At 72.6% G+C, this 57,671-nt stretch carries 43 protein-coding genes and 1 pseudogene (2 of these 44 cut by a window edge); 15 read left to right on the top strand and 29 right to left on the bottom strand.

Annotated features, from left to right (window positions below; genetic code table 11):
* Together ACGF2Y_RS19575 and ACGF2Y_RS19570 are read left to right on the top strand one after the other, a co-directional pair.
* Positions 1-166: the 3' portion of an acyl-CoA thioesterase gene (locus ACGF2Y_RS19575; RefSeq protein ID WP_392948861.1), read on the top strand. 257 nt of this gene lie to the left of the window's left edge; 166 of the gene's 423 nt are visible here — the last part of the coding sequence; its start codon lies off the left edge, out of view; its stop codon occupies positions 164-166.
* Entirely contained in the window at positions 163-864 is a 702-nt protein-coding gene (locus ACGF2Y_RS19570; protein WP_392948858.1) for a hypothetical protein, read from the top strand. The genes ACGF2Y_RS19575 and ACGF2Y_RS19570 overlap by 4 nt, the downstream gene beginning before the upstream one ends.
* A 22-nt stretch (positions 865-886) precedes the next feature.
* Here the strand turns inward: ACGF2Y_RS19570 and ACGF2Y_RS19565 are convergent, their stop codons facing one another.
* From ACGF2Y_RS19565 to ACGF2Y_RS19550, 4 genes are all read right to left on the bottom strand, one after another.
* Positions 887-1,951, bottom strand: a complete 1,065-nt coding sequence (locus ACGF2Y_RS19565; protein ID WP_392948855.1) for an ABC transporter ATP-binding protein — start codon at positions 1,949-1,951, stop codon at positions 887-889.
* 50 nt (positions 1,952-2,001) lie between these two features.
* On the bottom strand, positions 2,002-4,788 hold the full coding sequence (locus ACGF2Y_RS19560; RefSeq protein ID WP_392948852.1) for an ABC transporter permease: 2,787 nt from the start codon (positions 4,786-4,788) through the stop codon (positions 2,002-2,004).
* Between the two features lies 1 nt (position 4,789).
* A complete protein-coding gene (locus ACGF2Y_RS19555) occupies positions 4,790-8,080 on the bottom strand; it encodes an FtsX-like permease family protein (RefSeq protein WP_392948850.1) in 3,291 nt (1,096 codons plus the stop codon).
* Positions 8,081-8,270: 190 nt separating this feature from the next.
* Positions 8,271-8,675: a globin gene (locus ACGF2Y_RS19550; RefSeq protein ID WP_006124491.1), complete on the bottom strand. Its 405-nt coding sequence runs from the start codon at positions 8,673-8,675 to the stop codon at positions 8,271-8,273.
* 122 nt (positions 8,676-8,797) lie between these two features.
* Here ACGF2Y_RS19550 and ACGF2Y_RS19545 point away from each other — a divergent pair, with 122 nt between their 5' ends.
* On the top strand, positions 8,798-9,799 hold the full coding sequence (locus tag ACGF2Y_RS19545; RefSeq protein ID WP_392948847.1) for a methyltransferase domain-containing protein: 1,002 nt from the start codon (positions 8,798-8,800) through the stop codon (positions 9,797-9,799).
* 36 nt (positions 9,800-9,835) lie between these two features.
* Here the strand turns inward: ACGF2Y_RS19545 and ACGF2Y_RS19540 are convergent, their stop codons facing one another.
* The 14 genes from ACGF2Y_RS19540 to ACGF2Y_RS19475 all read right to left on the bottom strand — a co-directional run bounded on the left by ACGF2Y_RS19540 (position 9,836) and on the right by ACGF2Y_RS19475 (position 29,697).
* On the bottom strand, positions 9,836-11,263 hold the full coding sequence (locus ACGF2Y_RS19540) for an FHA domain-containing protein (RefSeq protein ID WP_392948845.1): 1,428 nt from the start codon (positions 11,261-11,263) through the stop codon (positions 9,836-9,838).
* A gap of 140 nt (positions 11,264-11,403) precedes the next feature.
* Positions 11,404-12,765 (bottom strand): VWA domain-containing protein, encoded by a 1,362-nt coding sequence (locus ACGF2Y_RS19535; protein ID WP_392948842.1) that lies wholly within the window; start codon positions 12,763-12,765, stop codon positions 11,404-11,406.
* A 127-nt stretch (positions 12,766-12,892) separates the two neighbouring features.
* Complete coding sequence (locus tag ACGF2Y_RS19530; protein WP_392948839.1) at positions 12,893-14,383, bottom strand: protein phosphatase 2C domain-containing protein; 1,491 nt, start codon at positions 14,381-14,383, stop codon at positions 12,893-12,895.
* A gap of 2 nt (positions 14,384-14,385) precedes the next feature.
* The gene (locus ACGF2Y_RS19525) at positions 14,386-17,295 is read right to left on the bottom strand and encodes a tetratricopeptide repeat protein (protein ID WP_392948838.1); all 2,910 of its coding nucleotides are present in this window, start codon (positions 17,293-17,295) and stop codon (positions 14,386-14,388) included.
* Entirely contained in the window at positions 17,292-18,656 is a 1,365-nt protein-coding gene (locus ACGF2Y_RS19520; protein ID WP_392948835.1) for a hypothetical protein, read from the bottom strand. The genes ACGF2Y_RS19525 and ACGF2Y_RS19520 overlap by 4 nt, the downstream gene beginning before the upstream one ends.
* Positions 18,657-18,818: 162 nt before the next feature.
* The gene (locus ACGF2Y_RS19515) at positions 18,819-19,856 is read right to left on the bottom strand and encodes a glutamate ABC transporter substrate-binding protein (protein ID WP_392948833.1); all 1,038 of its coding nucleotides are present in this window, start codon (positions 19,854-19,856) and stop codon (positions 18,819-18,821) included.
* A gap of 11 nt (positions 19,857-19,867) precedes the next feature.
* A complete protein-coding gene (locus tag ACGF2Y_RS19510) occupies positions 19,868-21,256 on the bottom strand; it encodes a hypothetical protein (RefSeq protein WP_392948830.1) in 1,389 nt (462 codons plus the stop codon).
* A 408-nt stretch (positions 21,257-21,664) separates the two neighbouring features.
* Positions 21,665-22,693 carry an N-acetylglucosamine kinase gene (locus tag ACGF2Y_RS19505; protein ID WP_392948827.1) on the bottom strand — a complete coding sequence of 343 codons (1,029 nt, stop codon included), beginning with the start codon at positions 22,691-22,693 and terminating at the stop codon, positions 21,665-21,667.
* The gene (locus tag ACGF2Y_RS19500) at positions 22,684-23,949 is read right to left on the bottom strand and encodes a 6-phospho-beta-glucosidase (protein WP_392948824.1); all 1,266 of its coding nucleotides are present in this window, start codon (positions 23,947-23,949) and stop codon (positions 22,684-22,686) included. The genes ACGF2Y_RS19505 and ACGF2Y_RS19500 overlap by 10 nt, the downstream gene beginning before the upstream one ends.
* A gap of 1 nt (position 23,950) precedes the next feature.
* Entirely contained in the window at positions 23,951-24,856 is a 906-nt protein-coding gene (locus tag ACGF2Y_RS19495; protein WP_392948822.1) for a carbohydrate ABC transporter permease, read from the bottom strand.
* Between the two features lie 3 nt (positions 24,857-24,859).
* Positions 24,860-25,801 carry a carbohydrate ABC transporter permease gene (locus ACGF2Y_RS19490; RefSeq protein ID WP_392948820.1) on the bottom strand — a complete coding sequence of 314 codons (942 nt, stop codon included), beginning with the start codon at positions 25,799-25,801 and terminating at the stop codon, positions 24,860-24,862.
* A gap of 6 nt (positions 25,802-25,807) precedes the next feature.
* A complete protein-coding gene (locus ACGF2Y_RS19485) occupies positions 25,808-27,139 on the bottom strand; it encodes an ABC transporter substrate-binding protein (protein ID WP_392948817.1) in 1,332 nt (443 codons plus the stop codon).
* A gap of 69 nt (positions 27,140-27,208) precedes the next feature.
* Positions 27,209-28,432 (bottom strand): ROK family protein, encoded by a 1,224-nt coding sequence (locus ACGF2Y_RS19480; protein ID WP_392948814.1) that lies wholly within the window; start codon positions 28,430-28,432, stop codon positions 27,209-27,211.
* Between the two features lie 203 nt (positions 28,433-28,635).
* Complete coding sequence (locus ACGF2Y_RS19475; RefSeq protein ID WP_392948811.1) at positions 28,636-29,697, bottom strand: mechanosensitive ion channel family protein; 1,062 nt, start codon at positions 29,695-29,697, stop codon at positions 28,636-28,638.
* A gap of 316 nt (positions 29,698-30,013) precedes the next feature.
* Between ACGF2Y_RS19475 and ACGF2Y_RS19470 the strand changes: the two genes are divergently transcribed.
* Complete coding sequence (locus ACGF2Y_RS19470) at positions 30,014-30,550, top strand: HNH endonuclease (protein WP_030801764.1); 537 nt, start codon at positions 30,014-30,016, stop codon at positions 30,548-30,550.
* A 46-nt stretch (positions 30,551-30,596) separates the two neighbouring features.
* Here ACGF2Y_RS19470 and ACGF2Y_RS19465 read toward each other — a convergent pair whose 3' ends face one another.
* Positions 30,597-33,587, bottom strand: coding sequence for a beta-N-acetylglucosaminidase domain-containing protein (locus ACGF2Y_RS19465; protein WP_392948808.1), 2,991 nt, complete (start codon positions 33,585-33,587; stop codon positions 30,597-30,599).
* A 369-nt stretch (positions 33,588-33,956) separates the two neighbouring features.
* Here ACGF2Y_RS19465 and ACGF2Y_RS19460 point away from each other — a divergent pair, with 369 nt between their 5' ends.
* From ACGF2Y_RS19460 to alc, 5 genes are all read left to right on the top strand, one after another.
* Positions 33,957-34,268 carry a hypothetical protein gene (locus ACGF2Y_RS19460; protein ID WP_392948806.1) on the top strand — a complete coding sequence of 104 codons (312 nt, stop codon included), beginning with the start codon at positions 33,957-33,959 and terminating at the stop codon, positions 34,266-34,268.
* Positions 34,269-36,665, top strand: a complete 2,397-nt coding sequence (gene malQ, locus ACGF2Y_RS19455; protein WP_392948805.1) for a 4-alpha-glucanotransferase — start codon at positions 34,269-34,271, stop codon at positions 36,663-36,665.
* A gap of 38 nt (positions 36,666-36,703) precedes the next feature.
* Positions 36,704-36,916: a hypothetical protein gene (locus tag ACGF2Y_RS19450; RefSeq protein WP_392949023.1), complete on the top strand. Its 213-nt coding sequence runs from the start codon at positions 36,704-36,706 to the stop codon at positions 36,914-36,916.
* Positions 36,917-37,097: 181 nt separating this feature from the next.
* On the top strand, positions 37,098-38,006 hold the full coding sequence (locus ACGF2Y_RS19445) for a LysR family transcriptional regulator (RefSeq protein ID WP_392948802.1): 909 nt from the start codon (positions 37,098-37,100) through the stop codon (positions 38,004-38,006).
* A 65-nt stretch (positions 38,007-38,071) separates the two neighbouring features.
* Positions 38,072-39,226, top strand: a complete 1,155-nt coding sequence (gene alc / locus ACGF2Y_RS19440; RefSeq protein WP_392948799.1) for an allantoicase — start codon at positions 38,072-38,074, stop codon at positions 39,224-39,226.
* 212 nt (positions 39,227-39,438) lie between these two features.
* Here the strand turns inward: alc and pepN (ACGF2Y_RS19435) are convergent, their stop codons facing one another.
* Positions 39,439-42,015, bottom strand: coding sequence for an aminopeptidase N (gene pepN, locus ACGF2Y_RS19435; protein ID WP_392948797.1), 2,577 nt, complete (start codon positions 42,013-42,015; stop codon positions 39,439-39,441).
* Between the two features lie 103 nt (positions 42,016-42,118).
* Between pepN (ACGF2Y_RS19435) and ACGF2Y_RS19430 the strand changes: the two genes are divergently transcribed.
* Positions 42,119-42,349 (top strand): ribbon-helix-helix domain-containing protein, encoded by a 231-nt coding sequence (locus tag ACGF2Y_RS19430; RefSeq protein WP_228182779.1) that lies wholly within the window; start codon positions 42,119-42,121, stop codon positions 42,347-42,349.
* Positions 42,336-42,683 carry a type II toxin-antitoxin system PemK/MazF family toxin gene (locus ACGF2Y_RS19425; protein ID WP_392948793.1) on the top strand — a complete coding sequence of 116 codons (348 nt, stop codon included), beginning with the start codon at positions 42,336-42,338 and terminating at the stop codon, positions 42,681-42,683. Before ACGF2Y_RS19430 ends, ACGF2Y_RS19425 begins: the two co-directional genes overlap by 14 nt.
* A gap of 87 nt (positions 42,684-42,770) precedes the next feature.
* Here ACGF2Y_RS19425 and ACGF2Y_RS19420 read toward each other — a convergent pair whose 3' ends face one another.
* The 4 genes from ACGF2Y_RS19420 to pepN (ACGF2Y_RS19405) form a co-directional block, all read right to left on the bottom strand.
* A complete protein-coding gene (locus ACGF2Y_RS19420) occupies positions 42,771-43,799 on the bottom strand; it encodes an aspartate-semialdehyde dehydrogenase (protein WP_392948791.1) in 1,029 nt (342 codons plus the stop codon).
* A 311-nt stretch (positions 43,800-44,110) separates the two neighbouring features.
* Positions 44,111-47,419, bottom strand: coding sequence for a S8 family serine peptidase (locus ACGF2Y_RS19415; RefSeq protein WP_392948788.1), 3,309 nt, complete (start codon positions 47,417-47,419; stop codon positions 44,111-44,113).
* A gap of 501 nt (positions 47,420-47,920) precedes the next feature.
* Entirely contained in the window at positions 47,921-49,009 is a 1,089-nt protein-coding gene (locus ACGF2Y_RS19410; protein WP_392948785.1) for a hypothetical protein, read from the bottom strand.
* Between the two features lie 214 nt (positions 49,010-49,223).
* Positions 49,224-51,827, bottom strand: a complete 2,604-nt coding sequence (gene pepN / locus ACGF2Y_RS19405) for an aminopeptidase N (protein ID WP_392948783.1) — start codon at positions 51,825-51,827, stop codon at positions 49,224-49,226.
* A 180-nt stretch (positions 51,828-52,007) separates the two neighbouring features.
* Between pepN (ACGF2Y_RS19405) and ACGF2Y_RS19400 the strand changes: the two genes are divergently transcribed.
* From ACGF2Y_RS19400 to ACGF2Y_RS19390, 3 genes and pseudogenes are all read left to right on the top strand, one after another.
* Positions 52,008-52,658 (top strand): DsbA family protein, encoded by a 651-nt coding sequence (locus tag ACGF2Y_RS19400; protein WP_392948780.1) that lies wholly within the window; start codon positions 52,008-52,010, stop codon positions 52,656-52,658.
* Positions 52,574-52,906 (top strand): annotated as a pseudogene (locus ACGF2Y_RS19395) (MerR family transcriptional regulator); the annotation flags it as partial. The gene ACGF2Y_RS19400 and the pseudogene ACGF2Y_RS19395, both read left to right, overlap by 85 nt.
* Positions 52,907-52,918: 12 nt before the next feature.
* Entirely contained in the window at positions 52,919-53,179 is a 261-nt protein-coding gene (locus ACGF2Y_RS19390) for a hypothetical protein (protein WP_392948778.1), read from the top strand.
* A 29-nt stretch (positions 53,180-53,208) separates the two neighbouring features.
* Here the strand turns inward: ACGF2Y_RS19390 and ACGF2Y_RS19385 are convergent, their stop codons facing one another.
* The 5 genes from ACGF2Y_RS19385 to ACGF2Y_RS19365 form a co-directional block, all read right to left on the bottom strand.
* Positions 53,209-53,673, bottom strand: a complete 465-nt coding sequence (locus ACGF2Y_RS19385; protein WP_392948776.1) for a hypothetical protein — start codon at positions 53,671-53,673, stop codon at positions 53,209-53,211.
* Positions 53,674-53,794: 121 nt separating this feature from the next.
* Positions 53,795-54,949, bottom strand: a complete 1,155-nt coding sequence (tgmC, locus tag ACGF2Y_RS19380; protein ID WP_392948773.1) for an ATP-grasp peptide maturase system methyltransferase — start codon at positions 54,947-54,949, stop codon at positions 53,795-53,797.
* A complete protein-coding gene (gene tgmB / locus ACGF2Y_RS19375) occupies positions 54,946-55,911 on the bottom strand; it encodes an ATP-grasp ribosomal peptide maturase (RefSeq protein WP_392948770.1) in 966 nt (321 codons plus the stop codon). Before tgmB ends, tgmC begins: the two co-directional genes overlap by 4 nt.
* Entirely contained in the window at positions 55,911-56,189 is a 279-nt protein-coding gene (gene tgmA, locus ACGF2Y_RS19370) for a putative ATP-grasp-modified RiPP (RefSeq protein WP_392948767.1), read from the bottom strand. The genes tgmB and tgmA overlap by 1 nt, the downstream gene beginning before the upstream one ends.
* 274 nt (positions 56,190-56,463) lie before the next feature.
* Positions 56,464-56,880 carry an ATP-binding protein gene (locus tag ACGF2Y_RS19365; RefSeq protein ID WP_392948764.1) on the bottom strand — a complete coding sequence of 139 codons (417 nt, stop codon included), beginning with the start codon at positions 56,878-56,880 and terminating at the stop codon, positions 56,464-56,466.
* A 207-nt stretch (positions 56,881-57,087) separates the two neighbouring features.
* On the opposite strand from ACGF2Y_RS19365, the gene ACGF2Y_RS19360 reads away from it, so the two are divergent.
* On the top strand, positions 57,088-57,671 hold the 5' portion of the coding sequence (locus ACGF2Y_RS19360) for a helix-turn-helix domain-containing protein (RefSeq protein WP_392948762.1). It continues 298 nt past the right edge of the window; the window shows 584 of its 882 coding nt (coding positions 1-584); the start codon lies at positions 57,088-57,090; the stop codon falls past the right edge of the window.

Raw genomic sequence — 57,671 nt, 5'->3', positions numbered from 1 at the left:
GTCCCTGACGATCTCCTACGAGATCAAGGACGCCGAGCAGGTGTACGTACGCGCCTCGACCGTCGTCGTGCCGTACGACCTGGCGGCGGAGCGGCCCCGGCGGATCTCCGCCGAGGAGAAGCTCTTCCTCCAGCAGTACCTGGCAGAGGAGCCCGCCGCGGCATGACCGTGCCCGTGCAGTCGCTGCGGTTCGCCGACGCGAGGGAGGCGGCGGATCTCGCCGCCTTCCTCGGCCGGCTGCTCCACTACGACCGGGCCGCCGCGGTCCGGTTGCAGGCGGGCGGCGGCGACGCACTGGCCGTGTTCGGCCGCCCGCCCTCCTTCGAGGTCCTCGCCATCCGCACCGCCCGGCTGGCCCGCCCCGAGACGCTCGACGTCACGGTGTCGGCCGGGGAGCTGCTGGAATCCCTCGACGTCCGCGATGCGGCCGGCAGCGGTGCGGGCGGTGCGCTGCCCGCTCCCGTCACCGGGCCGCCCTGGACCGGTGTCCTGCCGCCCCGCGGGCCCTGGCGGGAGCAGACCGGTCTGCCCCGGCCGGACGCCCTGCGCGCCGCTCTCGACACGGCCGTCGCCGAATTCCGTACGCGGGACGAGGCGCTGCCCGAAGCACTGCGCACCCGCGCCGAACGCGACCGGATCGGCCGCGAGATCTGGTCCCGGACGGTCGGCGCCACGGACCTGCCCCTGCGCGCCGTGCACGCCGCCCAGTCCCTCGGCTTCCTGCGCCCCGACCCGGACTTCCCCGTCTCGCTGCTCTCCGCGGGCGGCTGGCTGCGGCTGCGGACGCCCTTCGGCTCGATCGCGCTGCGCCGCCACCCGGACGGCGGCCTGGGCGGGCTCGGTCTGTCGGTCGAGCCCGGCTGAGCCGCCGGACCTGGCGAGCCCTCTACATCTCCTTCGGAGCCTTAGGAGCATTCGCGGCTTTGGGGTCGTCCTTCGCAGGCCCGTCCGGCTTCTCCGGGGCCCCGTGCGCGTCCGGCCAGACGCCGATGTGGTCCTGCTCCAGCTCCAGCAGCACCCGGTGTTCCATGCCCAGCGTCCGCGTGTAGTCCGCGGGCAACTGGAGCCGTCCCGCCCGGTCGAGCATCGCGTACTCCCGGGCCACCTGCGACTCCTGGCCCGTCGCCGCGTCCACCTCGGTGCGGCGCAGCACCTCGGAGGACGTACGGCCGTCACGGATGGCGACCGTACGCCGCACCTCGTCCGCGACCGCCTGGTCATGGGTGACGATCACGATCGAGGTGCCCAGTTCCTCGTTGGCGCGCCGGAACGCGGCGAAGACCTGCTCCCCGGTGGCCGAGTCCAGCTCACCGGTCGGCTCGTCCGCGAGCAGCACGGACGGGGAGTTGGCCAGCGCCACCGCGATGGCCACCCGCTGCTGCTGACCGCCGGACAACTGCTGGGGGCGCCGGTCACGGCAGTCCGCGATGTCGAGCATGGCGAGCAACGACTCGGCGCGGGCGGCCCGTTCGCGCTTGCCGCCGCCGCCGCGCAACTGCATGGGCAGGGTGATGTTCTGGATCGCCGTGAGATACGGGAGCAGATTGCGGGCGGTCTGCTGCCAGACGAACCCGACCACGTCCCGGCGGTAGCGCAGCCGTTCCTTCGGGCCCATCGACAGCAGATCGCGGCCCGCGACCTTCGCCGACCCAGCCGTCGGCACGTCCAGGCCCGCCAGGATGTTCATCAGCGTCGACTTGCCGCTGCCCGACGCCCCCACCAGGGCCATCAACTCGCCCTCGGTGACCAGCAGATCGAGGCCCTGGAGGGCCTGCACCTCCACCCCGTCCGTGGTGAAGATCCGCACCACCCGGTCGCAGGCGATCAGTGCGTCGTGGCCGTAGGAGGGGCGGTCCCGGCGGGCCGCCGCGCGCTGCTCCAGCTCGGCCAGCGTCGTCTCGGCCCCACGGGCCGTGGCTGCCGTCCGGGCGGACGTGGTGGACGAGGTCATCGGGAGTCTCCTGCCCTGAGTTCGGTGATCGATCCGCGGCGGCTCGCCCACTACGCCTGGACGCCCGCGACCGCGGCGGCGAGCGCGACCACCCCGGCCGCCGGAAGCCCGAGCGACCACAGGTCGGTGCGCAACGGGACGGGGTCCGGGGCCGATCCGGCGACGCCCGCGAGCGCCAGCGCGACCAGATCGACGCCGGGGGAGAGGAGGACGATGGTCGCCCAGCCGGTGAACAGGCCGCCGACCGCCGCCAGCAGCGCCTGCGGCATCGCCTCGAAGGCCAGCAGCCGCCTGCCCTGTCCGGTGGTCAGCCCCATCGTGCGCAGCCGCGCCAGCAGCGTCCTGCGTTCCGGTGCGGTCTGGAGCAGCGACAGCAGTACGGCCAGCAGCGCGTATCCGGCGCCCGCCACGACGGCCGCGAGGTAGATGCGTTCGGCGCCCGCCTGCATCGGGGCGTTCACATACCGCTCGCGCTCCTCGGAACGCAGCTGTACGACGTACTTCTTGCCGCTCCCGCCGACCGCCGCGTGCAGCTTCCCGGGGTCCGGCGTGCCGTTGAGGAACAGGGTGGTGGGTTCCCCGTGGTCGAGCGAGGCGGAGTTCACGATCAGGAAGTGCGCGGTCGAGACCGCTGCCGCGCGCGAGGCCACCCCCACGATCCGGACCTTGAAGTCGCCGGACAGGGTGTCGACGGCGACCGGCTCCTTGCCCAGGCGGGCCGCCACCGACGGGGACGCGATCGCCGGAAGGACGCGCCCGGGGCCGGGTTCCGCGCCCTTCGGCACCGGCGCCGCCGCGCCGGTGGCCTTCAGCCGGGCGGCGGGGAACTCCGGCAGCCCGGTCGCGTGCGCCAGCCAGGCGTACGTGGTGGGGTCGACGCCCACCAGGGCCGCGCTGTCGGCGCCCGCAGCCCCGGTGCCGCTCGCACCGGCTCCCGCGGCGTCGGTGCGGCCCACGTCCGCCGTCGGCAGGGCCACGCTGTGCTCGACCCGTACCGGAGCGACGTTCTCCACCCCATCGAGGTCCTTCACCGTACGGACCAGGGGGCCGGGCAGCGTCGTCCGCTCGCTCAGTCCGCTGATCCGGGCATCCGCCCCCACGGCCTTCAGCGCCGCGTCGTCCCGGGCGTCCCCGATGCCCGCCACCACCGACCCGCCGAACGCGGCCGTGGCCAGCGCCAGCAGCAGGGCGAGCAACGGCAGTGTCCCGCCGGCCGAGGCCCGCCCGGCGCGGGCGAGCGACAGGAAGCCGATCGCCCCGCGCAGCCGGGCCACGGGGCGCGCGGCGAGGCGCAAGGGCAACGGGTAGAGCCGGACCAGGACGAGAGCCGCGATCAGGGCGACCAGCACCGGTGCCCCGCTGACCAGTAGATCCGTGCCGCCGCCGGTCGACGTACCGCGCCGCAGCAGGGCCGTCACCGCGCCGACCGCCAGCACCAGCAGGGTCAGCTCGGCGACGGTGCGCCGACGGGACGGCCGGGCGCTCACCATGTCCTCGCGCGCCCCGTGCAGCGTCGGCCGGATGTGCTGGAGCGTCGTCCGCAGCGGCAGGGCCAGGCACACCAGCAGACCGGTCCCCGTCGCCGCCAGCGTTCCCGGCCACCACCGGCCCTCGCCCACCACCAGCACCGCGAGCAGCAGTCCGAGCGAGGCGGCGGGCAGCACCGTCACCGCGGTCTCCGCGAGCAGCCGTCCGCCGATGCCGCGCAGGGAGGCGCCGCGCGAGCGCAGCAGGGCCAGTTCGCCGCGGCGGCGCCCGCCGATCAGGGCCCCCGTCATCAGCAGGACGACAGTGGCCACGGAGGCGATGCCCAGGGCGGCGACCGCGATCACCGGACTGATCGCCTCGCGCATCCGGGCGTTCGCCGCCACGATGTGGCCGAGCCCGCTGCGGACCATCGCGGTGTCCCCGGCGATCTCCCGCGTCTTCAGCAGTCCGGGGCCGCTCTCCAGGGAGGCGAGGACGGATGCCAGACGGGGGCCGTCGGGGCCGGTCAGCGCCGCCGGGTCGGGCGGAAGCCGCCAGTACAGGGCGGGCTCGGTGGCCGTGCTCAGCAGGACCGGGGCGGCGTCCTCGGCCAGCAGGACCGTGCCGGCCCAGAAGTAGGTGGGAAAGGGACTCGCGGGGTCCGGGACCAGGGACGGGCTGCGCAGCAGCGGATCGGCGGACCAGTAGCTGCCGTGCGGGTCACGCGGGGCGACGATGCCGGTGATCCGTACGGTGACGGTCTCGCCCGACGCCGCGGGCACCGCGAGGGTCGCGCCGACCTTCACCTTCAGCTCGGCGGCCGTCTCCTCGGTGACCGCGCCCTCCACCGCACGGGAGTCCGAGGTCACCGGGCCCGTCGTCGCGGGCCAGGCCCCCGAGCTGAGCGTGGCGTGCTCCCTCAGGCCCAGCTGCGCCGCATAGGTGAGCCGCGGCGGAGCCGCGTCGGGGCGCGGCAGCCAGGGTTCGGTGGCGACGACCGGCCTCGTGGTGCGCACCCCGTACGCGACGGAGGACGTGTCGGCGCGCAGCGGTGCGGGCAGTGCCTTCAGCAGCTCCCCGCCGACGCGCGTCAGCTGCGGGCCGCGCATCTCGGCCTCCCGTTGCCCCTGCGGGAGTTCGAGGCCGGGCTGCGGACGCGCGACCTCCACGACGCTGCGGTTCGGGTCGGCGGTCAGGATGTCGTGGCGCAGCCCCTTCGTCTCGTACGCGTCCACCGCGCGCGGAAACGCGGCGGCGAGGAACGCGGTCACCAGCACCAGTACCGCGAGGGCCACCGCCGCACCGGGCGCGGTCCGCAGCCGGGTCCGTATCCACGGGGCTTCCGCCGCCCGCCTGTTGTCGTCGCTCATGTCAGTGGTCCCCCTGGTGGCGCAGCGATACCGCCGGGTCCCCGCGGCGGAGTGCCATCGTCGCGACGATCACGAGCGGCAGGGCGGCGACCCCGGCCAGCAGCGCGGCGACCTGCCCTGCGGGCAGCTCGACCAGCACCGGCGGAACGGGCCGGTCCGCCTGCCCGGTCAGCACGATCAGCGGGACGACGGCCCGGGTCAGCACCGTGCCGATGCCCAGCCCGATCAGCAGCGCGAGAGCGATCAGCACGCCCTGTTCGGCGGCGATCATGCGGGCCAGCTGGCGGCGCGGAGCGCCGAGCGCCCGCAACACGCCGAGCTCGGCGAGCCGTTCGCGCCGGGACCCCGAGGCGCTGACCGCGAAGCCGACCGCCGCCAGCGCGGCGGCGACCACCGCGACGGCCGGCAGCGCCGACTGCGGTCCGGCCCCCAGGGGGTCGTCCACCAGCTGCTGGGCGGCCTCCGCGCGGACCAGTACCTGCGCCGGGTCGGTGTCGGGCAGGGCGCGCAGGGCGGCGGCCGCCTTCGCGGCGCCTCCCGGGGCGGTGCTCAGCCACCACTCGCTCGCCTCGATCGTGGCGGTCGGCCGGTGGGCCAGTACCTCGGTGACGGCCTTGAGGTCCAGCAGCAGCGCGCCACCGCTCTCCGCCGGGTCCGCGGCGCCGGACAGCTCGGCGGCCCCGGTGGTCGGCAGCCGGCGCGCCGCCTCCACCAGGGTCACCCGGATGGTGTTCCCGGCCAGGGTGAGGTCGATCTCGTCGCCCAGCTTCGCGTTCGTGCTCTTCAGATAGGCGTCCGTGGCGACCGCCTTGACCGTCGCGGCCCGTGGCCGGGCTGCGGTGATCCGCAGGAGGCCGGTGGCCGGCTCCCAGGTGTCCTCGCTGCCCACACCGGCGTCGTACGTGAAGTCCGGCAGGCCCGACGTCCCGTTGCGGACCGGAGGTTCGCCCGGCCGGTCCTCACCGAACTCGGTGAGCGTCAAGGACGCGTCCCAGCGCACCGGCTCCGACGCCGGCACCGGGCGTTCGGAACCGGAGCCGGTGACCACCCGTACGTCGCTCACCGAGACCCTGCGCTGCTGCGCGTAGTCGTACGGGGATTCGCCGTCCACCTCGATGCCGGTCACGGCCAGACCACCTGCCGCCGACACCGGTACGGACACCGGGACCGGTCGGCCGTCCACGGGCACGGGACCGGCCAGGGCCCGGTAGGGGAGGCCGTAGCGGTCCTCCAGGAGCACGGTGACCACCGGCGGTGCCGGGTCCGGAGGCAGGGCGGTCCCGGAGCGCTTCGGCGACACCGTGGTGATCCGCAGGTCCAGCTTCAGCCGGGTGCTGTCCTTCGGGAGTACGAGTCCGGGGCGCGGGGCCCGCTCCGGGGCTATGGCCTCGAACATCCGGCGCGGGCTGCCGTCGGCGAGGTCGGAGCGCATCAGCATCCGCTCGTCCGCGTGGGCGGTGTCCAGGGCGATGACCTCGGCCATGCGCCCGCCGGAGACCTCCACGTCCGTCCGGAAGGCGGGGGCCGCCTGCCGCACCCCTTCCAGGGCGCTGTAGGCGCCGGCCGTCGCCGCACTGCTGCCGTGCCCGCCCACGTGCCGCACCGAGGCGCCGGAGCCGAAGTCGGCCTGGTCGGACTGCGAGCGGTTCCAGGAGGCGCTCTGCCCGATCGCCAGCATGCCCATCGCGACCGACAGGACCAGCAGCAGCACCGGCCCCGCGCCGCGCAACGGGCGGCGGCTGAACTGCCAGCCCGCCAGGGCAGCCGGCAGCCCCCGGCCCTTGGCCGCACGCCGTTCGGCGAGCCTCGCGGCGGGCGGCAGCAGGCGCAGCGTGAGGACCGTGCCGGCGAGCAGCGCCAGCGCGGGGGCGCTGACCAGCAGGGGGTCGATCCCGAGATCGCCCGCCCGGTCGCCGCTGAGCGCCCCGCCGCCGGACTGCCGGTCCAGCTGCCAGTAGGCGACCGCCGCGATGAGGAGCAGCCCGAGGTCCGCGCCCGCCCGCACCGGGCCGGGCAGCGACGCGGCCCGGGTCCTGCGCCCGCTCGCCCCGGCCGTCAGCGACGGGGCCACCACCGCCAGGGCGCAGGCCAGCGCGACGGCCGCGGAGACCAGCCACACGGTGGAGGTCGAGGCCTCGCCGACCTTCAGCCCGATCCGGGACAGGGCGCTGCGCTCGGCCAGCAGTCCGGTCAGCGGCCCCGCGAGCAGGGGGGCGATTACCGCGGCGGGCACCGCGAGCAACAGCGCCTCGATCGCGGCGAACGAGGTGATCCGGCCCCGGGAACCGCCCCGGGCCCGCAGCAGTTCGCGCTCCCCGTCGCGCTCGCTGTTCAGCAGCCGGGCCACGAGCAGCAGGGCGTACGCGGCGAGCAGCACCAGCTGCACCGCGACGATCATCAGCGTCGAGCGGGAGACCAGCAGCGCCCGGTCGAGCTGGTCGAGCACGGTGGGCAGCGACGTCCGCGCGGTGACGCCGGACGCGAACACCGGTGCGGCCTCCAGCGCCTTCGGGGCGTTCGCCGACGCGCGGCGCAGCCCCTCCATGGAACCGGTGGTCAGCGTGGCGAAGTCGGCTGCCGCCAGCCAGGACGTCTGCCCGTCGCCGAGCGTCCCGGAGGCGAGGACCGAGGGGTCGGTGAGCAGCGGGCCGTACGTCGTGAAGGCGAGCTTGCGCACCCCGCGCCCGCCCAGCGGGTCCAGCTGCCAGTACGGGTCCGACTGGTCACCGGGCTCGAAGACGCCGGTGACCAGGACCTGCTGCTTCCTGTCGCGCAGCCGGTCGGTGACGGTGAACCGCGCGCCCGGCTTCAGCTTCAGCGCCTCGGCGGCGACGACGGGCAGCGCGACCTGGACGGGTCCGGCGCCGTCGGGGGCCGTGGGCGCCCTGCCCTCGGTGATCCGCACCCGGCCCCGGTCGAGGGCGGCGAAGTGGGTGAGGTCCGGCTCGCCGCGCCGGGCGGCCGGGGCCTGGAGACTCCGCGGCAGCGCGTACGCCCCCGAGCTCTCCAGCTTCCCCACCGTCACGGGCAGTCCGTCGAAGGCGTCGCGGGAGGCCTCGCGGACGGTGTCGTCGGCCTCCGCGCGCTGTTCGTGGTCCACCGAGGAGGAGACGACGAGGGCGGCGGAGGCGGCCGACCCGTGGGTGAGCGTGTGGCGCAGCGCCGCGTCCCCCACGGAACCGGCGAACGCGGTGAGCGCGGCCAGGACGGATGTGGTCAGCAGGACGGCGAGGACGGCCGCGGAGAGCAGGAGGCGATGAGCCCGCACCCGTAGAAGGACGAAACCCGTCACCTGATCCCCCAGCCCCGGAAACACCGCATGCGCACGCCCCCCGACGTACCGGTGATGCTTTCAGAGGCAACAGGGTTCTGGTAACCGCTTACAGGTACACCTTGATCCGATCGTGATCGTTATCCGGGCATGGAACGCCGAATTCCGGAGTCACCCGGTCACAGATCGTCGCGCGGTGGTCCGGAAGTGATCAGTCCGCGGTGTTGACCATCGAGGCGGCGGCGTACGTCAGGTAGTCCCACAACTGCCGCTCGTGCTCGGGCGCGAGCCCCAGCTCGTCCAGCGCGACCCGCATATGGGACAGCCAGGCGTCATGGGCCGCCCGGTCCACCCGGAACGGCGCGTGCCGCATCCGCAGCCGCGGATGGCCCCGGTGGTCGCTGTAGGTGCGCGGACCGCCCCAGTACTGCATCAGGAACAGCGCGAACCGCTCCTCGGCCGGGCCCAGATCCTCCTCCGGATACATCGGCCGCAGCAGCTCGTCGCCCGCCACGCCCTCGTAGAAGCGGTGGACCAGGCGCCGGAAGGTCGCCTCGCCGCCGACCTGCTCGTAGAAGGTCTGCTCCTGAAGCGTGTCGCGCGGAATCTCAGTCACCCGTCCATGGTCGCAGACGCACCGGCCGAGGACGGCGGTCCTAGGACCAAGGGCGGGGCCACGGGCCGCGTACCGCCGGCCCGCCGCTCGCCCGCGCGGCCCCGGCGCAGGACAGTGGAGACATGGGTGCACACCGGCAAGGCCCCTCCCCGCCCGTCCCCGACGCCGAGGCCGACGCGGCGCGGGAGGCCCTCGTGCGGGAGATCGCCGCACGGGGCGGGCTGACCGACCCCGCCTGGCGCACGGCCTTCGCCGAAGTGCCCCGCCATCTGTTCGTGCCGTTCTACTACGTGCACGGAATCCGGGGCTACGAACGCCTCTGGGGCGAGGACCCCGACCCCGGCCGGCGCTCCCGCTGGCTGCGCGGCGTGTACGAGGACGGACCGCTGGCCACCCGGCTCAAGGACGGCGAACTCGTCTCGTCCTCCAGCCAGCCGTCCCTGATGGCCCTGATGCTCGAAGCCCTCGACGTACGGGCCGGAAACACCGTCCTGGAGATCGGCACCGGCCCCGGCTACAACGCGGCACTGCTCGCCCACCGGCTCGGCGACGCGGCCGTGACCAGCGTCGATCTGGACCCGGAGATCACGGAATCGGCCCGCTCGCATCTCGCCGCCGCCGGGTACCGGCCGACGGTGATCACCGGCGACGGGGCCCGGGGCTGCCCGCAGCGCGCCCCGTACGACCGGATCATCGCGACCTGCACCCTGCCGTCCGTGCCGGAGACCTGGCCGGAACAGTGCCGTCCGGGGGCGCGGATCCTCGCCCCGCTCGCCACCGGCCTGGTCTCGCTCCAGGTCCGTGCGACGGCGCACGGACCGCGCGCCGAGGGGCACTTCCTGCACACCCCGGCGTACTTCGTGCCCCTGCGCGGGGCGCTCCCGGGGCCCGGCGGGCTTCCGCACCTCGGCGGACTGCCGCGCCGGGTGGCCGGGGACGACCTCTTCCGGTTTCTGCTGACCCTGACCGCGGGTGCCCTCGATCCGCACGAGGCCCTCTCCCTCTGGGAGCGCGAGGAGCGCCCGCAGCGGGAGAGGTACGGCATCACGGTCGGCCAGGGCCGGCAGTGGGCCTGGCTCGACGACCCGCAGGGCCCGTACACCTGGCCGCTCGCCGCCGGATGAGGCGGCGGGTGCGGCGGCACATGCGGCGGCGGGTGCTCAGTCCCGGCGGACCGTGATCGTCGTCCACGCTCCGACGTGCACCTGGTCGCCGTCCTGGAGCGGTACGGGGACATAGGGCTGGATCGGGTCCTCGGCGCCGTTCAGCGTGGTGCCGTTGGTGGAGTTCTGGTCGACGACCGCCCAGCCGCCGTCGGGCTGCTGCACCAGCACCGCGTGCTGGTGCGAGACGCCCGGGTCCTCCGGGGGCACCGACAGATCGACGTCGGGGGACTCGCCGGTGCTGTGCCGACGGCGCCCGATGGTGATCTGGCTGCCGGTGAGCGCGAGCCGCTGCTCCGGGGAGTACGCGGGCAGGTTCAGCCCGCTCGCCTCGGGGCCGCTGCGCTGCATCATCGCGAGGAAGTACGCACGGTCCGGGGCGATCACGGCGGTCCAGGAGGCGGACTGCTGGGGCCGGCCCTGGCCGGGAGCCCCGTCGTGCTGCTGACCCTGGTCGTACCGCTGGTCCTGGTCGTACCCCTGGTCCTGTCCCTGGTTCTGCGCCGGTCCCTGGGCCTGTCCCTGGTGGGGGCCCGGCTGCTGGAACTGCTGGGGCGGCTGAGGCGGCTGGGCCTGGGAGGGCGGCGGCAGCATCCAGTCGTCCCCGCCGCCGGTGTGCCCCGACGGCTGCGGCGGCGCGGGCGGCGCGGACTGCTGTTGCTGCGGAGGTGCGAAGGGCGAGGCCTGCTGGGGTTCGAACGGCGAACGCGACGGGGCCGGTGCCTGCTGGGGTTCGAACGGCGAACGCGCCGAGGGGGCTGCCTGCTGCTGCGGCTGGTGCCCCTGCTGCTGGAACGAGGGCGCCGGCGGGGGACCCTGCTGGAACGACTGCGGCGGAGGCCCGCCCTGACCGCCGTTCCCGCCCTGACCGCCGTTTCCGTGCGGACCGTTCTGCTCGGGAGCGAGTGGCTCGGCGGGGCGGTTCATCTGCGAGGGACGCGAGCCCTGGTAGTCGAACGGGTCGCGCGACTGGGGCGCACCGGGACTACCTTGCATACCGGGACCGCCCTGTCCGCCGGGGCCAGGCTGCCCGCCGGGGCCGCCCTGCCCGCCCTGTCCGCCGGGGCCCTGCGCCTGGAATCCGGGCGGCAGATTGAGGCCGGGCGGAGGTCCGCTGGGCGTGCCGTGCTGCGGGGCCAGCGGGGTGTAGGAGGTCGCCGTGTTGGTGAGGAAGTTCCAGCGGCACTCCTCGCAGTACGGCGACATCGCCTCACGCGGCGTGCGGCACTGCGGGCAGAGCTCCGCCTGCAGGGTGGGCCCGCCGTCGCCGGAACCCTGCTGCGGGTAGCCGTAACCGGGCGCGGGCGGCGGCGGAGGAGGCGGGGGCACGGCGCCCGCGGGCGCACCGCCGGTGGCCATGCGGTGTCCGCAGACCTCGCACCAGTCCTCGGAACCCGACTGGTGTCCGTTCGGGCAGGTCGGCATGTCGGCGCTTCCCCCTCTCCTCTTCCGGCCGCGGAGGCCGTCATGCTGTCGATCGCGGCGTCGTTGCTCAGCGAATACGTGTGGCTGCTCTGTGCTCACGGCCGGTGGTCATCCGATGACCGGGCCGTGCTGCTTCTTGGTTACTTCTTGACGCGAACAGTCTTGGTTGAGCGCGTTTCGAGGGTCATCTCGTCCGCTTCCGCGACCTTCGCCTTCAGTCGCACAGTACCCGTCGCGGCATCGACGACGTCGACCACCTTCGAAAGCAGTTTCGCAGTGTCCTGGTTCCCGGACGCCGACGCCAGCTGCACCGCACGGCCCAGTTTCGCCGTCGCGCCGTCGAAGTCGCCCGACTTGCGCGCGTCCAGGCCCTGCTGGATGACTTGTGCCAGTTCCGCCTGACCCGTGTAGTGCGCGACCTGCGGATTGATCGAGGTCGACGCCACCATGTCGTCCGTCCACACGGCCCGGACGAGCCCCTGCGACAGGGTCTGCGGGGCGTCCGTGCCCGAGGGGTCGGGCAGGATCAGCGAGACCCGGGCGGCCAGCATCTCCTGGCCGAGCCCGGCCTCCGGCACCAGGACGCACACGTGGTAGTCGCGGGACTCGTCGCCCCAGGAACCGGTCGGGTAGTCCCCGGCCCGGGGGCCCGCTCCGGTGCGCCGCCCGGTCAGATCCGTGACGGTGGGCGCGACCTGCTTCACGAACCGGATCTCCACCCCCACCGGCGTCCAGAGCCGCAGCGCCACGTCCGCGACCTCCTTGCCCATGGCGTTCTCCATCATCCGCGTGAAGTCCGCGGCCAGGCCCGCGGGGTCGGCGACGATGTCGGCCGTGCCGAGGAGGGCGGCGGCGATGCCGGTGACCTCCTTCACCTCCCAGTCGGTGCCCACTCCGCGGGCGTCGCAGGTGAACCGCCCCGCGCAGGAGTCCAGAGCCGCCCGCAGATCCTCGGGCTCCTCGTGCTCGTTGCGGCCGTCGGTCAGCAGGATGCCGTGCCGGATGCCCACGTCGGCCGCGCCCAGCAGCCGGTCGGCCAGCCGCAGCCAGGTGCCGATCGCGGTGCCCCCGCCCGCGCTCAGCTTCCGCAGGGCGTCCTTGGCCTGGGCCTTCGTCTGCGCGTCGGCGACCGCGAGCCGCCCGTTGCCCGGATAGACGTCCCTGGCCACATGCGTCCCGGCGACCACCGCGAACCAGGTGCCCTCGCGCAGGGCGCCGATGGCCGCGGCCGTCGCGTCGCGCGCGTTGCGCATCTTCGTCGGCGGGTAGTCCATCGAGCCGGAGCAGTCGACCATCAGCACCACGGCCGCGTCGGGGACCCGTCCCGGCCCGTACGCGGGCGAGGGCGCCGAACCCGCCAGCGGCATCCCGCCGGTGGTGCCGCCGCCGGTCGAGGTGACGGTGACGATCGCGTTGACCTCACGGCCGCCCTCGGGCAGGAACTCGTTCTGGTACACCTCGACGGAGAACTGCGGCACGTTCGACTTGGAGAAGTTGGCCATCTGGTCGGCTCCTTGAGGCTCCACAGGGGATCAGGTGAAGAGGGGACGCGGGTCGGCAGGGGGCAGGAGGCAGGGGGCGGGGGACACGGGGTGAGGGACGCGGGGCAGGAGTTGGTGCGGAAACGGTTCAGACGGCTTCGCAGGCCGATCCTGCCCCTCGGGGCCGTACGGCGAACGGCACGAGCGCCACTGTTACGTTGTCGTGGCCCCCGCCGTCGAGCGCGTGTCCCACCAGCACCTGGGCGCCGTGCAGCGGACGCTCCTGGGCATCGGCCGGAACGGCGGCCGCCATCTCCTCGGCGGATTCCGCGTAGTTCCACAGGCCGTCCGTGCACACGACCACCAGGCCCGGCCGGTCCGGCTTGAACGCGGCGGTGTGCGGCTCCAGTTCGTACGCGTCGGCGCCGAGCCAGCCGGTGATGGCGTGGGCGCGCTCGTCCGCGTACGCCTCCGCCTCGTTCATCAGGCCGGCCGCCACCATCTGCGCGGCCCAGGAGTCGTCCTCGGTGAGCCGGGCGGTCGGCTGGGTCCGGTCCTCGGGCACCCAGTAGACCCGGCTGTCGCCGACCCAGCCGACGACCAGCAGGCCGCCCGCCATGATCGCGCCGACCAGGGTGCAGGCCGGGGCGTTCTGGTGGCGGCGCGCGTCGTGCTCCATCGCCCCGGCCGGTTCCTGCGCCAGGGCGTTGACCGCCTCGGACGCGGCGACGATCGCCTCGTGCATCGCCGCTTGCGGATGCGTACCGCGCGGCAGGGACTCCAGCAGTGCCTCGTTGGCGGCGCTCGCGGCGGCCGCCGACGCCTCGTCGGGCCGGCTCGCCGAGGAGACGCCGTCGCAGACGATCGCGACGACGGCGGGCGAGCCGTCCGGCAGCGCGGTCGAGGACACCGCGAAGGAGTCCTCGTTACGGTGGTGGCGCAGGCCCCGGTCGCTGACGGCGGCCACCGAGTCGAGCTCCTGCTCCATATGGTCGCGCTCACGGGGCTGGGCGTGCCCGCAGTTCTCGCAGTAGCCGTCGGGATCCACCCGGCCGGAGCGGCAGGCCACACAGACCTTCGCCCCGGGGGCGGACGCGGCGGCGTGCTCCGCCGTACGGGGATCGGGCGCGGTCGGCGCGAAGTCACCGGAGTCCGCCGCGCCGCCCGAGGCCGCCAGGTCGCCCCGGCGCACCGGCACGGCCACGGACTCCGGCCCGCCCACCGGCCCCGGCTCGGCCCGGGACGCCACACCATGCTCCGACTCCGCGCCCTGCCCGGCCGCCACGCCCTGCTCCGACGTGGCGCCCTGCACGGAGCCCGCGTCCGGCTTCGGCAACGGCTTCTGACCGTGTACCGGCTCCGACAGCGGTCTGCCGCCCGAGTCCGTCCCCGGCAGGTCCGCCGGATGGTGCACGGGCACGTCGGCGCTGTCGCTCTCCGCGGCGGCGGGCCACCGCACGGCACCGGCGGCCGGGGCGGCCGGGGGCACGGTGACGGCCATCGTGGGCCGGTCTTCGGGGCGCGCCGGAACGGCCGCGAGGTCGTAGCCGCACGCCCCGCAGAACAGGTCGCCCGCAGCCGGCGGCTCCTCGCAGCCGGGGCACCTCGACAGGGCGGGCTGCTGGTGGCTCTGTGACATCTTCACACCCACGTCCGGGGGCGGAAACGGTTGGCCCGCTCCACCAGTTCGATCCTCTGCTCGCCCCGCTGCGCGAGCCGGGCGAGCATCCGGTACGAGCGTTCCAGCCCGAACCGCAGTCCCCGCTCGTTCAGTTCGGCGCCGAGCAGCTTCCGTGCATCCGGCGAACCGGTGGCCGGTCTGACCAGCCCCGGGACACCGGGACTACCGGAGAGTACCCAGTCCAGCGCCTTGCCCAGTACCTCGGTCGACAACTGCTCGTGACGCACCGGGTCCAGGCCGAGGGCGGCCAGCGCCGCCACCTGGATCCCGGCTGCCGTCAGATCGACCAGCAGCGGCTCCCGGTGCGAGCGCTCGCGCAGCCGCGCCCGGACGGCGGCGACCCGCGCCGCCGTGTAGTGGATCGAGGCCTCCGGCACCGACTCCAGGGTGCTCACCGCCCCGGCCCGCTCACCGGCGGCGATCTGCACCCGGGCCAGGCCGAACGCGGCGCTGACGAAACCCGGATCGGTCGCCCACACCAGGCGGTAGTACTCGGCCGCGTTGTCCAGCTGGCCCAGCACCTCCGCGCAGATCCCGAGCGCCAGCTTGGGCGCCATCTCCCCGGGGAACGCGTCGTAGACCGCGTCGAAGGAGAGCGCCGCCGTCTCGTGGTCGCCGGTCACCAGCGAGGTGACGCCCCGGTACCAGACGACCCGCCAGTCGTCGGGGTGTTCACCCTCCAGGGTGGTCAGCGCACGGTCGGCCGAGTCCAGCTCCCGCATCTCCAGCCGGGCCCGCAGCTCCCGCAGCCGGGTCTCCGGCGAGGGGACCGGCACCGCGTGCAGGGCGGTGATCAGCTCGGCCGGGGCGGAGGCGACGAGACCGGCGAGGAAACCGGCGTTCGGGTCCATCGCGTCGACCCGGGGGACCGGCAGCGCCAGCGAGGTGGCCCGGGTGTCGAACAGGGCGAGCCGGACACCCCCGGCGGTCGCCCCGAAGGGGCCGTACGGGCCGGTCGGGCCGTACGGCCCGACCGAGGCTCCCGGGGTCTGCTCCGCCGCCCGGGGCGCCGGAACCGGAACGTGCGCCGGGGGAGCGTACGCGAGCGGGGTGCCGCCCTGCGCGGAACCCCGGACATGGGTCGGCGGCGTCGCCAGCGGAGCGGCTCCCCCGGGGCCCGACGGGTGAGCACCCGCAGGACCCACCGGACGGCCTTCCGCCGGACCGGGTGTCCGGGTGCCCACCGGCAGCGCCCCGGCCCCCGCGGACGCCCCGGCCCCCGCGGACGCCCCGGCCCCCGCAGACGTCATGGCCCCCGGCGGGGCCGGCGCCGTGCCGCCGTGGGCCTCCCAGGTGCCGCCCTGGGCCGGAACACCGGACGGCGGACGTCCGGCTCCCTTGCGGCGGCCCAGCAGCCCGCCGCCCCGCGCGGAGTCGGTGTCCCGGCCGCCGAGCCGCGAGACGTCGTCCGTCTGCCGGGCGAACAACTCCGTGTCGATCACGCGCAGTTCCGCGCCGAACAGTGTCGACAGGGCAGGCCGCGGCCGTCCCGTCTGGAGCGCCACGACCTCCCGCAGCACCCCCGTCAGCTGCTCGGCCATCTCCGCGGCGGAGGCGAACCGCCGGGCCGGGTCCGGGTCGGTGGCCCGTACCAGCAGCCGGTAGAACGACTCGTAGGCGCGGAACACCTCGATGGTGTCCGGATCCGGCAGCGAGTCCACGAAGACGTTCGTGTACCCCTGGAAGTCGAAGGTGAGGACCGCCAGCGTCCGGGCCACCGTGTACAGATCGGAGGCGACGGACGGACCCAGCTCCGCGACCTCGGGGGCCTGGTAGCCGACCGTGCCGTAGATCGCCGACTCGTCGTCGTCCATCCGGCGCACCGCGCCCATGTCGATCAGCTTGAGCTGGTCCTCGGTCTGGATCGCGTTGTCGACCTTGAAGTCGCAGTAGAGGAGGTTGCGGCTGTGCAGATGGCCGAGCGCCTCCAGTGCCTCGATCCCGTACGCGCAGGCCTGCTCGACGGGCAGCGGGTCACGCTTCCCGGCCGGGGTGCGGCGCTCGTTGGCGATTTCCTTGAGCGCCTTGCCGCCGACGTACTCCATCACGATGTAGCCGTCGAGCGAACCGGTCCGCTGGTCCAGGTGCTCGACGAAGTTGTAGATCCGCACGATGTTGGAGTGCTCGATCTCGGCGAGGAAGCGGCGCTCGGAGATCGCGGCGGCCATCGCGTCCTGGTCGCCGGTGTCCAGCAGGCCCTTGAGAACCACCCAGCGGTCCGACACGGCCCGGTCCACCGCGAGATACACCCAGCCGAGCCCGCCGTGCGCCAGACAGCCCACCACCTCGTACTGGCCGTGCACGATGTCGCCGCCGCCCAGCTTCGGCACGAAGGAGTACGGGTGCCCGCACCTGGTGCAGAACCCCTCGGTGCGGCCCTCCCGCTCACCGCGCGAACGGCCCACCGGCGCCCCGCAGTCCGAACGGGAGCAGAACCGCTTGCGCTCGGGCACCTGCGGGTTCGCCATCACCGCCGTGCGCGGGTCGGGCCGCGGCACGTCCGGGACCTCCACCAGGCCGACGCCGAGCCGGCCCCGGGCCGAGGCCGCCGACGTCGAGCCCGAGGAACGCACCGAGACCGAACGGGAGGTGGCCGCCCCGGACAGCGAGCGCGACAGCCGGCCGGAGACCGAACGGCGCGAGGTCGAGGACCGGGACGAGGAGCGCCCGGAGGCACGGGAGCCCGAGCGCTGCGAGGAGCTGTCCTGGCCGCTCGCCCGGCCGCCCCCGGCGATCCCGGTGGGCGGCGAGGAGACCATGCCCGTCGGCGAGACGACCGGCGCCAGACCGCAGGTGTCGCAGTACAGCTCACCGTCGCCCATGTCCTCGTAGTTCCCCTCGCACGCGGGGCGCTGGCACTGCGTACTCATCGTGTCTCCCCCTGTTCGCCGGCTCCGGCGTCCGCGTCCCGCCGGTCCTGCGGTCCGTCGGGGCGGCGCGGCGTCAGCGTGTCCGCGACCGCGTGCTGGTAGCGCAGGACGGCCTGCTCGGCGACCCGCAGATCGCACGGCGCGCTCCACAGCATCCGCCGCGCCGCGTCGTACCGCTCGGCCAGCACCGGATCCTCCGCCAGACCGTGCCGGGCCACCTTCGCCCGGTACGCGTCGAGCCGGCCGCGCAGCTCCGCGCGGACCGCCAGCGGGGCCGTCACCGAGGTCAGCGACTCACGGGCGCGCAGCAGTTCGTCCTCGGCCTCCTGCTCCAGCGACTCCAGGAGCGGTGAGAGCCGGTGCCACTGGGCGTGCCTGCGGTGGTCCGAAGCGGCCGCCAGCCGTTCCTGGAGGGCGGTCGGCGGCCCGCTGACCGCGGGCACCTCGGAGGCGGCGATCTTCGCCAGCACCTCGCCGCGCGCCGCCCGTGCCTCCGTCAGGGTGCGGTCCGCCCGCGAGAGCACGTCCCGCAGCCGCACCAGGCGCGCCTCGGCGTCCTGCCGGACCGCCAGCACCGCCTCGATCTCCCGCCGTACGTCCTCCAGGGCGCGGGCGGCCCGGTCGTAGCGCGAGGTGTCGGGGCGGCCGCCGCCGGGCGCCGCACTGCCGGGCCCCGGCAGCCAGAACGCCAGCGGGTCGGAGATCACCTGCACCCGCAGGGTGGTCAGCTCCTCGGTGATCTCCGCCAGGTCGTCCCCGGCCGGATGCTCACCGGGCCGCACCCCCACGGAGTGCGCCAGCGAACGCGTCCGGTGCAGCTCGGCCCCGAGCAGGTCGATCCGGGCGGGCAGCGCCGACCAGACGGAGTCGGAGGCGACGACCATGTCCAGGGACCTGGCGTACAGCTCGTTCATCCGGGCGACCAGCTCCTGGAGCGAGAACTGCTCGGAGAGCCTGGCCGGACCCGCGAGGGAAGGCGGCGGCACGGCCTCCGGGTTGGCGACGGTGACCGACTCGCCGCGCAGCAGGCCGGTCAGCGCGGTGAGGTCCTCCCGGTTGGGGTGGCGCCGCCGCGCCCGGATCTCCCGGGCCTCGGACAGGGCCCCCGCGTACGCGTCGAAATACCCCCACAGCAGGGTGATCGACTGCTCGGTCGTGGCCCAGCGCTCCCGGGTGACGCCGGTCAGCTCGGCGCCCTCCAGGAGCCGGCGGCCGGCATGGTCCTGGAGCGCGAGGAGCGAGGTCTCGATGGCCTCGTGCTCCGCACCGAGCCGGGCCAGTGCGCGGTCCGCCTCCTCCCGGTCCATGACCGGGCCGGGGGGCCTCCCCGCGAAGCCGGGGAAGGATCCCGCGACGCCCATCGATCACCTCTCCGCTCTCCCCGCCGGGCCGATGGGCCCGGCGGGATCGTTCTGCTTCGGTCTGCTGCGAGTCTGCTCCGGTCCGCTCGCTCCGCTCGTTCCGGTCCGCTCGTTCCGCTCGTTCCGCTCGTTCCGCTCCGTACGCGCAGGAGCGCTACGGGGTCAGTCGCCCCGGTACTTGGGCGCGGGCGGTGCGGTGATGCCGGGAAGCCCGGTCGCCAGCCACTCGCGGTACGACTCCATCCAGGCGCTGTTCGTACCGCCCGCCCGGTAGTCGACGAGGACCTTGTTCACCCGGGCCACCAGGTCGTTCGCGTCCTTCTTCGTCGCGACGCCGTAGTACTCGGTGGTGAACGGGGCCTTCCCCTTGAGCTCCACCGCCGGGTCCTGCGCCGCCTGACCGGCCGCCAGGGCGTTGTCCGTGACGATCGCGTCGACCTCGCCGAGCTGGAGCCGCACCAGGCAGTCCAGCTGGCTGGGCACGGTCAGCAGGTCCGGATCGCGCTCGGTGCCGTCGAAGGCGTCCTTGTAGAGCGCCCCGAAGGACTCCTTCTCCAGCGCCTCGTACGCGGTGGAGCCCTCGGCCGAGCAGACCCGCTTGCCCTTCAGTGAGGAGTCGTATCCGGTGATCGTCGACTCCTTCGGGGCGAGCACCTGCTGTCCGGCCCGGAAGTAGGCCGTGGAGAAGGAGACCTGCTCCAGCCGCTCGCAGTTGATCGTCATCGTCCGTACGACGACGTCGACCCGGTCGTTCTCCAGGGCGGCGATGCGCTGGTTGGTGGGGATCGCACGGAAGATCACCGCGTTCGGGTCGCCCAGGATGTCCTCGGCGATGGCCCGCACCAGGTCGATGTCGAACCCTTCGAGCTCACGGCTCTCCGGATTGCGGTAGCCCCAGCGGAAGCTGTTCTGGTCGACGCCCGCGATCAGCTTGCCCCGCTGCCTGATCGTGTCGATGGCCGGACCGCCGTCTCCCGAAGCGGGCAGGCTCGCCTCCGGCTCGGTGCACTCCTCGGCCCGCGTCTGGACAGCCGTCACCGGCCCGCCGCCCGAGGTGTCCTCTCCGGCCGCCCTGCCGCTGTGGTGGGCCAGCGGCAGCAGCGTGAGCGCGGCGGTGACCGCACAGGCCGCAGCCATCCCCGTCACGCCGCCCCAGCCGCGCAGGCCGCCGCTCCCGGGCCGGTCCTTCGGCCTGCTCATCGCTGCCCCTCTCACCGGTACTCCGAGAGCCTGCGGTTGACCCCGACGATCACGGCGGCGGCCCCCAGGACCGCCAGGGCCGCGGCTCCTGTCGGCAGGCCCCGCAGGGCCCCGCGCCCGTCCTCTGCCGCCGCGGTGAACTCGCCCTGTTCATGGGCGAGTGCCTTCTCCAGCGCCGTGTCCACCTGCTGGAAGGACTGCCCGGTGGACTCGTCGGTCCCGATGATCTGCTTCAGGGCGCCTTCGTAGTCGCCGCGGTCGTCCGTGGCACGGGCCTCGCGGTGGCGGGCCCGCCACTGGGCCACGCCCTCCGCCGCCCTGGCCACCGGAGCGCTCCCGCTCTCGTCGTCCGCGAGCCGCTCGGCCTTCTCCAACTGGGCTCTCAACGCCTTCATTCCCGTGGTGTAGTCCGCCTCGTACTGGTCGGCGGAGCCGTCGGGGGTCAGCACCGCGCCGCGCGCCACCAGCGTGAGGTTCTCGTTGGCCCGCGCCTTCAGGGAGCTGATCCGCGCGTCGTTGAGCACCTCCAGGGACGCCTGGCCGTGCACCATCGCCGACCGCAGCTCCGCACGGGCCACCGCATGCCCCGCGGCCAGCCAGAGCACCACCACCGAGGCGGCGGCCGTCGCCGCCAGCAGCCCGTGGTTCAGTATCCGGTTCGTCCGGAGGTAGGTGCGCCGCTGCATCCACGCCAGGGCGCCGAGCACCAGGATCCCGGCGCCGAGCGACAGGAGGGGCCACTGCCGGGCGTCGGCGGAGTCCCGCTCCAGCCGGCCCGACTCCACCGCGTACAGCCGCTCGGCGGCCGGCAGCATCTCGTCGGCCATCTTCTGGTTCGCGTACCGGAGATAGGCGCCGCCCAGCGGCAGGCCCTGGCGGTTGTTGGCGCGGGCGCGCTCGATCAGGCCGGTGTAGACCGGGAGCAGCTTGTTGAGGGTGGCCGTCTCCCGTCTGGACGCGCTGTCGGGGTCGGTGTTCCCCGACGCCTTCACCAGCAGCCGGGCCGCCTCCTCGATGTCCTCGCGGTACTGCTCGTGCACGGCCTCGGGCTCCTGCGCGCCCGCGAGGAACCCACTGGCCGCCGTCGTGTCCGCGTCCGCCAGGAAGCGGTAGATGGCCGCCGCGTCGGCGCTGAGCGGCTGACTGCGGCTGACCACGTCGTCGGCCGCGGAGGCCCGCGACGAGATCTCCAGCGTGGTCACCGCGCCGAACGCCACGACCAGCAGGGCCAGGACGGCCCCGATGATCCGGAGCCGGCCGGGCTCGGTCGTCGCCACGGCGCGCAGGCGCTCCGCCTGCGCGGTCCACGCGGTGCGGCGCTGCGCGGGCACCCCGGCACGCGCGGACACCGGGTCCGGCGTGCGCGGCGCCGGCGAGCCGCTGCTCGGCGGGTGTGTCACTCGACCTCCCCCTCGGTCACGGACGGCGGGTCCCCGTCCCCGGCCCAAGGACGCGTGCCCGGCCAGAAGTATGGCCGCGGGAACGGACACGCACACCAGGAACGCCCGGATCCCGCATCGGCCCCCGCATCAATCCCTCACAGGTCCCCGCATTCGATCAGGGCGGACGCGGCCGATCAAGGCAAGCAGTGCAACGTGCCCGGATACCTCCCCATAAGACCCGCAGCGAGACCGCCGCCCCTGGCGGAGTGCGTCCAAGCGAACGAACTCCCCATCAGATACACGTTCCAGAAGCCCGATCGGTTCCCTCGCGCCTCCCGTGCGCCGGGCGTTCACCCGTACGAGGAACGTCCCCCCGCGCATCGCGCGAAGGGACGCTCCCTGACGTACGGCGTACCGCCGAGGCCCTCAGACGTACTGCTCGCGCAGCCTGCGGTGGACCTCCGGCGCCGCGCCCGTACGGTCCAGGCCCAGCAGCGCCGCCCCCAGCACCGGCGGCTCGGACACGACCCGCACCCGGGCCTTCGGGGCGCGCACCGCCAGGAGTTCGGCGATCCGGTCGTTCAGCTGCGGATGGCGCGCGGCCAGCACACTGCCGCCCAGCAGCACCGGAGCCTCCTCCTCCAGCAGACCGAGCCTGCTCAGCGCGACCGAGGCCATCGCCACCACCTCCTCGGCCAGCCGCTCCACCAGGGCGAGGGCCACCGGGTCCCCGCCCGCGGCCGTGGCGAACAGCACCGGCGTCAGCTCGTGCCGCCGCTCCAGGGGGATCCCGCCCCGGTGCAGCGCCTCGATCAGCCCGTACATCGAGTCGAGCCCGAAGTGGCCGGGCAGCGCGCGGGCCAGCTCGGACGGTTCGCCGCGCCCGTCCTCGGCGCGCGCGGCGAACCACAGCGCCTCCTCCGCGAGCCCCGAACCGCCGCCCCAGTCACCGGATATCCGCCCGATCGCGGGGAAGCGGGCGGTCCGCCCGTCCGGGGTCATGCCCACGCAGTTGATCCCGGCCCCGCACACCACCGCGACGCCCCGGGGCTCGTCCACCCCGGCGCGCAGGATCGCGAAGGTGTCGTTGCGCACCTCCACCGATGAGCCCCACCCTCGGGCCTCCAGGGCGGCGGCCAACTCGGCCTCCTCGACCGGCAGATCGGCGTTGGCCAGACACGCGGAGACATGAACGGGCGAACCGGGCGAGGCGAGCGAGGCGCGTGGGCCGAACGAGGTGAACGAGGCGCGTGGGCCACCGGCGCCGGGCAGTTCCGCGACCGCCCGCTCCAGTGCGGAGGCCAGCACGTCGGTCGCGGCCTCCACTCCGACCACGGGCGGCTGGAAACCGCCGCCGCGCGCCGTGGCCAGCACCGTGCCGTCCTCGCCGATCAGCGCCACATCGGTCTTGCTGTTGCCCGCGTCGACGGCGACGACCGACACGTTCACGCCCACGAAAGGTGCTCCCGGTTGTGCGCGATCAGCCGGTCGGTGAGGCCCTCGGCGTACGCGTACTGGCCGATCAGCGGGTGGGCGAGCAGCGCCTTGAAGACCCGGTCCCGGCCGCCGCGCAGCGCGGCTTCCAGGGCGAGGTCCTCGTACGCCGTCACGTTGGCGATCAGACCGGCGTACAGCGGGTCCAGCGCCGGCACGGCCAGCGGCGTCGCCCCGTCGTGCCCGACCCGGGCCTGGACCTCGATCACCGCGTCGTCCGGGAGGAACGGCAGCGTCCCGTTGTTGTACGTGTTGACCACCTGGACCGGGGAGCCGCCGTCGCCCAGCAGGGAGGCCGCCAGATCCACGGCCGCCTCGGAGTAGAAGGCGCCGCCGCGCTTGGCGAGCAGCTCGGGCTTCTCGTCCAGCGTCGGGTCGCCGTACATCGCCAGCAGTTCCTTCTCCATCGCCGCGACCTCGGCGGCCCGGGACGGCTTGGTGCCGAGCTCCCTGACCACCTCGTCGTGGGCGTAGAAGTAGCGCAGGTAGTACGAGGGGACGACACCGAGCCGGTCGATGAGCCGACGGTCCATGTGGAGGTCGTCGGCGATGGCGTCGCCGTGCTCCGCGAGCAGCCGGGGCAGGACGTTCTCGCCGTCCGGGCCGCCCAGGCGCACGCCCAGCTCCCAGGTCAGGTGGTTGAGCCCGACATGGTCGAGGTGCACCTCGGAGGGGTTCACGTCCAGCAGCCGGGCGAACTTGCGCTGGAAGCCGATCGCCACGTTGCACAGGCCGACGGCCTTGTGCCCGGCCTGGAGCAGGGCGCGGGTGACGATGCCGACCGGGTTGGTGAAGTCGATGATCCAGGCGTCCGGGTTGGCGCGGCGGACCCGCTCGGCGATGTCCAGGACGACCGGCACGGTGCGCAGCGCCTTGGCGAGGCCGCCGGCGCCGGTGGTCTCCTGGCCGACGCAGCCGCACTCCAGCGGCCAGGTCTCGTCCTGGTCGCGCGCGGCCTGCCCGCCGACGCGCAGCTGGAGCAGGACCGCGTCGGCGTCGGCGACGCCCGCGTCGAGGTCGGTGGTGGTCGTGATCCTCCCGGCGTGGTCCTGCTTGGCGAAGATCCGCCGGGCGAGACCTCCCACCAGGTCCAGGCGGTCGGCCGCCGGATCGACGAGCACCAGCTCCTCGATCGGCAGCGTGTCCCGCAGCCGGGCGAATCCGTCGATCAGTTCAGGGGTGTAGGTGGACCCGCCACCCACTACTGCGAGCTTCATGTCAGCCCTTTACTCCGGTCAGTGTGACGCCCTCGACGAATGCCTTCTGGGCAAAGAAGAAGACGGCGATCACGGGGGCCATGACCAGAACGGTCGCGGCCATGGTCAGGTTCCAGTCGGTGTGGTGTGCGCCCTTGAAGGATTCGAGGCCGTAACTGAGCGTCCAGGCGGCCGGGTTCTCGGAGGCGTAGATCTGTGGTCCGAAGTAGTCGTTCCACGCGTAGAAGAACTGGAAGAGGGCGATGGCCGCGATGCCGGGCCTGGCCATCGGCAGGACGACCTTCATCAGGGTGCGGAACTCACCGCAGCCGTCGACCTTGGCGGCGTCCAGGTACTCGTCCGGGATGGTGAGCAGGAACTGCCGCAGCAGGAAGATGGAGAACGCGTCGCCGAAGGCCATCGGGATGATCAGCGGCCACAGGGTGCCGGACAGGTCCATCTGCTTGGCCCAGAACAGGTACATCGGGATGATGACGACCTGCGGCGGCAGCATCATCATCGAGATGACGAGCATCAGCGACAGCTTGCGGCCCCGGAAGCGGAACTTCGCCAGCGCGTACGCCACCGGGACGGACGAGACGACGGTGAGGACGGTGCCGACGCCCGCGTACAGCAGGGTGTTGCGCCACCAGGTCAGAAAGCCCGGGGTGTCGAGGACCCGCTCGTAGTTGCCCCACTCCCAGGTGTTCGGGGTGAGGTCGCGGGTCAGCGCCTGCTGGTCGCTCATCAGCGAGGTCAGCACCACGAAGACGAACGGCAGCACGAAGAAGAGCGCGGCGGCGATCCCGAGCGAGTGCACGGCGATCCAGTGCAGCAGTGCCTTGCGGCGGGCGGTGCGTTCGGCGGGCGTCCGGGGTGCGGTCGCCGGGACGGCGCCGGCCGCGGGCTTGTCGAGGAGTTGGGTCATGGCTCAGTCACCGGCCTGGATGAGGTTGTTGCGGCCCCGCATGAGCAGCGCGGTGAAGGCCATGGCCAGGGCGAACAGGATGAGGGCGACGACACAGGCGGCGCCGTAGTCGAAGCGCTGGAAGCCCAGGTTGTAGACAAGCTGGGGAAGCGTGAGTGTCGACTTGTCGGGATAGCCGGGTTCGAAGGACTGGCCTGAGCCGCCGATGACCCCGGAGGCGACCTTCCCGGCCACCAGCGGCTGTGTGTAGTACTGCATCGCCTGGATGACGCCCGTCACCACGGCGAACAGCACGATCGGCGAGATGTTCGGCAGGGTCACGAAGCGGAACCTCTGCCAGGCGGACGCCCCGTCCAGCTCGGCCGCCTCGTACTGCTCGGTCGGCACGTCCAGCAGCGAGGCCATGAAGATCACCATCAGGTCCCCGATGCCCCAGACCGCGAGCATGGTGAGCGCCGGCTTGGACCAGGAGGCGTCGTTGAACCAGCCCGGCGTCGGCAGCCCCAGGTCCCCGAGGATCGCGTTGACGGGCCCGGTGCCGGGGTTGAGAAGGAAGACGAAGGCGAGCGTCGCGGCGACCGGCGGTGCCAGGTAGGGCAGGTAGAACAGCGTCCGGAAGACTCCGGTCCCCGTCTTGATCTTCGTGATGAGCATCCCGATGCCGAGCCCGAAGACGACCCGGCAGGTGACCACGACGACCACCAGCCAGAGCGTGTTCCACAGTGACGGCCAGAACATCGGATAGTCCTGGAAGACGTACGTCCAGTTCGTCAGCCCGTTGAAGACCGGCGCCCCGAACCCGTCGTAGTCCGTGAACGAGAAGTAGACCGTCGAGACCATCGGGTAGACGAAGAAGACCGAGAACCCGATCAGCCACGGAGACATGAAGGCCGCCGTGCGCAGCGCCGACCTGCGGCGTTTGGAGCGGAGCGTGTGCGTCGTCATCGGGGGCTACTTGGCCTTGGCGATGTCGGTGTCGATCTGCTGGGCGGTCTTCTCCAGGCCGGCCTGGAGGTCCTTCACCGCGCCCTTCTCGTACTGGTAGCCGAAGTCCTGGAGGGTCAGCTGGTACGTCGCACCGTTGACGGCCCCGTCGGAGGTGCTGGACTCCGGGTGCTGGGCGATGTCCAGGAAGGTCCTGAAGCGCGGGTCGAACTTCAGGTCCGGCGACTTCAGCGCCTCCAGCGTGGAGGGCACGTTCCGGATGCCGTTGGAGAAGTTGACGACCGCCTCCGTGTCGGTGGTCATGTACTTCACCAGCTCCCACGAGGCGTTCTGCTTCTTGCTGGCGGGGGCGATACCCACGATGGTGCCGGAGAGATAACCCTTGCCGTAGCTGTCCGCCTCGTCGTCGGCGACGGGCATCGGGGCGACCCCGATCTCGAAGTCGACCCCGGCGTCCTCGGCCATCCCGAGCCGCCACTCGCCGTCCAGCTGCATGGCGACCTGACCGGTGTGGAAGGGATGTTTGGCGCCCCACTCGTCACCGAAGGTGCCCCGGTACTTCTCCAGCTTCTCGTAGCCGCCGAGGGTCTCCACGAGCTTCTTCTGGTACGTGAACATCTCCGCGAACGCCGGGTCCTTGGCGATGTTGGACTTGCCGTTCTCGTCGAAGTACGTGTGGTCCCACGAGGACAGGTAGTGGCTGGCGACGGTCTCGTAACCGTGGAAGTTCGGCATGAACCCGAGCTGCGAGTAGCTGTCGCCCTTCTCGACCGTCAGTTTCTTCGCCACGCTCGCCAGTTCGGACATCGTCTTCGGCGGAGCGGTGATCCCGGCCTTCCTGAACGCGTCCTTGTTGTAGTAGAGGCCGTAGGCGTCGGTGAGGAGCGGCAGGGCGCAGCGCTTGCCCTCGAACCGGGTGTAGTCGAGGAGGACCTTCGGGAAGGTCTTCTCCAGGTCGAGCTTCGACTTCTCGATGAACGGCTTCAGATCGGCGAAGGCGCCGGACGAGCAGAACTTGCCGACGTTCGCGGTGGTGAACGAGGAGACCACGTCGGGCCCGTTCGAACCGCCCGCGCGCAGCGCCTGGTTGAGCTTGTCGTCGTTGATGTTGCCGGAGACCTTGACCGTGATGTTCGGGTGGGCCTTCTCGAACCGGTCGATGTTGTCCTGGACGGCCTTCACTTCGGCGGGCGAGCTCCAGCCGTGCCAGAAGTTGATCGTGGTCTTCGCCTTCGGGTCGTCGGAGGCGCCCGCCTCGGACTGGCCGGTACACGCGGTGGCGAGCACCGATATCGCGGCGACGGCGACAGCGGTGGTGGTGAGACGGCTTGTGCGCATGACGAGACTCCCAGGGACGGGGAAGTGACAGACGGCAGGGGGAGAAACGGGAAGGAGGAGAGCGGTGGTTCAGTGCGAGGTGTCGAACACTTCGTCGCGGGTGTCGGCGAGCGCCCGCTCCAGTGCGCCGCGCAGGACGGGGGTGCGGTCGATCTGGCCGACCACCAGCCGGGGCCGGGAGGCGGCGAGCTCGGCCAGCTCGGACTGGATCAGGGAGCGCAGGACCTCGCCGCCCGCCGCGACCGCTCCGCCGGAGAGCACGATCAGCCCGGGGTCCAGGACGGCGATGACGGAGGCGAGCCCGGTGGCGAGCCGCTGGGCGTACTGGCGCAGCAGCTCGGTGAGCGCCTCGTCCCGCTCGTACGCGTCGGCCGCCCGCGCCAGCAGTTCGGCGGCGACCTTCGCGTACGGCTGCTGCGGGGTGTCGATGCCCAGCGCCTTCGCGAGCCGGGGCACCGCCTGGGCGCCCGCCAGCTCCTGGAAGCCACCGCTGTTGGCCTTGACGACCTGGCGTACGAGCGGGGTGCCGGGCACCGGCAGGAAGCCGACCTCGCCCGCGCCGCCGGTGAAGCCCCGGTGCAGGCGCCCGTTGATGACGAGAGCGGCGCCGAGCCCTTCCTCGCTCCACAGCAGGACGAAGTCCTCGTGGCCGCGGGCCGCGCCGAGGCGCTGCTCGGCGACGGCGACCAGGTTGACGTCGTTCTCGTACTCCACCGGCATCGGCAGGAACGCGGCCAGCTCGTCCAGCAGGGCGGGGGAGTGCCAGCCGGGCAGGTGCGAGGCGTACCGCAGCCGTCCGGTGCCCGGATCGAAGGCGCCCGGGGTGCCGATGACGATCCGGTGCACGTCGGCGCGGGTGAGCCCGGCGTCCTTCACCGCCCCGTCCAGCGCGTCGGCGACCTGCCGCACCACACCGTCGGCGCGCCGGCCCGGGGTCGCCAGCTCGAACTCCCCGACCGTCCGACCGGTCACGTCCGCGACGGCGGCGACGACGCGCCGCCCGTTCACGTCGAGCCCGGCCACATGGGCGGCCCGCGCGTTCACCGTGTAGAGCTGCGCGTTGGGCCCGGGGCGCCCCTCGCTGGTCCCGGTGGCGACGACCAGACCGGCCGCCTCCAGCCGGGCCAGGAGCTGGGAGGCGGTGGGCTTGGAGAGCCCGGTCAGCTTCCCGATCCGGGTCCGGGAGAGCGGCCCGTGTTCCAGCAGCAGATCGAGGGCGGCCCGGTCGTTCATGGCCCGCAGCACCCGCGGGGTGCCCGGGGTGCCGGGTGGGCCCGGAGTGGTTCCCGCCATCGTGGATGCACCGCCTCTGTCAGGAACTCAACGCTCGTGACTCTGTTAGGAAAGTTTCCTATTCGCTGGGAGGACGGTAGGGCGCAGGTCACCGGGGCGTCAATGGGCATCGCCCGTCCGGCAATCAAAGTGTTACCGACACGGCGGCGCCCCCGGCCGCCGTCCTGGGGTCCAGGAGGCCGCCGGGGGCGCTGGGGAAGGGCCTACTTGTTCAGGTTCGCCGACGGTATGGGCGTCGCCGCCAGCGACTGCGGGGAGACGGCCGAGGCATAGGCGGAAGGCGCGGCCACCCCGGCGGACGGGTCGGGGCCCTCGCCGTCAGCCTGGAGCGGCAGGGTGCCGACCATCCGGATGCCCGCGTCGTCCAGCGCCTGCTTGATGCGCCAGCGCAGCTCGCGCTCCACGCCGACCGACTTGCCCGGCATCGTCCTCGCGGTCACCCGGACCGTCATCGAGTCCAGCAGAACCGCGTCCAGGCCGAGCACCTCCACCGGGCCCCACAGTCGCTCCGACCAGGGCTCTTCCTTCGTCATGGTCTCAGCGGCGGTGGTGATCGCCGCGCGGACGTGGTCCAGGTTCTCCGTCGGGCGCACCGTGACATCGACCCCGGCGGTGGACCAGCCCTGGCTGAGGTTGCCTATCCGCTTCACCTCGCCGTTGCGGACGTACCAGATCGCGCCGTTCTCACCGCGCAGCTTGGTGACACGCAGCCCCACCTCGATGACCTCGCCGGAGGCCACCCCCGCGTCGATGCTGTCCCCGACTCCGTACTGGTCCTCAAGGATCATGAAGACGCCGGAGAGGAAGTCCGTGACCAGGTTGCGGGCGCCGAAGCCGAGCGCCACCCCCGCGACCCCGGCGGAGGCGAGCAGCGGGGCCAGGTTGATCTCGAAGGCGCCCAGGACCATCAGCGCGGCCGTGCCCATGATGAGGAACGAGGCCACCGAGCGCAGCACCGAGCCGATCGCCTCCGAGCGCTGGCGTCTGCGCTCCGCGTTCACCAGCAGCCCGCCCAGCGCCGTGCCCTGCACCGCCTGGGCGCTGCGGTTCATCCGCTCGATCAGATTGGTCAGGGTGCGCCGGATCAGATAACGCAGCGTGATCGCGACCGCCACGATCACCAGGATCCGCAGCCCGGTGCTCAGCCAGGTGGACCAGTTCTCCTCGACCCAGCCCGCGGCGTTCCCGGCCTGTTCGGCGGCTTCGTCCAGCGAGCCGCCCGGCCCGGGGGACGGGGCTGCGCCCAAGAGCGCGGACAGCGACACGGCAAGGACCTCCAGGGGGACGACGGCTGGTCGATAACACTAACGAAGCCGGGGGAGTGGATCGTTGCCGTCGCGGGAGGAGAGACAGGTCTCACCGGGAACACCTCCCCTGTGGCCGATCGCACGGCGCGGACGGCGGCCCTGGTGAAACACCTGCTCGCCGCCGCGGAACGGCGGGCGGAGCCCGGTGCGGAGAAAAAATCCTCCCGGCCCGTTACCCGTACGTGGTGGCGCTTTGACCAGGCATGAGGAGAGACTGAGATCGGATCGTCCCGGCGCGAGCCACGCGCCGCCGGCGTACAAGGAGGCATCCACCGTGCCGCACGTCCTGGTTCTCAACGCGTCGTACGAGCCGCTCGGCGTCGTACCGCTCCGCCGCGCGCTCGTCCTCGTCCTCGAGAACAAGGCCATCTGCCTCGAGGAGTCCGGCGCCTTCCTGCACAGTGCCACCCGTGCCGTGCCCGCACCCAGTGTGGTCCGGCTCAAGCGCTTCGTCCGGGTTCCCTACCGGGGCCCCGTCCCCCTGACACGGCGGGCGCTGTTCGCCCGGGACGGCGGGCGCTGCATGTACTGCGGGGCCGCCGCGACCAGCGTCGACCACGTCATCCCGCGCAGCCGCGGCGGCCGGCACGCCTGGGACAACGTGGTGGCGGCCTGCCGTCGCTGCAACCACGTCAAGGCCGACCGCCATCTGCCCGAGCTCGGCTGGCGGCTGCGCCACCAGCCCGCCCCGCCCACCGGCCTGGCCTGGCGGATCATCGGGACCGGGCACCGCGACCCGCGCTGGCTGCCGTATTTGCAACCGTTCGGAGCGGACGACGTGATGGCCCGGATCGACGGCGTTTCCGCCTGAGACCCGGGCCTTCGCCGTCCTTCCCCCGCCCCCGGTACGTACGCGGTCAGTCGTCCTGGACCGCGTACGCCTCCACCGACCAGAGCGAGTAGCCGTACTCCGTCGCCCGGCGCTCGCCCTGCACCCGGATGAACCGGGTGTCCTTCGCGTCCATCCGGACCGACTCGCGCCCGCCCCGGCCCTCCGCCACGGTCGCGGCGGTGCGCCAGACGCGGCCGTCCGTGGAGACCTGTATGCGGTAGCGGGAGGCGTACGCGTCCTGCCAGCTCAGCACCACCTGGCCCAGGCGCACCGGCTTCGGCAGCTCGGCCCCCCACCAGGCCCCGTCCTCCACCGGCGAGGACCACCGGGTCTCCGGATCGCCGTCGGAGGCCGCCGCCGCGGGGAAGTCCGGGGTCTCGTCGCCGGACGACGAGGCCTTCGCCGTACGCGCCAGATCCGGGCCCCCCGTACGCGGGAAGGCCCGCACGGTCAGCGTGGACTCCTGGCCGGCGAAGGCCAGCGGAACCTCGTACTCGCCCGCCGGGGTGTCCGCCGGGACGGTGATGTCCACGGGCACCTCCGTACGTGATCCGCGCGGCACGGTCGTCTGCTTCGGGACCCGCACCTCGATGCCCTCGGGGGCCTTCGCGGTGAGCTTGCCCTTCACCTCGACCGGACGCCGCCCGGCCAGCCGCGCCGCGACCCGCTGGGGCTCGCCGCCGATCTCCGCGTCCGTCTCGCCGTGCGCCAGGTCGAGTGTGGCGGCGGGCTCGTCGCCGAACCACGGCACCAGGGCGCGCACCTGCGGGGACCCCGCAGGCACGGCGGGGGCGGGGGGCAGGGTGGGGCTGAGATACGAGGGCGGGGCGGTCCGGGCGGCCTCCGGCATGGTGACCCGTACGGCGTCCGCGCGCAGCCCCTTCGCGGCGGTCTGGGTGAAGCCGCTCGGCGAGAGCCGTCCCAGGGCCCGCCACCCCTCACCGGGCACATGGGCCTCCACGACCGCGTCGCTGAGGGCGGCACCGGGCTCGGCGAGCGCCGTGACGGCCTCCACCGGCCGGGGCCCGCCCAGCCGGACCGTATAGCTGTGGGCGTCCTTCGTGACCCGGCCCGAGGCGCGGTCGGTGCCGTTCCACCCGGCGGACGCCTTCGCCGCCCTGTCCAGGAACGGGTCCAGCACACCCTTGCCGACGGTGGCCCGGCTCGCGCTGATCTCCTCGCGCAGCGGCTCCAGGGCCAGCTGGGCGCGCCAGGCGGCGGCGCCGTCCCCGGCGGCCTGGGCCTGGAGCAGATCCACGGTGAGCTCACCGGCCCGGCCGTAGCGGGCCAGCTGCTCGGTCCAGGGGCGCACCTCGTCGGTCAGCCGGCCCTCCGCGGGGGTCTTCAGCCGCTCGGGGGCCCCGCGCATCACGGAGAAGGCCGCGCGCAGTTCGCCCGCCGCCCGGTCGCGGCGGGAGGCGTCGGCGCGGGAGTTCCAGAAGGCGTCGAACAGGGGCTGGAGGTAGGCCGACTCCTCCGCGCCGAGCACCGAGCCCGCGCTGTTCCCGGCCAGCGCCAGCAGCGCGTCCCGGGCGCCCGCGTCCCCGCCCGCCAGATCCTCGACGGCCGCCCGCCAGGACTCGTCCGGGAGGTATCCCTTCGGGTTCCAGGCGAAGTCGGCGGCGGTGAACAGCGGGATCCGGGAGGCGGACGGCTGCTCCATCGCATTGGCCAGCAGCGCCGCCGAACCGCTCGCCACCGCCGGGTCCCGGCCGGTGTACGGGCCGAGGAAGATGCGGTCCTGGGCGTAGTCGTTGACCGGGTAGTTGTCCATCGTCACCAGCGGGTGGCGGAACGCGTCGCGGGCCCCGGCCAGTTCGCCCCCGGTGATCCTCTTCGGCACCACCCCGACCCCGGTCCAGGCCACCTGCACCCGGTCGTCCAGCTCGGCCGCCAGCGCGGTTCGGTAGTCGGTGGCCCCGTCCTGGTAGAACTCCGTCGGCAGCACCGACAGCGGGGCCGCGTCCGGGTGCCGTTCCGCCAGATGCCGGGCGAGGGCGCCCGCGACCCGGGCCTGGGCGCGGGCCGCCGCCTTCGGACCGCTGCCGAAGGTCTCCGCGTCCAGGTCGCAGTGCCACTCGCTGTAGCTGACGTCCTGGAACTGGAGCTGGAAGACCCGGACGCCCAGCGCCCACATGGCGTCGATCTTCTTCGTCAGGGCCTCGGTGTCCTGGTCGGACGCCATGCACATCGCCTGACCGGGGGAGAGGGCCCAGCCGAGCGTGACGTGTTCGGCGCGCGCCCGTTCGGCCAGGGCCCGGAAGTCGGCCCGCCTGTCGGCCGGATACGGCTCGCGCCAGCGCGCCAGCCGGTAGGGGTCGTCGCCCGCCGCGTAGAGATAGCGGTTCTGTTTGGTGCGGCCCATGAAGGAGATCTGGGCGAGCCGCTCCTCGCGGGTCCACGGCTGTCCGTAGAACCCCTCGGCCATGCCGCGTACGGCGGTTCCCGGCCAGTCCCGTACCGTCACGCCGGCCACCGAGCCGTCGGCGACCAGTTGACGCAGGGTCTGGACGGCGTGGAAGAGGCCGTCCCCGCCGAGCCCGTCCAGCGCGACGGTGGCACGTCCGGCGACCCGGCCGACCGCGATCCGGTAGCCGCCCGACGGCAGATCGGCCCGGTCGGGAGCGCGCAGCGCCCGCAGCGCCTCACCGGCGCCGCTGCCACCGAGGCGCACCACGGGCCCGCCGCCCGGCAGGCTCTCGTGCAGGGTCCGGACGCCCGCTCCGCGCAGCAGCGAGCGCGCCAGCTCGACGGCGTACGGATCGGCCTCCGGTGCGGCGACCAGTGTGGCCTCGGAGCCCAGCGGCACGGCGGGCCCGGTGGCCTTCATGCTCTGCGGCCGGGGCCACACGGACGGCGGCCGCGCGCTGTCGGCGCGGTCTGCGGCGTCGACGACGGGCCTGCCGGGATCGGCGGGGGCGGCCGTCGCGGCCGGAGCGAGGGAGACGGATCCGAGGAGTCCGCCGATCACAGCGGCGGCCACGGCCGTCGCCTGCCTTCTGCGCCCGATCCGCACGTCGCACTCCTCTTCCGTACGTATCCACTGCCGGCATTCGGACCGCCGTGCCGGACCGCCGTACCGACCGCATCGGACCACAGGCGGTGCGCCCCGGCGCGGTCCGAGCCCACCACCCGGGCGCGAGGGTGTCAATGAGCGTGGCCGTTCTGCCGTTTTTGCCGGGAATAGCGGCAGCTTCGGGCCCCGTGGGGCTGGTGTGGCGGCCGGGAATGGCTGAAAACGGCCCATACCTGCCGCCCGGGGGAGCGAAGTGTGACCCAGAGCACGTTGGGCTCGTTGTCATAACGCCTGCATCACGTCCACGTCTGCCACGGCGAGGCCTGGGTAGGTCTGCTGTGTCCTGTTCTCCATGGCCAGGAGGCCACCATGCCCGCTGCCGCGCAGCTTCTGCTCTCCGCCCTCTCCAAACAGGTACCCGCCCAGCCCGACTCCGGACCGCTGACCAGCGGACTTCCCCTTGCCGATGTCGCCCACCTGATCAGCGGGCCGCCGCTCGCCGATGTCTCCCTCCTGCTCGGCGAATCCTCGTTCGCCGATTCCGCGCCGCTGACCAGCGAGCCGCCGCTCGCCGATGCCACCCCTCTCACGAGCGAGCCGCCGCTCGCCGCCGTCGCCCCTCTGACCAGCGAGCCGACCGCACCCGGCACCGCAGGGGGCATGGAGTTCGCAGGAGTCTGAATGGGCTTGTCCCGGCTCGCCGCACTGCACGGTGTCGCCACCTCCTACTCCCCGTCGCCGGATGTCACGGTGTCCGTCCCCGACGACACGGTCATCGCCGTGCTCGCCGCGCTGGGCGTCGACGCCGGCACTCCGGCGGACGTACGGAAGTGCCTCGCCGCCGCGGAGTCCCGCTCGCGCCTGCTGCCGCCGACCGTGGTGGTCTGGGCCGGCGAGCCCCTGCCGTCCGCCCTGGCCGGACTGCCCCCCGGCTCGACCGTCACGGTCGAGCCGGAGCCGGCCGGGACCCCGGGACACCCCTCGGGCCGCCCGCCCGCCCCGCTGAGCATGCGGGTCCGGGCGGCGGCCCCTGCCCGGCCTGTGACGGCTCCGGGGGGCGTCGGCGCGGCTTCCGGGTCGCCTCCGGGGGGCGGCGCTGCGGTGGCCGGTCCGCTTCCGGAGGGCGCCGCCACGGTTTCCGTTCCGCCCCCGGGGGGCGCCGGCGCGATTTCCGGTCCGCCCCCGGGGGACGCTCTGGAGGACGCCGCCACCGCACCCGTTCCGCCCTCGGGGGACGCTGCTGCGGTTGCTGGTCCGGCCCCGCGTCCCGGGGGCCCGGACCCGGATGCTCCGGCGGCCGTCCCCGCCTGGTGGATCCCGCCGCCCCACGGTGTCCACCGCATCCACGTCCGCACGCCGGACCACCGCCGGGCCACGGCCACCCTCGTCGCCGCCCCGGCCCGCGTTCCGCAGCCGCCCGAGCGTTCCCACGGCTTCCTGGTCCAGCTCTACTCCCTGCTGTCCGCCCGCTCCTGGGGCATGGGCGACCTCGGTGACCTGGCGGACCTCGCCACCTGGTCCGGGCGCACCCTCGGCTCCGGGTTCGTCCAGGTCAACCCGCTGCACGCGGCCGTCCCGGGCCGCCCCACCGACCCGTCCCCGTACCGCCCCTCCTCGCGCCGCTTCCCCGACCCGGTGCACCTGCACGTCGAGTCGGTCCCCGAGTACGGCCATGTCCGCGACCGGGCCGCCCTGGACGACCTCCGGCAGGACGCCGCAGCCCTCAGCGAGGCCGTGCTGAACAAGGGCGCGCTGATCGACCGGGACGCCGTCTGGGAGCTGAAGCGCCAGGCCCTGGAGCTGGTCGTCGGGGTGCCCCTCACGCCCGGCCGCCGTGCCGCCTACTGCGACTTCCTGGCCGAGCAGGGGCAGGCGCTGGAGGACCACGCCCTGTGGTGCGCGCTCGCCGAGGTGCACGGCCCCGACTGGCACACCTGGCCCGAGGCCCTGCGCGACCCCCGCTCCCCGGCGACCGCCCGCGCCCGGACCGGGCTGCTGGACCGGGTCGACTTCCACTGCCGCCTCGCCTGGCTGACCGCCACCCAGCTCGCCGCCGCCCAGCGGGCCGCCGAGGACGCCGGGATGAGCGTCGGGATCGTCCACGACCTCGCCGTCGGCGTGCACCCGGCCGGCGCCGACACCTGGGCCCAGCAGGAGGCCTTCGCCCACGGCATGTCCGTCGGCGCGCCCCCCGACGCCTTCAACGCGCGCGGCCAGGACTGGGGCCTGCCGCCCTGGCGCCCCGACGTCCTCGCCGCCACCGGTTACGCCGCCTACCGGGGCCTGCTGCGCGGGCTGCTGGCCCACGCCGGGGCTCTGCGCATCGACCACGTCATGGGCCTCTTCCGGCTCTGGTGGGTGCCCGAGGGCCGCCCGCCCACCGACGGCACGTACGTCGCGCAGGATGCCGAGGCGATGCTCGCCGTCCTCGTCCTGGAGGCCCACCGGGCCGGTGCCGTCGTCGTCGGCGAGGACCTCGGCACCGTCGCGCCCGGCGTCCGTGAGGCGCTCGCCCGGCGGGGCGTACTCGGCACCTCCGTGCTCTGGTTCGAGCGTGACTGGGACGGCGACGGCCGGCCGCTCGCCCCGGAGAAGTGGCGCCGGGACTGCCTGGCCACCGCCACCACCCACGACCTGCCCTCCACCGCCGCCCGGCTGACCGGCGATCATGTGACGCTGCGCCACCGCCTCGGCCTGCTCACCCGCTCCCTGGAGGAGGAGCTGACCGAGGACGCGACCGACACCGCCGAGTGGCTGGCCCTCCTCGCCCGGCTGCGGATGCTCCCCGAGGGCGACGGCGACGAGGAGGCCGCCGTCCGCGCCGTCCACCGCTTCCTGCTGAGCACCCCCGCCCGGATGACCGGTGTCTGGCTCCCCGACACCATGGGCGACCGCCGCCCGCAGAACCTCCCCGGCACCTGGGACCAGTACCCCAACTGGCGCCTCCCGATCGCCGACGCCGAGGGCCGTCCGGTCACCCTGGAGGAGATCACCGCCGCGCCCCGGCTGCACGCGCTGATGGACGTCCTGCGACCCCGAGAGCCCCGTACGGCACCCCCGGGCGAGCGTCGTCCCTAGGCGTTCGCTACGTTGGCACCGTGGACAAGAAGAACGCTATGCGCGCCGGCGTCGTTGCGGCCGGGACGACGCTGATGATGCTGCTCATGTCGGCCCCGGCGCTCGCGCTCACGCCCGACGACGGTGACGACCCGGGTCCGCGCATGAGCGCGATGGAGACCATCGGCCTCTACGTCATCGCGCCCATCGCCCTGTTCGTGGTGATCACGGGCCTGGTCATGGTCCTGGACAAGTCCAAGAAGCAGGTCTGACCCGCACACGTACGACCTGCGCGAAGCACACGCACGAAGCGCACGTACGACACGCACGAAGGGTGCGCCGCCGGTGGGGACCACCGCGCGGCGCATCCGCACGTCCGGCCCCGGACGACGCCGGACGGGCGTACGGCGTCGGACGGGCGCCTGACCCGACCCGGGCCGGTAGGTTGCGCCCATGACCGAGTGGGACGTCAAGAAGCTCCGCATCCTGCGCACCCTGCGCGACCGGGGCACGGTGACGGCGACCGCCGAGGCGCTCCTGATGACCCCCTCCGCGGTCTCCCAGCAGCTCACCAACCTGGCCAAGCAGCTCGGCGTGGACCTCCTGGAGCCCCAGGGCCGCCGGGTCCGTCTCACCGACGCCGCCCACCTCGTCCTGCGCCACGCCGAGGCGGTCTTCGCCCAGCTGGAGCGGGCCGAGGCCGAACTGACCGGCTATCTGCGCGGCGAGGCCGGTGAGGTCAGGGTCGGCGCGTTCTCCACCGCCGTGCCCGCCCTCGTCGTCCCCGCCGTCCGGCTGCTGCGCGCCGAGGAGCGCCCGGGACCCGACGTACGCGTACGGGAGGCCGAGGCCGCCCAGGCGTACGAGCTGCTCACCGCGGGCGAGGTGGACCTGGCCCTGTCGCTGGCCGCGCACGCGCCGACCGCCCGAGACCCCCGTTTCAGCCTCTTCCCGCTGCTCGCCGACCCCCTGGACGTGGCGCTCCCCGCCGACCACCCGCTGGCCGGCGCGCCTGCCCTGCGCCTCGCGGACCTGGCCGCCGACCACTGGATCTTCGGCGGCTCGGGGCCCTGGTCGGAGATCACCACCGCCGCCTGCGAGGCGGCGGGCTTCGTCCCCGAGCAGGCGCACAGCGCCGCCGGGTGGACCGCGATCCTCGCCCTGGTCGAGGCGGGCATGGGCGTCGCGCTGGTCCCCCGGATGGCCGCCCGGGAGCGCCGCGAGGGCGTGGTGATGCGGGTGCTGGAGGCGGACCGGCCGCGCCGCCATGTGGTGGCGGCGGTCCGGCACGGGGCGGCGAGCGGCCCGGCGGTGGCGCGGGTCCTCGCCGCACTCACCAGTGTGGCCCGTTCGTTCAGCTGAGCTGAACAGTATCTGCGAAAACTTTCGATGGACCTGATGGGTCCGGTGGCGCGAAGGTAAGAGCCATGACCTTCGACGCGAGCGAGACCACATTCCAGGACCCCGACACCGACCCCCACGCCAATGACGCCGCGCCCTACGGCGGCGGCGACCCGTACGCCGACTACCGCGAAGCCGGAGACCTCCCCTTCACCGAGCTGGTCGACCTCGCCGACCGCCGCCTCGGCGCGGGCGTGATCGCCGCCAACGACGAGTTCTTCGCCGAGCGCGAGAACCTCCTGATCCGCGAGCGCGCCGTGTTCGACCCCGAGCACTTCGGGCACAAGGGCAAGATCATGGACGGCTGGGAGACCCGCCGCCGGCGCGGCGCCGGCGCCGAGCACCCCTTCCCGGCCCCCGAGGACCACGACTGGGCCATCGTCCGCCTCGGCGCCCCCGGCATCGTCCGCGGCCTGATCGTGGACACCGCCCACTTCCGCGGCAACTACCCGCAGCGGGTATCGGTGCAGGCCACCTCCGTCGAGGGCGCCCCGAGCCCCGAGCAGCTGCTCGCCGACGACGTGAAGTGGGACGAGATCCTCCCGCCCGCCCCCGTACGCGGCCACGCCGCCAACGCCTTCGAGATCACCGGCGGCCGGCGCTACACCCACCTGCGCCTCTGCCAGCACCCCGACGGCGGCATCGCCCGCCTCCGCGTGCACGGCGAGGTCGTCCCGGACCCGGCCTGGCTCGCCGCGCTCGGCACGATCGACCTGATCTCGGTCCTCAACGGCGGTACGTACGAGGACGCCTCCGACCGCTTCTACTCCTCGCCCACCCAGATCATCCTGCCGGGCACCTCCCGCAAGATGGACGACGGCTGGGAGAACCGCCGCCGCCGGGTCCGCGACACCAACGACTGGGTCCGCTTCCGGCTGCCCGCCCAGGGCGCGGTCCGCGCGATCGAGATCGACACCGCCTACCTCAAGGGCAACTCCGCCGGCTGGATCGCCCTCCAGGGCCGCAACGGCGACACCGGCGAATGGTTCGAGATCATCCCGCGCACCCGCCTCCAGCCCGACACCCTTCACCGCTTCGTGCTGCGCGCCCAGGCCGTCGTCACCCACGTCCGCCTCGACGCCTTCCCCGACGGCGGCGTCGCCCGGATGCGCCTGCACGGCACCCTCACGGAGTCCGGCGCCGCCGACCTGGCCCGCCGCTACGAGGAGTCCGGCGCGTGACCCCGTAAGGCTGCCGGCACCCCCTGCTCCGCCCGGCGGACGGCTGCGCTCCTGCGCCCGCCCGCCGGGCGGTTTCCAACCCGCCGGGCGCACGCCCGGCCGCCGGACGCGCGACCGGGTGAACCCGCGCGGGCGTACGGCAAAGGGGCGCCCCCTCCGCCGCGACGCTTCCGCCACGAACGAAGAGGACGCCCCCAGGGCCGTACGTACCGCTACGCGGTGGCCGCCGCCGCGTCCGCCGCCTGGGCCTTCAGAGCGCGCTCCACACCGGACCGCGACTCCGACATCAGCCGGCGCAGCGCCGCGCTCGGCTCGGCCGAGGCCAGCCAGGCGTCCGTGGCGTCCAGCGTCTCCCGGGAGACCTGGAGGGCCGGGTAGAGGCCCACCGCGATCTGCTGGGCCATCTCGTGGCTGCGCGAGTCCCAGACGTCCTTCACCGAGGCGAAGTACTTCTCCGTGTACGGGGCCAGCAGCTCACGCTGGTCCGTCTGGACGAAGCCGCTGATGACCGCGTCCTGGAGCGAGTTGGGCAGCTTGTCCGACTCCACGACCGAGGCCCACGCCCGCGCCTTGGCCTCCTCCGAGGGCTGGGCCGCCCGCGCCGAGGCCGCGTGGCGCTCGCCCGCCGCCGTCTTGTCGCGCTCGTACTCGGCGGCGATCTCCTCCTCGTCGAGCAGGCCGACGGCCGCGAGCCGCTGCACGAACGCCCACCGCAGCTCGGTGTCGACGGCCAGGCCCTCGATCGACTCCGTGCCGTCCAGCAGCGACTGGAGCAGGTCCAGCTGCTGCGGGTTGCGGGCCGTGGCCGCGAAGGCGCGGGCCCACGCCAGCTGGTGGTCGCTGCCCGGCTCCGACGCCCGCAGGTGCGCCAGCGTCGCGTCGGTCCACTGGTTGAGCGCGCCCTCACGGGTCTCCGGCGCGGCGTACAGGTCCAGGGCCAGCTTCACCTGGCGGTGCAGCGACTGGACGACGCCGATGTCCGACTCCTTGCCGATGCCGGAGAGCACCAGGGAGAGGTAGTCGCGGGTCGCCAGCTCGCCGTCACGCGTCATGTCCCAGGCCGAGGCCCAGCTCAGGGCGCGCGGCAGCGACTCGGCGAAGTCGCCCAGGTGCTCGGTGACGACCCGCAGCGACGCCTCGTCGAGGCGGACCTTGGCGTAGGAGAGGTCGTCGTCGTTGAGCAGGATGACGGCCGGGCGGGCCTTGCCCTGCGGGTAGGGCACCGTGGTGCGCTCGCCGTCGACGTCCAGCTCGATCCGGTCGGTGCGCACCAGCTTGCCGTCCGCGTCGAGGTCGTAGCAGCCGATGGCGATCCGGTGCGGGCGCAGCGTCGGCTCGCCCTTCGCGCCGGCGGGCAGCGCGGGAGCCTCCTGGAGCACGGTGAAGGAGGTGACGTGACCGTTCTCGTCGGTCTCGATCTCCGGGCGCAGGATGTTGATCCCCGCCGTCTCCAGCCACGCCTTCGACCAGGTCTTCAGGTCGCGTCCGGAGGTCTTCTCCAGCGCGCCCAGCAGGTCGGAGAGACGGGTGTTGCCGAAGGCGTGCGCCTTGAAGTACGCCTGCACGCCCTGGAAGAACGCGTCCATGCCGACGTACGCCACGAGCTGCTTGAGCACGGAGGCGCCCTTGGCGTACGTGATCCCGTCGAAGTTGACGAGGACGTCGTCCAGGTCCTTGATGTCCGCCATGATCGGGTGCGTGGAGGGCAGCTGGTCCTGCCGGTACGCCCAGGTCTTCATGGAGTTGGCGAACGTGGTCCAGGAGTGCGGCCACTTCGAGCCCTCGGCGTACGCCTGGCAGGCGATCGAGGTGTAGGTGGCGAACGACTCGTTCAGCCAGAGGTCGTTCCACCACTCCATCGTGACGAGGTCGCCGAACCACATGTGGGCCAGCTCGTGCAGGATGGTCTCGGCCCGCACCTCGTACGCCGCGTCCGTCACCTTGGAGCGGAAGACGTACTGGTCGCGGATGGTGACCGCGCCCGCGTTCTCCATCGCGCCCGCGTTGAACTCCGGGACGAAGAGCTGGTCGTACTTGGCGAACGGGTACGCGTAGTCGAACTTCTCCTGGAACCACTCGAAGCCCTGCCGGGTGACGGCGAAGATCTCGTCCGCGTCCAGGTACTCCGCCAGCGAGGGGCGGCAGTAGATGCCGAGCGGGACGGACTGGCCGTCCTTCTCGTAGCTGCTGTGCACCGCGTGGTACGGGCCCACGATGAGGGCCGTGATGTACGTCGAGATGCGGGGCGTCGGCTCGAAGGCCCAGACGTCGTCCTTCGGCTCCGGCGTCGGGGAGTTCGAGATGACCGTCCAGCCGGAGGGGGCCTTCACGGTGAACGCGAAGGTCGCCTTCAGGTCCGGCTGCTCGAACGAGGCGAAGACGCGGCGCGCGTCCGGGACCTCGAACTGTGTGTACAGATAGGCCTGCTCGTCGACCGGGTCGACGAACCGGTGCAGGCCCTCACCGGTGTTGGTGTACGCGCAGTCGGCGACGACCTTCAGTTCGTTGGCGCCCTCGCGCAGATGCGGCAGGGCGATCCGCGCGTCGCGGAACACGGCGGCCACGTCCAGGTCCTTGCCGTTCAGCACCACGTCGTGGACGGCCGGGGCGACCAGGTCGATGAACGACTCCGCACCCGCCTCCGCGCAGTCGAAGCGCACGGTGGTCACGGACCGGTAGGTGCCGCCCTCCTGCGCTCCGGAGAGGTCGAGATCGATCTCGTACGCGTCCACGGTCAGCAGGCGCGCCCGCTCCTGTGCCTCTTCGCGGGTCAGATTCGTGCCAGGCACGCGGTCATCTCCTTCGATGGTGATGTTTCGGCTCATCCTTCCATGTCCGGCCCTGCCCGACGATGGGTAGCGCTCCAGTTCCTACCCAGGTAGCATTGCTGGTATGAAGATCAGTGTGAGTCTGCCGCAGGAGGATGTCGCCTTCGTCGACGAGTACGCGACGAAGACCGAAGCGGATTCCCGGTCCGCCGTCATACACGCCGCCATCGAGCTGTTGCGAGCCTCGAATCTTGAGGCCGACTATGTGGCGGCTTTCGCCGAATGGGATGAGAGCGAGGACGCCGCGTTCTGGGACAAGTTCTCGGGGGACGGGATCGTCGATGAGGCGCGGTGACATCTATCTGGTCGACTACGAGCCGGTGCGGGGCCGCGAGGCCAACAAGGCGCGTCCCTCGGTCATCGTCTCCAACGATGGTGCGAACTCCGCGGTGGACCGGGCTGGACGCGGCGTGGTCACCGTGGTGCCGCTGACGTCGAACACCTCTCGCCTCTACCCCTTCCAGGTGCTTCTCCAGGCAGGCGACTCCGGCCTGGCGAAGGACTCCAAGGTGCAGTGCGAGCAGGTGCGAGCGATGGCTCAGGAGCGGTTCGTGCGGCAGATCGGCCGGGTCCCCCGCCAGCGCATGGCCGAGATCGACGCGGCCCTCCGCCGCCATCTCGCGCTCTGACCCCACGCGTGCGAAGGGGCGGCCACCGGTCATCGGTGGCCGCCCCTTCGTCTACGCGTGTGACGTCTACGCGTGTGACGCCGGAGGTCAGCCCTTCAGCTCGGCCGCCACCAGCTCCGCGATCTGCACGGCGTTCAGTGCCGCGCCCTTGCGGAGGTTGTCGTTGGAGACGAACAGCGCGAGGCCGTTGTCCACCGTCTCGTCGACCCGGATGCGGCCCACGAAGGAGGCGTCCTTGCCGGCCGCCTGGAGCGGGGTCGGGATCTCCGAGAGCTCGACGCCCTCGGCGTCCTTCAGCAGCTCGTAGGCGCGCTCGACCCCGATCGGGCGGGCGAAGCGGGCGTTGATCTGGAGCGAGTGGCCGGAGAAGACCGGGACCCGGACGCAGGTGCCGGACACCTTCAGCCCCGGGATCTCCAGGATCTTGCGGGACTCGTTGCGGAGCTTCTGCTCCTCGTCCGTCTCGAACGAGCCGTCGTCCACGATCGAGCCCGCCAGCGGCAGGACGTTGAAGGCGATCGGGCGCTTGTAGACGGCCGGCTCGGGGAAGTCCACGGACTCGCCGTCGTGGGCCAGCTTCTCGGCCTCGGCGACGACCTTGGCCGCCTGGCCGTGCAGCTCGGCGACGCCGGCCACCCCGGAGCCGGACACGGCCTGGTAGGTGGCGACGGTCAGCGCTTCGAGACCGGCCTCGTCGTGCAGCGGGCGCAGTACGGGCATCGCGGCCATCGTCGTGCAGTTCGGGTTGGCGATGATCCCCTTCGGCCGGACCCGGGCCGCGTGCGGGTTGACCTCGGAGACGACGAGGGGGACCTCGGGGTCCTTGCGCCAGGCGGAGGAGTTGTCGATCACCACGGCGCCCTGGGCGGCGACCTTCTCGGCCAGCGCCTTCGAGGTCGCGCCGCCGGCCGAGAACAGCACGATGTCCAGGCCCGTGTAGTCGGCCGCGGAGGCGTCCTCGACGGTGACGCCGGAGCCCTTGAAGTCGATCGTGGTGCCCGCGGAGCGGGCGGAGGCGAACAGCCGCAGCTCGTCGACCGGGAAGTCCCGGTCGGCCAGGATCCTGAGCATGACTGTGCCGACCTGACCGGTGGCGCCGACGATTCCGACCTTCACGAGGACTCCTCTGTTCGTACGTCTGTACGTCTGCACATCTGCGTGTCCGCCTGCTGTGCGGCCACACGCTGTGCGTCTGTGCGGTCCGTTTGCCGCTCCATGATGCGTATGTCCTGGCCCGCCTTGTCCAATCCATTGTCCGGCCTGCGGACGGTCCGCGCGAAGGCCGCGGGTTCTGCGGCTTCCTTGTGCCCGAAGGGAAACATCCGCGGCGGGGGCCGGGCGATGTGACGAGGAACACGCACGGCGGGGCGGGTGCTCGTGAGAGCGCCCGCCCCGCCGCCGCATCAGAGATGCTCAGTGGCGATCCGTTACGGCGTGACCTTCTCGATCACGACGCTGCCGGTGCCCGCGGCGGTGCCGCGGGCGTTGACCAGCTGGACCTCGCCGAAGAACTGACGGCCCTCGGGAGCCGCTCCGGCGACCACGACCTCGGCGTCGACCTGGGCCGACGCACCGTTGGCCAGGTTCACGGCCTTGGTGGCGTCGACCTTGATCGTGCCGAGCGAGGCCGAGTAGAACACGTCGCGGTAGTCGTACGTGGTGGTCCCGGCCGGGACCGAGTAGCCGTCGACGACGACCGTGTAGGTGCCCGCGGCGGGCTTCACGAGGCTGACCCGCTCCTCGGAGCCGGCCGTGGTCCCGCTGCCGACCTGGGTGGCGCCCCGGAAGACGTACAGGTCGATGTCCGCGTTGGCGTCCGAGGTGCCCCCGATGGCGACGTCGAGCTTCTCGACGCCCTCACCGATGGTGACCGTGGTCTGACGGGTCTCCCCCGTGGCGATCGACGGCCTGGCCACCTTGGCCGAGCCCAGCGAGCCGCCCTGGAGCTTGCCCTGGAGGGCCGCGGCGCTGTTGGTGACCGTCCAGTCCACCGCGGCCGGAGTGCCGATCTTCGCCTCGGCGATGGTCCGCACCGCCGGGTCGAAGGTCACGCCGAGCAGCGAGACATCCAGCTTGTACGGGTTGTTCAGCAGCGGCGACGTACGACGCGACTCGACCTCGATCTCCCACACGCCGGGCTGCGGGTCCTTGTAGGACCGCACGTCCGGGCGGCAGGTGTTGGCCGGGTTCTCGTAGTTCGGGTAGCAGTTGATCGTGGAGGTCGAGTCGACCGGCGTCCCGTACGGGTGCAGGGCGATGAACCGCGTCTGGCTGCCCGAGCGCAGCGCGCTGAGGGCGACCTCAAGGGTCTTCGCGCCCTCCGGCACGTTGACGAAGTACGACGTGGTGCCGTTGCGCTGGACCGAGCCGGAGGCCTTGTAGGCGTAACCGGGCTGCTCCAGCTCGTGGGCGACGACGACCGTGGTCATGATCTGGTGGTCGACGCCGGAGGTCTTCCTGTCGTTGACCCGCAGGATGGCGCTGTGCACCCCGGCGGTCTTCGCCTTCGCCTTGACCTTGATCTTGACCGGCTTGTCGAGCGGCAGCGAGACGAACTTGGGGCTGCTGAGCTTGAACGTGCCGTCGTTGTTCTTCCACGTCAGCTTGTGCCGGACGTTGCGGTCCGGGCCGGTGGTGCGGGTGACGACGACGTCGTAGACCTTGGTCTCGCCGACCTTCAGGCCGCCCTCGCGGTCGTAGAGGCCGGTGCCGAAGCCCGGGTCCTTGAGCGCGAAGTCGATCGCGGTGTCGACCGGGGCCTTCACCGAGTACTCGTGCGCGGGCTTGCCCTGCTTGGCGATCTGCTTCCACGCCTTGACGATGTTGATCAGACCGGAGCCCTGGACGTGCGCGGGCACGTTCTTGATGTGGCTCGCGGTGCTGGTCAGGGCCGTCCGCAGGTCGGCCGGGGGAAGCTCGATGTCCTTCTGCTTCGCGGCCGACAGCAGCAGCGCGGCGGCGCCCGCCACCTGCGGGGAGGACATCGAGGTGCCCTGGAGCATGGAGTAGCCGGCCGGCAGGTCGTAACCCGCCTCCTTGACCGGACCGCCCGGCGCCCAGGTCTGGGTGGTGTTGATGGACGCACCCGGAGCCGAGATGACCGGCGTGAAGCCGCCGTCCTCACGCGGACCGCGCGAGGAGAAGGGCAGCATGTCGTACTTCTTGGTGACCTTGGAGCCGTAGTTGGCCGCCCACGTCTCCTTGGAGACCGACGCGCCGACCGAGATCACGTGGTCGGCGACGGACGGGTCGCCGATGGTGTTGAGACCCGGGCCGCTGTTGCCGGCCGAGATGACCAGCTGCACGCCGTAGATGTCGATGAGCCGCTTGTACAGCTCGGCACGCGCGTTGTTGCCGTCGTTCAGCGGCGGCAGGCCGCCGATCGACATGTTGACGATGTCGACGCCGCGGTTGACGACGAGGTCGATCATGCCCTCGGTCAGCGCGATGTTGGTGCAGCCGCCGGACCAGGTGCAGGCGCGCGAGGAGACGATCTTGGCGCCGGGGGCGGCGCCGTTCATCTCGCCGCCGAACAGGCCGTTGGCCGCGGTGATGCCCGCGACGTGCGTGCCGTGGGAGCCCTCGATGACACCGATGTTGACGTAGTCGGACTTCGCGCCGGCCGCGTTGTAGACCACGTTCTTGCGGGTCTCGACGACGAACGGGATGCGCTCGACGACCTCGGTGCGCGGGTCGTCCTCACCGAAGTAGGACACCTGGAACTTGTCCTTGTACGGCTTGAGAACCTTGTCGTCGGAGAAGTCTGCGTTGTTGTTCAGGTCGACCCGCGTGGTGCCGGTGACCGGGTCGTACAGCACGCCCCAGACGTCGGTGGTGTCACCGTCGCGGTTGAGGTCGCCCTTCATGTCGCCGCCGGTGGTGGCCGACTCGGCGAACGTGGCGAACTTGTAGTCGCCCGCCGGCGCCGCGTACGTCTTCCCGCCGGACGTGAACGCCGGGCCGGTGACCGACTGGGTCATCCGCAGCCAGGTGCCGTCCTCGTCGCTGACCGGGTCGGTCGCGGTCACCCAGTCGACGACCTTGCGCTCGCCGGTGGTGGTCTTCTTCAGGGCCGGGTGACCGAGGTCGACGCCGGAGTCCAGGATGCCGATGGTGATCCCGCGGCCGTCGGCCTTCGGGTGCTTCTCGACGAACTTGACCGCGCCGGTCTCGAACGACGGGTTGTACGGGTTCTTCGCCGGCGTCTTCTTGCTCGGCGCCGGGTAACTGCCCGTGACCTTCAGCCGCTTGGCCTTGGCCGCCCGGTCGCCCTCGGGCGTCGGGTCGTCCAGCTTGATCTCCTGCTTGAGATCGATGCCGAGGACGGAGGAGAGCTTGGAGGCCTTCTTGATCGTGGTCTCGGCGCTCTTGGTCGGGACCGTCGCCCGGACGTAGCCGAGCTTGTCGTAGGTCGTGCCGAGCACGGAGCCCTCGACGGCGTCCAGCTGCTTGCTGACCTGCTCGGTCGCACCGGGGGTGGTGGCGACCATCATGGTGACATTCTTCTCGCCCTTGGCCTTGGCCTTCGCCAGGAGATCGGCGTCGGCCTTGCCGAGCTTGTCGCCCCGGTCGCTGGCGGCGGCCGGTTTGACGGGTGCCGGAGCCGGGTCGTCGGCGGCGAAGGCCGGTGCGGCGCCGGAGGCGGCGAGTGCCGCTGCCAGGCCGGCAGCAGCCGCGATACGCGCCGCTCTTCTCGCCCCGGGTATGGAGCTGGGGGATTCCTTGGTCATCAGCATCCCTGTAATTGAAAGAGAGAGTCCGGAATTCGGTACCGGATGACCGCTCAGCCTGTCGTAAATGACAGGGGTTTGTAGAGAGTTGACGGGGACGAGTCAGGGACATGGCATAGATCCGCCACGGGGCGTGATGTGCCACGAGGGAGGAAAGAGGTCAAACGGTACGCGAGTGGCGCCCGGTGACACGTGGCGCGGGCCCGGTGGTCCGGACCTGCCGCGCCGGTGGTCCGGACCAACTGTGTCCATGGACCGGACCTGCCGTGGTCGTGGGTCCGGACGTGCGGTGTTCATGGTCCGGACCTGCTGTGGCCGTGGGGTCCGGACCTTGCCGTGGTCGTGGTCCGCGAGTCGGACAGCCTCCTGGCAGCGGCCACCCGGCAGCGGCCACCCGGCAGCGGCTTCCAGGGTGCCCGCCTCGGATCGGCACCTCGGAGCGCGGTCCCGAATCGGGGCCTCGGATCGCGGCCTCGGGCCGCCATCCCGGGCCGCCGCCGCCCCCGCTCAGCGCGGCAGCACCATCACGTACGCGGCCGGCTCCCGGTCGGCCGCCGCCATCAGCGCCGTCCGCACCACCGTCGCCTGCTGGTCCATCGAATCGCGCAGCTTCCTCGGGGTGAGGTGGACGACCGTGACCCCGAGCCGCTCCAGATGCTCCCGCTTCGCGGCGTACGCGGACCACTGCGGATCCTCCTGGGTCCGGTCCCCCCGGCCGGGCGCGCCGCACCGGGGCGCCCGGGTGTCCAGCTCCACCGCCACGGCGTGGTCGGGCCAGTAGGCGTCGATCCCGCCGAGCCGGGGCCCGCCGGGCAGCCGCAGCTCCACGTTCCACAGCGGCTCCGGCAGCCCGTGCTCGCGCACCATCGCGTACAGCCGCCCCTCCGCCACCGCCCGCCCCTCGGCCAGCAGCGCGTCGACCGCGCCCACCACGGCGGGCCGCCCCAGCAACTTCGCCTCGCTCAACTCCCGTACCAAAGAAGCTGGTTCGCAGTGCTTGCCGCGCACCGCTTCGGTCAGCAGCCGCCGGACGTCCGCCGCGTCGGACATGCCCGCCACGGCGTCCGCCAGGGCCCGCTCCACCGGGGCGACGGGCACCTCGCCCACCCGCACCGCACCCACTCGCACCGCGCTCGGCATCGAGGCGGTCCGCAGCACCTCCACGAACCGGGTGGACCGCAGCCGCCGGGTGCGCGGGACCAGCACGTCGATCCGGTGCAGCGCCCCCAGGTCCCCGGCCGTGGCGAAGCCGTACAGCGCGAGTGCGGCGGTCCCGGTGACGATCGCCTCGCCGTACCCCGCGTCCGCAGGGTCCGCCGGTGCGCGCCGCGCGGAGACCGGCGGGCGCCCCGCGTACAACAGCGCTCCGTGCAGCCGCTCCTGGCCGGTGGGCGGGCCCGGGTGCAGCAGATAGACCCCCGGCAGCAGGTGCTGCCAGGGGCCGCCGGGCAGGCACTGCGCGGATGTCTGCGCGGCGGACACGCCCCGCGCCCTCAACTGGGCGGCGGAGAGGACACGCTGCGTGACGTCCTCGGAACGAAGAGGGTGATGGAGAAGCTGGGGGGGACGGGGGGAGAGTGGGGTGTTCTGGGTCATGTCCCGGGGTTTCCCGCTCGTGGAGGGTGCCCTAACCCCTGTTACACGCTCGTCGACAATCCCGGACAACACCGTCCTCAAGCACGGACGTTCGGCAACCGAAAAGGGCCGTCGCGCCGGATTCGGGGGAGGGCGCCCCGGACGGGCGTACGAGCGCCGCTTTCGCGCCGCACGCACGCCTCACCCGAGCGCCCCCCCCTTCATGCCCGCGCGCTCATGCTGCGGCCCGGTCGCACTCCTGGCCGCGCAGCGCCCGCGCGAGATCGTCGCGGGCCTCCAGCACCAGCCGCCGCAGCGCCGGGGCGGAGTCCTGGTGCTCGCCCAGCCAGGCGTCGGTCGCCGCGAGGGTGGCGGGGCTGTCCTGGAGAGCGGGGAACATCCCCCGCACCACGTGCATGCCGATCTGGATGGACCGCTCCGCCCAGATCCGCTCGATCACCTCGAAGTAGCGGCTCGCGTAGGGGGCGAGCAGCTCCCGCTGCGAGGGCTGCCCGAAACCGGTGATCGTCGCCTCGACCAGCGCGTTGGACAGCTTGTCCGACTCCACGACCGCCGCCCACGCCTGGGCCTTGACCGCCTCCGAGGGGCGCGAGGCTAGGCACCGGACGTGGTGGCGCTTGCCGGACGCCGTGTCGTCGCGGGCCAGTTCGGCGTCGATCGCCGCCTCGTTCGCCACCCCGTGCGAGGCCAGCGGAGAGAGGAAGGCCCAGCGCAGCTCCTGGTCGACGTCGAGCCCGTCGATCCGGGCGGTGCCGTCCAGCAGTCCGCCCAGCAGCTGGAAGTCCTCATCGGACGAGGCGACCGCCGCGAAGAAGCGGGCCCAGGTCAGCTGGTGCTGACTGCCCGGCTCGGCGATGCGCAGCTCGCGCAGCGCGCCCTCGGCCAGCGCCCGGCCGCCCTCCTCGCGCCAGTCGGGGGCCGCGTAGTTGACCAGCGCCGACTGCGCCCAGGTGTGCAGCATCTGGAGCACCCCGATGTCGCTCTCCCGCCCGGCGAACGCCAGCACCAGCGCGACGAAGTCGCGGGCCGGCATCAGCGCGTCCCGCGTCATGTTCCACAGGGCCGACCAGCACAGGGCCCGCGCCAGCGGGTCCGTGATCTCGCCCAGGTGTTCGCGCAGCGTGGCCAGCGACGCCTCGTCGAAGCGGATCTTGCAGTACGTGAGGTCGTCGTCGTTGACCAGGATCAGATCGGGCCGCTCGGAGCCGGCCAGGGCGTCCACCACGGTCCGCTCCCCGGCCACGTCCACCTCGGCGCGCGCGTAACGCGTCAGCTCGCCCTCCGGCGTACGCCGGTACAGGCCGACCGCGACGCGGTGCGGGCGCAGCTCCGGGTGCGAGGCGGCGGCCTCCTGGACGACGGCCAGCTCGGTCAGGACGCCGGCCGCGTCGTACGTGACCACAGGGGTGAGCGCGTTGACGCCCGCCGTCTGGAGCCAGGAGCGCGACCAGGCCGTCATGTCGCGTCCCGAGGTCTCGGCGAGCACCGACAGCAGGTCGCCCAGGCGGGTGTTGCCGTACGCGTGGCTCTTGAAGTAGCGCCGCGCGCCTTCGAGGAACGCGTCCCGGCCCACGTACGCCACGAGCTGCTTCAGTACGGAAGCGCCCTTGGCGTACGTGATCCCGTCGAAGTTCAGCTTGGCGTCCTCCAGGTCACGGATGTCGGCCGTGATGGGGTGCGTGGAGGGCAGCTGGTCGGCGCGGTAGGCCCACGCCTTGCGGTTGTTGGCGAAGGTGATCCAGCCGTTGGTGAAGCGGGTCGCCTCGACCATCGAGAAGGAGCCCATGAAGTCCGCGAAGGACTCCTTCAGCCACAGGTCGTCCCACCACTCCATGGTGACCAGGTCGCCGAACCACATGTGCGCCATCTCGTGCAGGATGACGTTGGCGCGCCGCTCGTAGGCCGCCGAGGTGACCTTGCCGCGGTAGATGCACTCCTCGCGGAAGGTGACCATGCCCGGGTTCTCCATGGCGCCGAGGTTGTACTCGGGCACGAAGGCCTGGTCGTACTTCCCGAAGGGGTACGGGTAGTCGAAGTGGTCGTGGAAGAAGTCCAGGCCCTGCTTGGTGACCAGGAAGATGTCGTCCGTGTCGAAGTACTTGGCGAGCCCCTTGCGGCACATCGCGCCGAGCGGGATCTCCAGCGTGGAGCCGTCGTCGAACGTACGGCTGTAGTGATCGCTCACGTAGTGGTACGGACCGGCGATGACGGCCGTGATGTACGTGGAGATCGGCTGGGTCTCGGCGAAGGTCCACACCTCGCCCTCGTGCGACTCCTCGGCCCCGTTGGACCAGACCCGCCAGCCTTCGGGAGCGGTCACCCGGAAGCGGTAGGGGGCCTTGAGGTCGGGCTGCTCGAAGTTGGCGAAGACGCGGCGGGCGTCGGCCGGCTCGTACTGCGTGTAGAGGTAGACTTCGCCGTCCTCCGGGTCGACGAAGCGGTGCATGCCCTCGCCGGTCCGGCTGTACGCGCAGCGGGCGTCGACGACGAGCACGTTCTCGCCCTCGACGAGCCCGTCCAGCGCCACCCGTGTCCCGTCGAACACGACGGCCGGGTCGAGGGCCGTCCCGTTCAGGGTCACCGCGTCCACGGCCGGGGCCACCAGGTCGGCGAAGGTCGAGGCGTCCGCACGGGCACAGCGGAACCGGATCGTGGTCAGCGAACGGAAGGTCCGCGGTCCGGATCCCCCGTCGCGCCCGTCGGCCCCCTCGGGCTCGCCGACGGCGGACCGCAGGTCGAGAGCGACCTCGTATCCGTCGACGGTCAGCAGCTCGGCCCTCTTCTGGGCCTCGTCGCGGGACAGGTTTTCACCGGGCACGGGCACTCCTTCGTGACGCGCGTCATGTGTCGTGTTCGAACCCATTGATCCTTGCATGCGTCCGCGCGCGGCGGCATCCAGGGAATGGGGGGCCTTCCTGAGGCGTTCTCGCCCGCGGGTGGAACACGCCCTTCTGCGGAACACGGCCCTTCTGTGGAACACGCCCTTCTGAGGAGAGACATGTCCGAGAACACCCCGGTGAACGGCAAGACCCCGGTCGACTTCTGGTTCGATCCCCTCTGCCCCTGGGCGTGGATGACCTCGCGCTGGATGCTGGAAGTGGAGAAGGTCCGCGACGTCGAGGTCCGCTGGCACGTGATGAGCCTGGCCGTCCTGAACGAGGACAAGCTGGACGACCTGCCGGAGGAGTACCGCGAGCTCCTGGAGACCAAGGCCTGGGGCCCGGTCAGGGTCGTCGTCGCCGCCCAGCAGCTGCACGGGGACGCGGTCGTCGGCCCCCTCTACACCGCGCTCGGCACCCGCTTCCACAACAACGGCGAGGGCCCCACGCGTGAGGCCGTGGCCGCCGCGCTGAAGGACGTGGGCCTGCCCGCCGACCTGGCCGACCACGCCGATTCCGACCGCTACGACACCGAGCTGCGCGCCTCCCACAAGGAGGGCATCGACAAGGTCGGCCAGGAGGTCGGCACCCCGGTCATCGCGGTCCCCGGCGCGGACGGCGAGCAGATCGCCTTCTTCGGCCCGGTCGTCACCCCCGCCCCCAAGGGCGAGGAGGCGGCGAAGCTCTGGGACGGCACGCTGCTGGTCGCCTCCATCCCGGGCTTCTACGAGATCAAGCGGACCCGGACGCAGGGCCCGGTCTTCGACTGAGACCGGTTGTTCCGTGGCCGCGCGTATCCGTACGTACATGGGGACAAGCCCCCGATGCGGATGCGCGCGGGGGAGGCGGCCGAGGCCGCCGCACTGACGGAGCCGGCCCTCCGGTCGAAGGGCCATGGGGAGTACGACGCGGAGTTCCTGGCCGCCTGCCGCGCTACTACGAGGAGCAGGGCCTGCTGCGGCCGGCCCGCCGCCTGAGCGGCTACCGCGCGTACGGGGAAGCGGACGTCGTCACCGTACGGGGCATCTGTGTGCTGGCGGCCGCCGGTCTCAACACGGCCACCATCGCCGAGCTGCTGCTCTGCATGGTCGGCGAAGGCCGCATCCTGGAGCCGGCCTGCTCCAGCATGCTCCCCGACCTGCACCGCGAACGCGCCCGCATCGACGAGTCCGCCGCCGCCCTCCTGGCCGCACGCCACCGGGCTGGACGCGCTGATCGAGCCCACGGCCGTGTCGGGCGTGACCGGCGAGGAGGTGGCGTGCGCGGTGGTGGCGCGAAGGGGGCTTCATGAGGTCTTCCTGGGGTCTCCTGAGCGGGCGATCAGGGGCGGTCGGTTTCGGCGTCGGTGCCGGAGGTGTTGTCGTCCTCGGCCGTGAGCCGCCGGACCTCACTGTGGATGTGCTGGGTGATGAGGTCGCCGAGAGGATCGGTCACGGCGAAGGAGTGCGGGCCGGGATGGTGGTCGAAGTACGCGCACGAGGTGACGGCGCGGGTGGCCAGTTCGCGGAGGACGGCGGGGCACAGGGGAAGGGCGTCGAACCGGTAGACACGGTGGGCGCCGACGCCGGTCCACAGGAGCCACAGGTCCCGGTCGCCGTCGGGGACGTCGGCGGTCCAGAGGTGAGCGGCGTGCTCGGCCGCTTCGTCGTGCTCGCCCAGTTCGCAGAGGAGAAAGTCGTCCTGGGCGAGAACATCGGGTGGGTGCTCGGGGCCGCCTTCCATGCCGGCGAGCGCGAGGAGCGCTTCGAAAAACGGTACGTCGGTGACGGCGGTGCATTGCAGCACGGGTGCAGGTCTCTTCCGTTCTCTTCCTCGGGATGCCGGGGCAGTCCTCGGGGTTGCCGGGGCAGTACGAAGCGCCGCTGCCCCGCGTCGGCGGCAGTGCGGGGCCGGGCGGGGTGCGGAATCACACCGGCAGGTCCCACCCCGGACCGTCCTCCGCCCCGATCCACACCCGCTGCCGGGCGGCCGAGACCGTGATGCCGAAGCCCTCCTGATGCGGCTCGCCCGCTGCCTGCCAGAGCCGGATCGCGGTCTCGACCCGGTCCCACAGGCGTACGGGACCACGCTGGAGGACCGTCCACCCGCCATCGGGCCCGAGCGTCGTCCGCACCTGCGAGCCGGTGGAGACGTCCCAGAGGATCTGCTCCGCCCCCGCCCCCATACGTTCCGCCGCCGGCGCGGCGAGCTGGGCCACCCAACCGCCGGTCCACGTCCCGATCACCGCCGGGTCGATCCGGCTCGGCCGCTCCTCACCGGGCAGCAGGGCCAGGGTCGTGCGGGGCGGCCGGTCGTGCGGGCGCGCGATCATGAAGCTGGTGAACCCGGGCAGGAGCCGTCCCGTCGCGGTTCCGGGGCCGGTCACGGTGAGGAGCGCCAGCCCGGACGCGTAGCTCCAGCCGGAGAGGGTGACCAGGATCTTTCCGCCCGGCTTCACCTGGTGCAGCCAGGCCATGGGGACGTACCGGACCGAACAGGTGGCGATCAGACGGTCGTACGTGCCCGCGCCCGCGCCCGCGTCCGGGTCTCCCCGCAGACCGTCCCCGACGATCAGGCGCGGCGCGTAACCGGCTGCCTTGAGGGCGGCGGCCGCGGCCCGGCCGACCACCGGGTCGTACTCGACGCTGGTCAGCCGGTCGTCGCCGAGGCGATGCGCACCGAGGGCGGTTGAGTAGCCGGTCCCGGTGCCGACCTCCAACACCCGGTGCCCGGCTTCCACTTCGAGCTGCTGCCACATGCGGAGCACCAGGGACGGCAGGGTCGACGACGACGTCGGATCGCCCGTGAGGCTGCCGTTCGTCACGTCGCCGGGCCGGGCGCGGCCGTCGAGCTGGGTGATGAGCGTCCGGTCGGTGTAGATCGCCTCCAGCCACCCGTCCTCGCCCTGGTGAACGGGCAGGTAGCGGGTCGGGGCACTGCCGGGGACCTGCGCGAAGTAGGAGCCCAGGAACAGTTCGCGGGGAACCGCCTCGGCGGCGTCGCGCCATGCGGGGTCGGTGAGCGTCCCGTCCTCGGTGAGCGCGTCCGCGAGGACGGTACGCAGGTGAGCGGAAGTAGTCATGCTGTGGAGCCTTTCTCCAGCTGATCGGCGAGGGCGTGGGCGATGCCGCCGGTGACGTCGGGCGGCTGCCACGCCCACTGCCCGTTGGGGTTGCATTCGAGGAAGTACCAGGTCCCGTCATGGGTCACGGCGAAGTCGAACGCCCCGTACACCAGACGGAAGTGAGCGAGGTAGGCGTGGACGGCGTTCGCGACCGCTTCGGGCACGCCCACGGGTCCGCACCGCATGAGGCCCTGCCGACGCCGCCAGTCCAGATCCGGGCTGTCGATCCGCACCCCGGACAACCACGGCCCCACGGCGGTCACCCGCACGTCGAACGCCTTGTCCACCCGGGCCTGGAAGAGGTGGGGGCAGACCGCCACGGCGTCGGTGATCTCCTGCTCACGCACCGCGCGCACCCAAATGCTGTGGGGTCGGCCGGCCACGCGGTAGGACGTGTTCCACACGGGCTTGTAGACGACTCCGCCGTAGTGATGAGCAACGAACTCCCGTGCTTCCCCCGCGACATGGGTGACCAGTGTGTCGGGCACGAGGAATCCGAACCGCTGCGCCGCCGCGAGCTGAGCGGGCTTGTACTCGGCCGCACGGTTGTTCCATGGGTGGTTGACGTAGTGCGCGCCGGGAAGGGACGCGAGGATTCCCCCGGTTCCCCAGAAGGACTGCTCCGCGGCGAACCGGCGGTCGTGCTCGTCCAGTCCTGAAGGCCCGGCGTACGGTGACGGCCTGCGGACCCAGACGGACCGCACCCGGTTGAGGTCGAGGTCCCGGCTCGCCGTACGCAGGACGCCCCGCTGAACACCTGTGCCGTACGTGGCGGACAGCGAGGCCCCTGCGAGCAGGTCGGTGCCGGGGTCCAGGCGCACCACGGGCACGCGCCGCGCAGCGAGGACGCGCAGCACGATGTCCGTGGTCACGTCGTGGAGGTTGGTCAGCACCAGCACCGACCCACGTCGGCCGTCCATCAAGCGGACTGGTCCTGGTCGTAGGACTCGGTGCTGTCGGAGTCGTTCGCTCCGCCCGGCGCCGCGCCGTCCCCCGGGGTGGTGTGGGTCGGCGTCAGCCCGCTGGTACTGGTGCCGTGGCCGCCCATCTCGACCGTGCGGCCGTTCCTGTCGACGACCAGGGCGATCTGCGTCTCGGCGTCGAGTACGGGGGTGAACTGCGGGACGGTGACGGTGTCCTCGTACGGACCCATCCGGCCAGTGCCCCACGGTGCGGGCGTGTACGGCATCGTGCTCATGATCCTGTTACCTCCGTGCTGGTGGTGAGTCGGTTGCTCTGTCTCCTGCTGACGTCTGCCGCAGGGGCCTATGGCGGCGACCTCAGCCGCCGTACCAGCGCATCCACCTCGGCCGAGCGCCAGCGACCCCGCCGCGCGATTGCCGCGTCCAGCCCGGGGAAGTACCGGGCCCGGTACGCGGGGTCGGCCTCGATGCGGACCCACTCGGCGAAGGGCGAAGGCGGCGCGTACGCGTGAGCGGCTGCCCGCCTCCGTGCGAACCGGAGGAGTACGTTCACGCAGGCTCCACGGGGGCCGCGACCGGCCCGATGGGCAGATGGGCCCAGACGGTCTTTCCCGGGTCGCGCGGCCGTACGCCCCACCGCTCGGCGAGCGCGTCGACGATGAGCAGGCCCCGGCCGGACGTCTCGTCGTCGGTGGGCTTGCGGAGTTCCGGCATCAGCCACTGGTGGGAGTCGGCGACCTCCAGGATGAGCACGCCGTTCCGGCGGCGTAACTCCAGCTCGAAGTAGTCGCCGGTTCCTTTGGCGTGGGCGATGACGTTGGTGGCCAACTCGCTTGCGATCAGGGACGCGTCGTCCACGAGGCCGCCGAGCTTCCACGCGAGGAGGACGGTTCTGACGTGCCGTCGAGCGGCGGGAATGGAGTCCCTGCGGACCCGGAACCTCTTGCTGTCTGTGCGCCCGGACATACGTCCCCCAAGGTCGTGGGCAGGCGGAACCAGGATCACCTGACGTGCTGGAGTCAGCACTCGGTGTGACGCAATCCACGCTAGGGGTGAGATGAGATGCAAGGCAAGTGAATCTGTAATGCAAGCTTGCATTCACTCGTCCGAGGCAACTCGCTAGCGAGAGCGAACAGTTGCCAGGCAGACTGGCCGGAAGGGAGAGGGGGAGTCATGCCCGCAGGTGGGAAGCCCACGGTGCGTAGTCGGAGGTTGGGGGCGGCGCTCAAGCGGCTGCGGCTGAACGCGTGTCTGGACCAGGAGCACGCGGCCGATGCGGTGGCATGTTCCACGGCAAAGATCAGCCGAATCGAATCGGGCACGGTCAGCGCACGCGTCGGTGATGTGCGAGTGCTGCTTGATCTGTACGAGGTGGAGGACGTTGTCGAACGTCGGCTACTGGAGAAGCTGGCGCGGGACAGCAACAAGCGTGGCTGGTGGATGGACTTCGATGCCGGGCAGCCCGTGCGGGAGATTCTGGGCGACTTTCTGTCCCTGGAGTCCGACGCCACGTACATCCGTACCTGGCAGCCGGTTCTCATCCCGGGCCTGCTGCAGACTCCCGAGTACACACGGGCGTTGACCGACGCCAGCCCAGACGTGATCAGTGAGGAAGCGGCCGACATGGTCGTCAAGGTCAGGCAGGAGAGGCGCCGTGTCTTCGAGGAGACGGGCGCACGGTTCGCTGCCGTGATCTGGGAGCCGGCGATCACCGGTCCGATGCCGTCGCCCGCTGTTCACCGGGCTCAGCTCGCCCA

Source organism: Streptomyces sp. NPDC048142 (assembly GCF_043202835.1).
In the GTDB taxonomy this organism is placed as follows: domain Bacteria; phylum Actinomycetota; class Actinomycetes; order Streptomycetales; family Streptomycetaceae; genus Streptomyces.
This window is presented reverse-complemented; position numbering and strand designations above follow the sequence as displayed.

What these genes read in the sequence shown, in the direction of transcription:
- ACGF2Y_RS19570 (WP_392948858.1), top strand. Translation starts at nt 163, where the DNA reads ATGACCGTGCCCGTGCAGTCGCTGCGGTTCGCCGACGCGAGGGAGGCG.
- ACGF2Y_RS19565 (WP_392948855.1), bottom strand. Translation starts at nt 1,951, where the DNA reads ATGACCTCGTCCACCACGTCCGCCCGGACGGCAGCCACGGCCCGTGGG.
- ACGF2Y_RS19560 (WP_392948852.1), bottom strand. Translation starts at nt 4,788, where the DNA reads ATGAGCGACGACAACAGGCGGGCGGCGGAAGCCCCGTGGATACGGACC.
- ACGF2Y_RS19545 (WP_392948847.1), top strand. Translation starts at nt 8,798, where the DNA reads ATGGGTGCACACCGGCAAGGCCCCTCCCCGCCCGTCCCCGACGCCGAG.
- ACGF2Y_RS19540 (WP_392948845.1), bottom strand. Translation starts at nt 11,263, where the DNA reads ATGCCGACCTGCCCGAACGGACACCAGTCGGGTTCCGAGGACTGGTGC.
- ACGF2Y_RS19535 (WP_392948842.1), bottom strand. Translation starts at nt 12,765, where the DNA reads ATGGCCAACTTCTCCAAGTCGAACGTGCCGCAGTTCTCCGTCGAGGTG.
- ACGF2Y_RS19530 (WP_392948839.1), bottom strand. Translation starts at nt 14,383, where the DNA reads ATGTCACAGAGCCACCAGCAGCCCGCCCTGTCGAGGTGCCCCGGCTGC.
- ACGF2Y_RS19525 (WP_392948838.1), bottom strand. Translation starts at nt 17,295, where the DNA reads ATGAGTACGCAGTGCCAGCGCCCCGCGTGCGAGGGGAACTACGAGGAC.
- ACGF2Y_RS19520 (WP_392948835.1), bottom strand. Translation starts at nt 18,656, where the DNA reads ATGGGCGTCGCGGGATCCTTCCCCGGCTTCGCGGGGAGGCCCCCCGGC.
- ACGF2Y_RS19515 (WP_392948833.1), bottom strand. Translation starts at nt 19,856, where the DNA reads ATGAGCAGGCCGAAGGACCGGCCCGGGAGCGGCGGCCTGCGCGGCTGG.
- ACGF2Y_RS19500 (WP_392948824.1), bottom strand. Translation starts at nt 23,949, where the DNA reads ATGAAGCTCGCAGTAGTGGGTGGCGGGTCCACCTACACCCCTGAACTG.
- ACGF2Y_RS19495 (WP_392948822.1), bottom strand. Translation starts at nt 24,856, where the DNA reads ATGACCCAACTCCTCGACAAGCCCGCGGCCGGCGCCGTCCCGGCGACC.
- ACGF2Y_RS19490 (WP_392948820.1), bottom strand. Translation starts at nt 25,801, where the DNA reads ATGACGACGCACACGCTCCGCTCCAAACGCCGCAGGTCGGCGCTGCGC.
- ACGF2Y_RS19485 (WP_392948817.1), bottom strand. Translation starts at nt 27,139, where the DNA reads ATGCGCACAAGCCGTCTCACCACCACCGCTGTCGCCGTCGCCGCGATA.
- ACGF2Y_RS19480 (WP_392948814.1), bottom strand. Translation starts at nt 28,432, where the DNA reads ATGGCGGGAACCACTCCGGGCCCACCCGGCACCCCGGGCACCCCGCGG.
- ACGF2Y_RS19460 (WP_392948806.1), top strand. Translation starts at nt 33,957, where the DNA reads ATGCCCGCTGCCGCGCAGCTTCTGCTCTCCGCCCTCTCCAAACAGGTA.
- malQ (WP_392948805.1), top strand. Translation starts at nt 34,269, where the DNA reads ATGGGCTTGTCCCGGCTCGCCGCACTGCACGGTGTCGCCACCTCCTAC.
- ACGF2Y_RS19450 (WP_392949023.1), top strand. Translation starts at nt 36,704, where the DNA reads ATGCGCGCCGGCGTCGTTGCGGCCGGGACGACGCTGATGATGCTGCTC.
- ACGF2Y_RS19445 (WP_392948802.1), top strand. Translation starts at nt 37,098, where the DNA reads ATGACCGAGTGGGACGTCAAGAAGCTCCGCATCCTGCGCACCCTGCGC.
- alc (WP_392948799.1), top strand. Translation starts at nt 38,072, where the DNA reads ATGACCTTCGACGCGAGCGAGACCACATTCCAGGACCCCGACACCGAC.
- ACGF2Y_RS19430 (WP_228182779.1), top strand. Translation starts at nt 42,119, where the DNA reads ATGAAGATCAGTGTGAGTCTGCCGCAGGAGGATGTCGCCTTCGTCGAC.
- ACGF2Y_RS19425 (WP_392948793.1), top strand. Translation starts at nt 42,336, where the DNA reads ATGAGGCGCGGTGACATCTATCTGGTCGACTACGAGCCGGTGCGGGGC.
- ACGF2Y_RS19415 (WP_392948788.1), bottom strand. Translation starts at nt 47,419, where the DNA reads ATGCTGATGACCAAGGAATCCCCCAGCTCCATACCCGGGGCGAGAAGA.
- ACGF2Y_RS19410 (WP_392948785.1), bottom strand. Translation starts at nt 49,009, where the DNA reads ATGACCCAGAACACCCCACTCTCCCCCCGTCCCCCCCAGCTTCTCCAT.
- ACGF2Y_RS19400 (WP_392948780.1), top strand. Translation starts at nt 52,008, where the DNA reads ATGTCCGAGAACACCCCGGTGAACGGCAAGACCCCGGTCGACTTCTGG.
- tgmC (WP_392948773.1), bottom strand. Translation starts at nt 54,949, where the DNA reads ATGACTACTTCCGCTCACCTGCGTACCGTCCTCGCGGACGCGCTCACC.
- tgmB (WP_392948770.1), bottom strand. Translation starts at nt 55,911, where the DNA reads ATGGACGGCCGACGTGGGTCGGTGCTGGTGCTGACCAACCTCCACGAC.
- tgmA (WP_392948767.1), bottom strand. Translation starts at nt 56,189, where the DNA reads ATGAGCACGATGCCGTACACGCCCGCACCGTGGGGCACTGGCCGGATG.
- ACGF2Y_RS19365 (WP_392948764.1), bottom strand. Translation starts at nt 56,880, where the DNA reads ATGTCCGGGCGCACAGACAGCAAGAGGTTCCGGGTCCGCAGGGACTCC.